The sequence below is a fragment of the Flavilitoribacter nigricans DSM 23189 = NBRC 102662 genome, assembly GCF_002646595.1.
Lineage (GTDB): Bacteria > Bacteroidota > Bacteroidia > Chitinophagales > Saprospiraceae > Flavilitoribacter > Flavilitoribacter nigricans.
This window is the reverse complement of sequence record NZ_PDUD01000031.1, coordinates 1-57,671: the sequence shown is the minus strand read 5'-3', so window position 1 is coordinate 57,671 and position 57,671 is coordinate 1. Positions and strand designations below refer to the sequence as shown.

Below are 57,671 nucleotides of genomic sequence, written 5' to 3'. Positions count from 1 at the left end.
GTACACCGCTTTGTATGGCGTGAACGGTGTTTTTACCCACCGCACTTTCCGGCATTTCCAGCGGTACTTCCGGCAATTGGGCCGTTTTCTGGAAGAGGGCGCTGATAGCGGTCTTTAAGCCCGGTACAATGGAGACCCCGAGAATATGACCCTGGCCGTTGACGGTGGTGAAGGTAAGCGCCGTACCGAAGTCCACTACGATGCTGTCTTTGCCGTAGAGATAATAGGCGGCGGCGGCATTGGCCAGCAGATCCGTCCCGATCTCATTGGGCCGGTCGATCTGTAACTGCAGGGAATGGTAAATATCGGGTCGAAGGGTAAAGGCCTTTTTATGGAGTAAATGCTGGGAGAGGTGTTCAAAAATCGGGATCAGGTCCGGCACTACACTGCTCAGGATCAGTCTCCGCACATTCAAAGGCGTAATATTGGCTTCGAGCAAACGCTGTCCCAGTTGCATCTGGTAGTACATTGGCGCTTCCCGGTCGGTACGGGTGGGCAGCCGCCAGACGTGTTTCCACTTTTCTTCGTGGTAGAAGCCGAACGTTACATTGGAATTGCCGATATCGATTGCTAGTAGCATAAGTAAATAATCGTAAGTATTGTGTCGTTAGTGGTAAGTAACCCGATTTTTGTAGTTTTATCGCTGACGATATTCCGTGCCCAAAATAATTAAAAAATGGATACTCAGATCTTTAACCTGCAACGCAAGGTTTTGCGCTACAAAGAAGTGCTGCAACAAACGGACATTTACCGGCAAACCTGGAAGGATAGCCTGAAAAAGGAGATCATGGACCAGTTGACTCAGTTGGCGGAAGCGTCCGGACTGGAAGGGCAGGTGGAAGAGCGCGGCGACCTGGAAAACCTGGAGGCCGTGGTGTTTACCCTCGGATCGGCGCGTAGCGGTATGTTCCAGCAGGTGAACGACGATTTCCAGCGGGATCTGGTGAAATACAATGGCGCGCTGGTGTACCAGCAGTTGTTCAACGGAAAGATCGTGGTGCTGGTCCAGTATCCGTTCATCGAGGGGTACAGTGAGCCCAAGCAACCCAAACAGATCGCGATCTACCGGCCGGCGGAACTACAGGCGCCCTTCTTTATCCGGCATCTGGAAACGTTCATTACCGAGATCACGCACTGGGAGGATTACGACGATGATGAGCCGGCGCAACGCATTGGATTTCAACGGAATTTTGCACCCCAAACCGATGAATCTTAATAAAAATAATCGGTTGCGCGCTTTCCGCTAAACCCTTTCTCTCATGATTTCCGAACTCAAAAACAAATGGCTAATGTGCCGATTGCTCCTCTGTACCGTTTTGATCATTTTGACTCAACTGGCGGTTGCTCAATCTGATCCCGACCTCCGGAGTCGACCCCTCACCATCGGAGAAACCCTCGAATTTTATTCGACGGTATTGGATGAAGACCGAACGCTTAATGTGTACCTGCCTCCCGGCTACGGCGAGGACTCTCTCCGGACCTATCCGGTGATCTACCTTCTGGACGGCTCCCAGGATGAGGATTTTATTCACATTGCCGGATTGGTACAATTCGGTAATTTTCCCTGGATCGATATGCTGCCGGAATCCATTGTGGTCGGTATCGCGAATGTAGACCGGAAGCGGGATTTTACTTACCCTACTACCAACCAGCAGGACCAGAAGGATTTTCCGACCAGTGGCGGATCCGCAAAGTTTACGCAGTTTTTGAACGAAGAATTACAACCGCTGATCGAGGATCGCTTCCTCACCGAAGGCACCACAACGCTCATCGGACAGTCCCTCGGCGGTTTGCTGGCTACGGAGATCCTGTTTAAACAGCCAACGCTCTTTGATCATTACATCATCATCAGTCCGAGTTTGTGGTGGGATGATGAATCGCTGTTGCAATACCAGCCGTCCTGGCCGAAAGCGCCGGGCTCGGTTTACATCGGTGTGGGAAAAGAAGGCAAGGTCATGGAAAGTGTAGCGCGGGCGCTATTTGAAAAGGTCAGATCGCTAAAGCCGAACGGTGAAGACGTGTATTTCGGTTTTTTCAAGGCCCTTACCCACGGCGATACGCTGCACCTGGCGGTTTATGATGCCTTTCAGAAGATCTTTGCCAAAGATTGATCTAAATCCCTAAATTAATCTCCGTCTCTAAAACCTGAAACATGAATGACGCGAATATCCGGGATATTCCCGAGATCTATCCCCGTCTGCTCGAACGTTGCGAGGAGATCGGCTTTACCATGCCTTCCGATCTGTACATTGGTACATTGCTGAAGACCCTGATCAGTGCAAAACCCGGTGGCCGCTTTCTGGAACTCGGTACCGGCATCGGCCTGTCCCTGAGCTGGATGCTCGACGGCATGGATGAACAGTCCCATCTGACCACTATCGATAATGATCCGCAACTGGCGGAGATTGCCCGCGAATTTTTCGGGGAAGTACCCCAACTGGAGATTCTATGTCTGGACGGAGGAGCGTGGATCCGGGACTATGAGGGGGAAGGGTTTGACCTGATCTTTGCCGATGCCTGGCCCGGAAAGTATTTTGACCTGGAGGAAACCCTGGATCTGATCCGACCCGGTGGATTTTACGTTATTGACGATATGCTACCGGAGCCCAACTGGCCGGAAGGACACGCGGAAAAAGCCGATCATCTAATAAGCTTCCTGGAGAACCGTCCGGATCTCCGGTTGACTAAAATGAACTGGTCGACCGGTGTGATCGTGGCGGTTCGGACGGAAGTATAAGTCGCCGGGGCCTCAGCGACCGGATTCCTGCCTTTTTAGTGAACATCAGAGGGGACAAATGCCTTATAAAAGAGTAAGTTATTATAAAATTTGTATATCGAAATGGACATTTTACCCTCAGAAGATCAAGCCAAAGAATTAGCCATTACCGCCGCTGCCATCGGCACCGGCCTCTTAGTAAAGAAAGGATTGGAATCCGGCTATAAAAGAACTTTTCAAGAAGATCCTCCCAATGCCGTTATCGACCGTGATGTCAACTGGCCAAAAGCCCTGAGCTGGGCCCTGATCACCGGTACGGTGATCTACGGCGTCAGGATCGCCATCAAGCGTTATGGCGGCCAAAAACTGATCAGTGATCAATACGATTAAACGATAAACTATAGAGGGAGAGGAAGCCGCGTGTTCACCTTGTCGCTGCCTCCTTTCCCCAAATGCTCCACCTCATATCCAAACTGCTCACCTACCCAAACGCTTAACCTAACCCTCTTCCCGTAATACCAGAGCCGCCTTCAAGCCGTGATGATCCGACCCATCCAGCGGGACGCGTTCAAAATTGTACAGGTCAAAATCTTTACTGGCAAAAATGTGGTCCAGCGGATAATTGATCAGTAGTCTGTTGGCGTGGAAAGTGGGAAAGAATCCCCGACCGATACGCGGGTCCAGGATCTCACAATCCATTTTAAACCGCTTGATGTATCTCGACCAGTTGATATCATTCAGATCACCGGCTACGATCGCCGGGATCTTTGATTTCCTGATCAGTTTGGCTACTTCGTATCCCTCCTGATCCTTGGTCGGAGTATCGTATTCGAATTGCGGTGCGGGCGGTGCGGGATGAATGCCGAAAACCCGGATCCTTCGGCCGTTACTTCCTTCCGTGATCACATCGACGGAAGGGATATCTTCTTTTACCAGAAATCGAATATGCTTTTCCTTTAGCTTTTTGCGGGAATAGAGCGCCAGGCCATAACCCGATTCCAGGGGATATTCCAGATAATCCCGAAAGCGATCGCGTAACCCGTCGGCCAGTTTCTGCCATTGTTCCGTAAATTCAATAAGCAGTAAAATATCCGGATCGTGCAGATCAACGGATCTTTCCAGCGCGTCGATATTGTCGTTAGACATGAGGATGTTGTGGAGCAGCACCGTAATGTGGGGCTCCTTTTCCGTACTGTCCATAATCTCGCAGCGGCTGAAAGCCGTATATAAGATGATCTCTCGGGTCAGGACAGTGACCATCACGGTGATCAGCAGCATGCTGATGAATTTAAACCCACTCCAGGGCAACAGGAAAAGAATGAGAAAGAAAAGGACAGATAATATGATTATTTTCAGAGGGCGCAGGGATTCCAGGAACCTGGTCCACCACCTTTCGATGGGGAAAAGAGGAATGACGGAGAACAGCAGAAAAACGTAAGTAAGGGCGTAAATGAGGGTTTCCATTGGGAATACCTTTGCGGGGCTCTACGCTGTTACAACTTGCCCGGACGGGGCGATGTTCACTCTTCTTCGTCCAGTGCCAGCACCGTATCCAGCATATCCAGTTCCAAAATGGTTTCGCCGTCTTCGGCGTGGTACATACCGGCAAACTTGACGCCCCATTTGATCTCACGGCAGGAATAGGAGCTATTGGTGTGCACATTCTGGGCGAAGGTATCATCGTAACCCTGGATCATGATCATAATCTCCGTGTTGTTGCGGATCAGGTCCGCTGCATCCATAGCGTACAGGGGGCTGTTCTCATCAATTGGGTGGACAATCGTCCAGTTCAGCGGCAGTAGTGAAACCTTATAACGCTCCAGGGGCAGCGTCGTGTAGCGGCGCATCTGTTTCCCGTCGGCTAATACCTCCAGCCAGGTCATGATCACGGTGGCCTGCAGATTGATCAGTTTATTATCCCGCGTATTGACGATCCGGAATTGCAGACTGTTCATCATTTCCTCCGTCTGCCGGTGCCGGTAAGGGGTGATGATGGCGTGGCTGCTGAAAAGGATCTGTGCTTTTGGTTTGGAAAAACGGGCAAATACCAGCCCGGTAGCCAGGGCAAAAGACATCAGACCGACGAGTGCATCGATGGCCGCAATGAAATTGGGAATGAATCCGACCGGACTGATCGAACCGTAACCTACCGTAGTGAAGGTCTGAATGCTAAAGAAAAAACACTGGGAAAAAAAGGTGAAAAGGTCACTACCCAGATCGACTCCACTGAGGCTGGCCCGGCCACAGGCCATGAAGGCCAGCGCGAAAAGGGCATTGATGACCATATAGAAGAGGAAGACCATCAAGGCGAATTCCTTCCAGGGCATTTCTACCAGATTCTGGTAGGGCGCCCAGGACTGGTAGCCCCGCCGCCGGATATTAAAGGAACCGTCCTGATTGATGAGTCGTCCCTCAGCGGTAATGACTTTTTCGCCGAAGCCAAGGTCGTCCTGATTCTCATCATTTTCCACCGGAGTAGATGGAGTACGTCGGAACGGATTGGGCAGGTCAGATAATTTCATATCGTTTTTGACGTCAGTTGCTGATCGATTTCGGTGAAATTTTTACCTTTCATGTTTCAGAGTATGTTTGGGATTTTTTCTTTGAGGCGAAAGCAGTCAATTTTTTGTTTAGGCAGCCTGTCCCGTACACGAAGTGTCGGGAAAGCTTATTTAAGGCGCACACTGGGTAGGTACGAACCGAAAAATAGCTGAAGTATAAACAAAAAATGGGCGTTTGCAGGCCGATTAATAACTCCCAAACATACGCTTAATCAATATCCGGTATGGCTTCATTAAAGATACACAATGATATCCGGCAGGCCAACACCCTGCCCTCTTCCTTTTACCGGGATCCGGCATGGTTCGAACGTACAAAGGAAAACATTTTTGCGCGGACCTGGCACTACGTGGCTGATGTCGCTGCGGTATCGGCACCCGGTCAGGTGTTGCCTTTCACTTTGCTGGACGGCGTTCTGGACGAACCGCTGGTGCTTACCCACAGTACGGATGGACGGCGTTATTGTTTATCCAATGTCTGTACCCATCGCGGTAAGATCGTCGTGGAATCCGCCGGGAAGATGCGTTTGTTAAGCTGCGGGTACCACGGTCGCTGTTTTCGGCTGGACGGTTCATTCCGCTCCATGCCGGCCTTCGAGCAGGTGGAGAATTTCCCCTCCCGGGAAGACGACCTCCACCAATTGCCCTACGAGGAGTGGCTGGGCCTGGGTTTTGTGGCCCTCGATCCGGTTTGCAGTCTGGAGGAGATGACGCGTCCGATGCGGGAACGCCTGAGCTGGTTGCCGCTGGATACGCTCGAATTTCGTGCGGAGGGAAGTGTGGATTACGAAGTGAATACCCACTGGGCGCTGTACTGTGATAACTATCTGGAAGGTTTTCACATCCCCTTTGTGCATCCGGCGCTGAACCAGGCTGTGGATTTCGCGCAATACGCCTACGAAGTGTATCCCTACTGCAATCTGCAGACGGCCGTTGCCGGCGAGGGCGAACCGTATTTCGATATCCCGCCCGGAGCCGCCGACCACGGCCGGAAGATCTACGCCTATTACTACTGGCTGTTCCCCAATATGATGTTCAATTTCTACCCCTGGGGACTGTCTTTGAACATCGTGGAACCTCTGGGCCCCGACCGTACCCGCGTACGCTTCCGGACCTATTATTTCCGGGATACTCCCTTCGAACGGTCGGCCAACAACCTGCACGAAACGGAAATGGAAGACGAGGCCGTAGTGGAAAGCGTCCAGCGGGGTATGAAGAGCCGTTTTTACCGGCAGGGAAGATTTTCCCCGAGTATGGAACAGGGCGTCCACCACTTCCATCGCCTCATCGCGGATTTCCTATAGTGGTTCTGCCACTATATAAAAATATTTTACCTTTGCAAAAAATTATTAAATCCATGAAATATCTATTTTCTCTTCTGGTGGTTTTCTCCCTTTTTGCCTGCGGAGAAACGAAACCACAGGGAACGGCCGAAAGCGCTGGCAGCACAGCGGCTCCCGCGCAACGGGTGGCCAATACGACCCCGATCGATCCTCCCCGCATCGAAGTACAGGTGAACGGTTTAACGGGCGGCGAAGCCCGCCTGATCGGTATGTACACGGATCAGAATTACCTGGCGGCCCGCGCGACCGTGGACGCTCAGGGACATTTTGTTTTTGAAAATTCCGAAGGATATAAGCCCGGTTTTTTCTTCATCGTACTGCCCGATAATACCAACTTCCAGATCATGATGGACCGGGATCAGCAGTTCAAGATCACCACCAATCTGGGGAACCTGGCGGGAGACCTGCAGGTGGAAGGCAACCTGGAAACGCAGTTGTTCTACGAAAATATGCGCTACGAGGCGGTTGAGAACCCGAAATTCGTGGACGTCAATCAGAAATTACAATCCGTGCAGCAGGGCTCCGCCCAGTACCAGCAATACAAGGAGCAACAGGATGCCCTGGTGGCCCAACGCAAAGCCTATATTGCGGATCTGCAGCAAAAATATCCGAATTCCCTGTTCGTGAGCTTTAAAACGGCCGGACAGAACCCCGACCTGAAAGATATTCGCAATCCGGACGGCAGTATGGATTCCCAGGCGCAGGTAGCGGTATACCGGCGGGAGTTCTGGGATAATGTGGACTTCAGTGATGTACGTCTGTTGTCTACCCCGGTGATCTCCAATAAGCTGAAGCGCTACATGAGTGAACTGACGGCACAGCAGCCGGATTCTATCAGAAAAGCAGCCAGCCACCTCGTCGATAAGGTGCTGGACTATCCGGAATATTTCCAGTACTTCGCCAACTGGATCATGCTCCAATACGAGCCGGACAAGACCACCCTCATGGATCCCCAGGCGGTATTTGTGCATATGGCCCAGAATTACTTCACTTACGACCGGGCTTTCTGGTCGGATTCCACGGAGATCTACGCCATTCAATTGCGGGCCCACGAGATGGCGCAAAGTCTGGTCGGACAAAAAGGACCGGACGTCAGGGCCATGGACCCGAACGGTAATATGCGGGCCATATCGGATATCAAATCACCCTACGTGATCGTCTACATGTTCGATCCCAACTGTGACCAGTGTGCGATCGAAACGCCCAAACTGGTGCAATGGTACCGGCAGTGGAAAAGCAAAGGGGTAGAGGTGTACGCCATCGCCCTGAATACGAACGATCAGGAGTGGAAAAACTACATCGCGAAGAATGGCCTGGGTAACTGGATTAACGTGCACGATCCGACGAATAAGGCGATCTACGCGACCTACTTCGTAGACCACACGCCGGAGATCTACGTGCTGGATCCGCAGCGGACCATCATTGCGAAAAACCTGAAAGTGGATCAGATCGCTACCGTTCTGGAGCGCGATATGACGAACTAGAGAAATCCGGTTGTCCATGCCAACCCAATATCCGGGAAATTAAACGGCAAAAGGCTTGGCGAGATCATCTCGTCAAGCCTTTTGCTTTGCTCACTCTACATCAAATCCCGGTTAACCTTAAACCACCGCATTGCCCGGATCCTTCATGATCGACAGCAGATTTTTGACCCAGTCCTGGCCGGTTTCGTTCTCCGCGATCAGGTGTTCCAGTACATTCTGGTTGGCCAGTGTACTGAGCAGATTGGGATCCGCCAGTTTCTCCAGGTGTTCGTCACGCCCCAGGGTATACACGACGTAGTCGATTCCCGGAGGAGCGTAGGCAAAAACGAAATCGGAAATGAAGGTGTAAGCTCCCCGGTTGTGGGAAACGCCCGGTGTGGATACGTTGGAAAGCTGGCTGTAGCTGCCGGCGGAAAATTTGGAGCAATCGATCAGTTTCCCATCCTGATTGACGTAGCTGCGCCCGGAAATGACCTGGCATCCGGCGGACCAGTTGCTGCGCCCGTCGGAGGTCCAGTGAATATTGATGGTGCTGTTGGGATTGCTGAGTTCCGCGATGCCGGTCGGATTGAACTTGAGACCTTTCCGGATATCATCCTCACTGAGCGCATCGTCTCCGTTCCAGTCCCGAAATACCAGTACGCCGTGTTGGTAGGGCACTAGGGCCTTATAGACTTTGTTAGCGGCGGTGACCTTATGCCAGCTCAACCGGTATTTGTGCTGGCCTTCTACCAGATAGGGCTCATTGGCTTTACTGCTGGCCGGCTTGGGGTCGGTCGATCCCCAGAATTTGAATACCATGCCGTTCATCAGCAGGATGAAGAGATCATCGTTCCCCCGGTTGGAAAGGCCGACTTCGTGGTTGCATCTTAGGCCAATGAGGTGAATATCTTTCGGATCAAAAGACCAGTCGGCCACTTTCCGGCTATCGGAAGGTTTATCAAAATCGTTCAGTTCCTGCAATTGTAGGAGGGAAAGTTCCTCCGCAGGCCCGGAAAGTCCGGACAGCGCTTCGAGGTACTGGTCGCGGATCTTAGGCAATACCTCCATCCAGAGATCGTATTCGGGGCTGGTTTGGGTCCAGGCAAAGTGGCCATTGTCATCTTCCCGCTGATCTGGTCCCCATTTGCAGTAGAGGTCCTGTTCTTCCCAGCGCATCATGTGTCGGTGGGTACCGCTGCCCACCCGTCCGTCGGGGATGCCGATCTCGGCGAGTCCCTCCACCGTGCGAACGTACTCCTGGAAAAGGCGTACAGAAGCCAGGGTCCAGTAGCCGTAGACCCCATCCACGCGGGCGCCCGGCATGAAGCCGCGTTTTTTCAGAAAGGTCTGCAGGTTTTTAACATCATCGCCGGGGATGGACCGGGGGCTGACCCATTCGTCACTCCCTTCTCCGCGGAATTTCTTACGGGTGGAGGAGCCCACCAGGCCCCAGAATCTTTCGTGATAGCGTTTGAAATAGTCTTCGCGCTGGGCCTCGAAGGCGGCGGCGTTCTGCTCGTCAATAAGCCCGAGATGTAAAACTTGTTTGAGTTGGAGGATAGGGGTCATAGGTGTTAGGATATTAGATCTTTAAAATAAAATTTGCGGATTGCCCGACTGCTACCGGAGGGATGGCCACGGTTCGGCAACGCTCCCGTTAAATTAAGGTTTTTCCAGTATATTGGGAAAACTATCTGTTTTGTTACTAACGGCTCCCGAAATTGCAGCCGCCGGAGCCGCTATCCAGTTAATCATCTTCGAAAAATGAATGCCTCATCTTCCCCGTCAATCAGCATTCGCCGGGCGGTTCCGGAGGACTGCCATCTGTTGTCTCGTTTGGGCATGGAAGCCTACCGCCAGCATTTCACTTACCTCTGGACTCCGGAAGGTCTGGACCGTTTTTTTGCCTCTGCCTACACGCCGGAATTTTTTCGGGACACACTGGAAGACGAAAACGGGATGATCTGGCTGGTGGAAGAAGAGGGGCAGCCCCTTGGCTATTTAATGTACTTTCGGAAGGAAAAGTTACCCGGCAGGGAACAGAAAGGTGGTTATGTCAACCGCATCTATCTCCTGCAACGCGCTATGGGCAAGGGCGCCGGCAGTCGCTTGATGTCCTGTGCCCTGCAACAGGCCCGGCGGGACGGCTGTACCTATCTCTGGCTGGAATCCATGCAAAGCAGTACGGAGAGCATCCAATTCTACCAAAAACATGGTTTTGAGATCTCCGGCGCTACGGCTTACACCAAGGTTGCCATGCGGGATCCGGAATTGGCGAAAATGTGGTACATGGTAAAGGACTTATAAGGACTTGTGCCACGACAGGTGCCGGCTGTGGCCTCCAGATCAATGTTCCAGAATATCCAAACGGCTTTAAATGCCCAGCCGTTCCTTCATCCAATCCAATCCGGCATACAGGCCCGAATGATATTTCCACACAAAAGAATACGGTACCTGGTGGGCGCCGAACCGTCGTCGAATCGGTTCCACCTCGGGCAACATGCTACCCGCAAAATCGAATTCCCGAAGTCCGAGAGACAGGTGAGCGTAGCGGATACACTGCCAGATGAGCCAAAAGCCGCCGTAGCTCTTGCGCAGAGCCGGATCATCTCCGGCCAGGTGGAAGTAGGCCCGTTGGCGGTCCCAGATGAGGAAGGCCACGGAGTGGATGTTCCCGCTATCATCTACGGCGAAAAATAGCTGACGCGACTGGTGTTCATCCAGCGCCCGATCGAGACGGGAAAGCTGATCCAGGCTGTAGGGGATCGCGATCTGCTGGCGGTCGAAACTCATTTTATTGACCCGGTAGAGCGCTTCCAGCGGCAGGTCGTGCCGGAGCTGTAGTAGCTTTTCAGCTTTAGCGATCTCCCGGCGTTTATTACCGGTAATGCCGGACCACACCTGGTCTAGATCGCTGATGTCCAGTCGGTAGGTGTACCGCAGGGTCTGTCGGTATCCCTGCCAGTAAAAAGGCAACCAGTTGCTGACGCCCGGATGAAAATGCTGCTTGAAGCAATCCACCGTCGGTAGCTGCTCGATCAATTGCCGGTAATATTTGTGTTGATCACTGAGGTCCCGCCGATCGGGATGCAGGATCGGGCCCAGATGTTTGACGAATACCGGCTGGGTAATGACGTTAAAAATGTACTGCTTCTTGGTAAAATAGGGGAGGGCCGCTACCGTGCAATCTCCGTCCCGGACGAGGGCTGCATCCCAACTTTCCCCGTTCCGGGCCGCATCAAGGTACCAGGGTTCCATAAAAACGGGCAGATCGGGGATCTCCCGGCAAAAACTACGGTATGCGTCCCGGTTAGACATTTGCTATTTTTTGCGGATCACATAAAGACCGTCACGCAGCGGAAGCATCAGTTTATCCACCCGTTCGTCGGCCTGGATCATTTCGTTGAACTGGTGGAGCGTGGCCGTATCCGCATCCTGTTTTTCGTGCAGCACCTTACCGCTCCAGAGCACATTGTCCGCCAGCAGGAGGCCGCCGCTGGGCATCCGGTCGATTAGCAGGTCGTAATAGGCCTGATAGTGTTGTTTGCCGGCATCCAGAAAGATCAGATCAAAGTTCCCGGGGAGCCGGGGAATAATCTCCAGGGCATCGCCGATGTGCAGTTGCACACGATCCTTCAAGCCGGCTTTTTTCAGATATTTCCGGATAATGTAGGCCAGTTCGGCATTCACCTCAATGGTGTCCATTCGGCCGCCTTCGGCCAGTCCGCGGGCCAGACAGATCGTTGCGTAGCCGGTAAAGGTGCCGACTTCCAGAATATGCCGGGGGCGGGCGATCTGACTGAGCAGCTGCAACAACTGCCCCTGCAAATGACCGGAGATCATCTGCGGGGCCAGGGTTTTCAGACCCGTTTCGCGTTCCAGTTCGTATAGTACTTCATCCGGTTGCCCGGAATGCTGTTCGCAGTAGTATTGGATAGCATTCACCAGGCTGTTCATGCGAATGTCCATGCGCTTCAATTAAAATGATGAGCCGGGAGTTTAGCGGCCGTTCCGCAGCAGGAAGATCCGTACGCCTCCTTTTTCCAGGGTGATCCCTTCATCGATTGATAAATTAAGTTGCCGGTCTTGTAGCAGATCCTGCAGTTGTAGCCGGTTGCCCAGCAGCGGTTCCAGTTCGGAAAGGTCTACCTTTTTTTCTGCATCGTCGCCGTTGATCAGCACGAGGATATCCCCCGATTCGTGCAGGCGAAGATACTTATAAACATTGTTATTCCAGTTCATGGGGTAATGTACCAGCCGACCCTGCCGCAGTGCGGGGTATTGCTTCCGCAAATGCAGGAGTTGCCGGGTAGTGCGGAATATGTCGTTTTCGAGTTCCGTGCGTCCCGCTTCTGTAAAGGCACTGCGCCGGTCTCCGGGGAAACCGCCGGGATAGTCCGCTCTCAGTTCGATGTGGGATTCTCCGCCGACCATACCGATCTCGGTGGCGTATAATAACTGGGGAATACCGCGGGTAGTGAGCAGAATGGTCAGCGCCTGTTTCAGCCGATCGGTGTCGCCTTTGGCTTCGTAGGCCGCACGGGTCATATCGTGGTTATCGATAAAGGTGAGCAGCTGATCAGGGGCTGTATACACAAAATCCTGGGCGAGCACATCGTACACATCCCGCAAGCGCCCTTCCCCGCGGAGATAAGACCGCAGGGCTTCGCTGAGCGGAAAATCCATAACAGAGGGCAGATTGGTCTCAAAGTCCCGCCGGAAATGACTTTCCTTCTGAAACTGGGCGATGTAGGAGGGCTGGAGCGCCCAGATCTCACCCACGATATTGGCGTTGGGATATTCTGTAAGGATGGCCTTGACCCAATCCGCCAGAAATTCCTGATCCGGATAGGGATAGGTGTCTTCCCGGATACCGTCCAGGCCGGTATATTCCATCCACCAGAGGGTGTTCTGGATCAGGTAATTGGCGAGAAACGGATTGCGTTGATTGAGATCGGGCATATCGTCCACGAACCAGAACGACTTCTGCAGTTGCTCACTGTTGGGAGCGGCGTAGGGATCGGTGATGGACAGGAGGTAGTGTTTGTCGGTCAGGTGATCCGCTTTTGAACCGTTTACCCAATCCGGGCGGGGAAGGTCCGTCATCCAGGCATGATTGATCCCGATGTGGTTGTTGACGTGGTCAAATATGATCTTCAGGCCCCGCTTGTGCGCCTCTTCGACCAGGCGGCGGTAGTCTTCATTGCTGCCGAAACGCGCATCGATCTTATAGAGGTCCGTCGCGGCGTAACCGTGGTAGCTGTTCGGACCGTTGTTTTCCAGAATAGGATTAAGCCAGAGCGTTGTAACGCCGAGATCAGCCAGGAAGTCGAGCTGGTCGATAATACCCTGCAGGTCGCCCCCGTGCCGTTTGCCGGCCTCTTCCGGATTGAAATCCGCCAGTCCGGGCAGGTCGTCGTTCTTCTGATCGCCGTTGGCAAAGCGGTCCGGCGTCAGCAGGTAAACCACATCGTCCTGACTGAAACCCTGATGGCGCGGCCCGCTGCGTTCCCTTTCGTAAATGGGAAAATCAATACGGGTTTCGTTGCCGTTATTTTCCACGATCAGGGTGTAATCGTCGGGCGGAAGGCCCTCCGGAATGAAGACATCCACGAAAGCATAATGGGTATTGGGTACGCTGTGGATCGCCCGGATCTCCAGACGTTCGTCGGTGAAGCGGGCGGTACAGCCACTCAGTTGATCGCCGTACAGCATGAGCTGCACTTCGGACCACTGCATGCCGGTCCACCAGTTGGGTGGTTCCACTTTATCCAATCGGACAGCCTGAGCGTGGAGGGCTAAGGAAAACATCATCAAAAAAAGCAGCGCGAAAGGTCGCACGCTGAACGGTAGGGATCGCATCATGGTCGTTTAAGCTTTTTAGTTTCTGGAGAGTACATCCGTAAATGTACCCGGTGAATGAATTCCGGACGGGGTCCTTTTTGCAAAGATATTAAGCAGGGACAAAATTTAGGTGAAGAATGGAGATTCTATAGGGAGTCTGGTAAGGATAAGACGTAAATTGGGGATCGAATGGATGGTATCAGTGGGATCTTATACCGGGCCGACCATATTTTTTTCAACAATAGAGTCCGGGCTCTGTTTATAAGCTGATCATCCAAAAGCGCCTCCCTCCCCGTATATATTGGGTGTCAATCGATCACTATCACCTCCCCAAAAACCGGATTTCCTCCAAATCCTAAAACCAAAAGTATGAAGATCATTTCCGTTGTTGGAGCGCGACCGAATTTTATGAAGATCGCCCCGTTCATCCGTGCCCTGGAAGTCCGGCGGCAGACCTACGGTCTGGAACTGCAACACCTCCTGGTACATACGGGGCAGCATTACGATGTGCGGATGTCGGCCGCTTTTTTTGCCGCACTGAACATCCCTGAACCCGACATCAACCTCAAAGTCGGTTCGGGTAGTCACGCCGAACAGTTGGGGCAGACCATGATCGAATTCGAAAAGGTCCTGCTGGCGGAAAAACCCGACTGGGTAGTAGTGGTGGGAGATGTGAACGCCACCCTGGCCTGCTCGGTCATCGCCAAGCGGCTCCACATCAAGGTGGCGCATATTGAAGCCGGTCTGCGTTCCGGAGATATGCGCATGCCCGAGGAGATCAACCGACTGGTCACGGATCGCCTCTCCGACCTCCTGCTGACCCCGGACCGGATGTCCTCAGAAAACCTGCTCCGCGAAGGCGTGCCGGCGGAAAAGATCCGCTTTGTGGGGAACATTATGATCGATACGCTGGAAGCCAATCGCGATCAGGCCCAGGAACTGGATCTGAATGCCATCGTTCGCCAAAATCGCATCGAAGGCCAGCCGGATCCGGTCACTGGACTGCGGGACGGGCAATTTGCCCTAATGACGATGCACCGCCCCTCCAATGTCGATCACCGGCAGATCCTGATGCCCATCATGGATTTTTTGTTGACGGAAGTGACTGCCGACCAGCCGCTGGTCTGGCCTATTCATCCCCGGAGCAAAAAGCAACTGCAGGCATTCGATTGTTGGGAAGCCGTACTCCAGCATCCGGGCGTGGTACTCCTGGAACCTCTGGGCTACCACGAGATGATGCGCCTGAACCTGGGCGCCCGGATCATGCTGACCGATTCCGGTGGCCTGCAGGAAGAATGCTGCGTGTTGGGAACACCCTGCCTGACCCTGCGCTGGAATACCGAACGACCGGTTACGCTTCGGGAATACGGTGGCGCCAGTGTATTGGTGGGCAACAATATCGAGCGCATCCGGAACGAATATTTGCATACGCTGAGCCTGGAGGTCGCGCCCAGCCGGCCCGAATACTGGGATGGTGCGGCGGCCAGCCGGATGGTCGAAGAGATCCTGGAACGGGAAATGGTTTCCCGTTAAGCTCAAGCGAACTCGCAAAGCGTCAATAAGCGGCCCAAAACGCTCTTCAATATTTAATCCCGAACGGTACCTGGGAAGCAAAGCGGTACGGATTTAGCCGGTTTTTTTAAGTCTCCAAATATTCTTGCTAGCTTTATCCGCCTTTTTGACGACCAACTTTAAACAACAATGAATAGAGCGATAACTACCGATGGTAAGTATGCAGCTTACCGGGGCCTCCTCGTTTTGCTGCTCACCCTTACACTGATTCCCTGCCGGCTGCAGGGACAAAACAACCGAACTCCCAACCGGGCTGATTACATTTTAAACATCACGAAAGCGGAAAGCACTTTCCAGATCGACGGGCAGCTCGATGAATCCGCCTGGCAATCGGCCGAAATTGCCGGGGATTTCTGGCGCGTACTGCCCATCGATACCGGCCTGGCCGCTACGCCCACTGAGGTGATGATGAGCTACGACGACCGGAATATCTATTTCGGGATCACCTGCTACGAGCGGGTACCGGGGCCCAATATTATCGAATCTCTCCGCCGGGATTTTTCCTTCGGTGCGAACGACAACTTTCTCATCTTCATTGATACCTACAACGACCAGACCAATGGTTTTTCCTTCGGCGCTTCGGCCGGTGGTGCCCAGTGGGACGGCATCCAGTCGAACGGAGGTTCGGTCTCCCTGGATTGGGATTGCAAATGGACCTCGGCGGTCAAACATTACTCGGACCGATGGGTGATCGAAATGGAGATCCCGCTGCGCAACCTGCAGTTCAAGGCCGGACTGGATCAGTGGGGGATCAACTTCAGCCGGATGGATGTGAAGGGCAACGAAAAATCCAGTTGGGCGCCGGTGCCGCGGCAGTTCCCGACGGCCAATCTCGCTTTTGCGGGTACACTTCAGTGGGATGCCCCTCCGCCCAAACCGAAGCTGAATATGTCCCTCATCCCCTACGTGGCCGCGCGCACTTCCAGGAACCACGAGACCGAGACAAGCGATCCGCTGAGTGTGGACGCGGGCATTGACGCCAAGATATCTCTCACACCTTCCCTCAATCTGGACCTGACCTTCAATCCCGATTTCTCCCAGGTGGACGTGGATGAACAGGTGACAAATCTGGATCGGTTCGAGCTGTTCTTTCCGGAGCGTCGCCGCTTTTTTCTGGAAAATCAGGACCTGTTCACCGGTTTCGGGAAGGACGGCCTGCGGCCTTTCTTTTCCCGCCGGATCGGTTTACAGAGTCCGGTACGGGCCGGCCTGCGCCTGAGTGGAAAGCTCAACGAAAAGTGGCGGATCGGTCTGCTCAACATGCAAACCGGAGCGGAGGACGAGATACCGGCCGCCAACTTTACCGTGGCTTCCCTGCAGAAACGGATCTTCGCCCGCTCCAACATTGGGGTTTTCTTTGTCAATAAAATGCTTACCGGCGACGAAGCGGATATCCCGGAAGGCCTGAACGACTACAATCGCGTTGTGGGAGTGGACTACAATCTGGCCAGTGCCAACAGTCGCTGGGTGGGTAAGTTCTTTGTCCACAAGTCCCTGGCTCCCGGGGAGAACGATAAATCACTGGCGGCTTCCGCCAACCTGGAATACCGCACCCAACGCTGGCAGGTAGAGGGCAATTACGATCTGGTGGGAGAGAACTACCTGGCGGAAACGGGTTTTGTGCGACGTACGGGACTCCACCGCACCGGTGTGGGCGTAGCGCACAAATTCTATCCCAAATCCCAAAAGATCGCCAATCACGGTCCGGAATTACAGACCGAATTCATTTTTGATCCGGAACTCAACAAAACGGATAACCAGTGGCGGGCGGCCTACGAACTGGTATTCCTCAACCGCAGTGAACTGCAACTGGCCTACGGACGCCAGTTCATTCGGCTGCTGGATCCCTTTGATCCGACCAATTCGGAAGGGAATTTCCTGGATGCCGGCGAAGCTTTTACCTGGAATAATCTGGAACTCAGCTATGTGTCCGATGCCCGAAAATTGCTCAACTATACTTTCGAGGTCGGGTACGGAGGTTTTTTCAACGGGGACCGCTTCAGTGTGGAAGGGCAACTTAATTTCCGCTTTCAGCCCTACGGAAGTATCTCCGTGAACCTGGCCTACAACGACCTGCAGTTCCCGGAGCCTTTCGAGGATGTGGACTTTTTCCTGATCGGCCCGAAACTGGATGTCACCTTTACGAATTCCCTTTTCCTGACGGCTTTTGTGCAGTATAACGAGCAGATCGACAACCTCAACACCAACATCCGCCTACAGTGGCGCTACCAGCCGGTTTCGGACCTGTTCATCGTGTATACGGATAATTATTTTCCGGCTCCCTGGAATATTAAAAACCGGGCGCTGGTCGCAAAAGTGTCCTATTGGCTCAATTAAGGGCAGTAGCCGGCCACCTTCAAGGCGGACGGTTCATATTTAACATCAGCTTAATAATTTAAACCCCGGTCTACGCAATGAGTGAGTCCCCGCTCTTCGTTAAATGTTCTTTAAATCAAATATGATAACCAATTGAAAGCTTTTACTTTGCGAAAAAAAATTACTATGCGTTATCCCATACTGTTCTTGTTGATCGCGCTCACGGTGCAGGCCCTTCCGGCGCAGCGGATCCAGATGTACGATCTGAAATTCAGTGACCAGATCCTGGAGGAACTGAAGGCCGGAAAGCTGCACGAGGCTTCGGCGGCTTACCTGTTCACCTACATCGGGAAATACCGCGAGGCATTGGATCAGTACGAAGTGCCGCTGGCCTGGGGACTGGATGCGATGTCGGCCGCCGAAAAGGCGGATTTCCAGCAATACCGGCCGGTCAATGCCTACCGCTACCTGGAACAGCGTACCAAAGACGAAGAACTGGTGATCATCAGCGAAGCCCACCATAAGATCCAGCACCGGGTATTCACCCGCAATATGCTGGCCACCCTTTACGGGAACGGTTTCCGTTATCTGGGTATCGAAGCGCTGAATACCAGTATCGAAGACCCGGAGAATCTCCTGCTGGACACGGAATTGCAGCAACGGGGTTACCCGCTGAACGGTCCGGTAAGCGGCACCTATACCCGTGAACCCCAGATGAGCAACATGATCCGGGAGGCGATTGCAATGGGTTTTGAGGTTTTCGGCTACGAACGGGCCACCTCCGGCGAGGAGCGGGACGTGCAGCAGGCGAAAAATATCCTGCAGTTCATGGAAGATCACCCGGACGGCAAGGTCGTGATCCATTGCGGCTGGTACCACGCTATCGAAAGCAACTACCCGAAGCGGGAAGATACCTACTACATGGCCCACCTGATCAAACAGCTTTCCGATATCGACCCACTCACCATCTATCAGGATGCGCTGAGCGAACGCTTCCTGGATGCGGAAAGTCCGTATTACAAAATGGTGAAAGCGGAAGATGTCAGCGTACTGATCAACGGTTCGGGAGAGGTGTTCAACGGGAAACCCGGTGAAGATCACTTTGATATCATGGTCTACCATCCGCGGACGAAGTACCGCAAAAACCGGCCGGACTGGCTTTATCACCTACCGGACCATACCTTCGTGAAGGTGAAAAGTGAACTGTTGGAAAAGGACCAATTTCCCGTGCTGGTCAAAGCCTACCCGGTGGGCGAGGTGCCGGAGGCGATGCCGATGGACATCATTGAATTAAGCACACCGAACGATAATACCTACCTCGTACTGAAGAAGGGCAAATACCGGGTCGAGATGGTCGACCGGGCCGGCGAGGTAGTGGAATACGATCTCGAATTCAATTAATATAGGACCGATTGTTGTCCGGAAGAAGGCTGTGGACTCTTTCACGGCCTTCTTCATTAATGCTTTGTCTATGCAACCCACTATCAGCGCTCTCATCAGACAACTGGAAGACCTTTATTCCGGCAACAACTGGGTCGCCGTTGGAACCCAAGATCTGCTCGACGGGATCGACGGGGCAACCGCACTCCAAAAAAAGCTGGAAAACCGACATTCCATCCTGGAGATCCTGCAGCACCTAAACGCTTGGCGTACCTTTCTGTTAAAAAGATTGCAGGGCGACAGCGTTTTCACGCTCAGCCAGAATGATGGCGTGGAATATCCGGATCACCCATCCGCCCGGCCGGAAATGTGGGACGAAGCCCGGAAGAACTATCACCAGTTGCACGTAGCCATCATTGATCAGTTGCAGCGAAGCCCTGAGTCGCTGCTCGGTCAGACCGTACCCCAGAGAACCTACAATTTCGCCTTCCTTATCAACGGCGTGGTCCAGCACGATTTTTATCACCTGGGGCAGATCTCCTTGCTTCGATAAGCTCCCAAGCCAGCATGGTCTTGCTGGAAAAACCGGATCATTTGGTCGATAAATTACCGCCTTTCGTGAGTCAGTAGCGGCCACCCGCTCCATAATGTTTGCAAAAGTGAAAGAAATGGATTACTTTCACTTTTGTAAATGAAATTCAATGGAAAGGATCTATCTCGGAGAATTCGAAGAACTGGTATTATTGGTGGTTGCGGTCCAACAAGGTGAAGCCTACGGTGTGGGCGTGATGGAAGCTCTGGAGGATGAGGCTAACCGCTCCGTAAATATCAGTGCGGTGCACGCTGCCCTGAGGCGTCTGGAATCAAAAGGGTTTGTAAAATCGGAATGGAGCGAAGCCACCGCCGAGCGCGGCGGCCGCCGCAAACGCCTGTTCAGCATCACCCAGGAGGGCAGTATGGCGCTGACCCAGGTGCGGGATGTACGCGTGAACCTGTGGCGGCAAATCCCGGGATTTTCTCCGAATATCTCTTTTGGGTAAACGATAGGGGAGCGGCTATTGCACCGCCTGCTCCTACCGCTGACCCATTCTTTCACCTCTCATAAATTACCGACTGTTTCATGTCATCACCCGATCACCATCCACCCAGGTGGGCCGACAGATTCCTGGAATGGTACTGTAAGCCGGAATTGCTGGAAGAGATCCAGGGCGATGCCTATGAATTATTTTATAAAAGGGTCGAACGCAGTGATCCCAAAAAGGCGGGTCGCCGCTTTATCTGGGATGTCCTTCGATCCTTCCGACTGTCCACTATTAAGCATTTGAATTTTAAATTATCACCCGACATGTTAAAAAGTAACTTTAAGATCGCCTGGCGGCATCTGTTTAAGCAAAAGCTGTTTTCGGCCATTAAGATCGGAGGCTTCGCCCTGGGCATTGCCGCCTGTTTGCTCATCGCATTATTCATCCGGGATGAACTCCGCTACGATCAGCGTTATCAGGAAAAGGATCGCATCTATCGCCTTCTGGGCGTAATGAACGATGAGGGCGACATCATGAAAGGCGTACATTTCCCCGCCCCAATGGCCAAAGCCCTGATCGAAGATTATCCGGAAGTAGAAACGGCCGGACGTTTTCTCTCCAGTGAATTATTCGGTGCGGGCAGCCGGGAAGTGCGGCGCGCCGCTGAACAGCAGAATACGTTTGAATCCGGATTCATTTTCGCGGACCAGGAGCTGCTGGATATTCTCGAGATCCCCATCGTACAGGGTGATCCGAAAAAAGCCCTTGCGCAACCCAATACCGTGGTGATTTCCCAGAGCAAAGCGGAAAAGTATTTCCCGAATGAAAATCCGGTGGGCAAGGAACTGGTACTGGATAACAACGGAGAAGAACCGCTGACCGTCGGTGGGGTAATGGCCGATTTCCCGAAGACCTCCCACATCCATCCCGATTTTCTGATGACGATGGCCGGACGGGAATTCTGGCCGGGAGAGCAAAATTTCTGGCGTGCCAACAACTACCACACCTATGTACGGCTACAACCGGATGCTAATCCCGAACAGCTGGAGGAAAATCTGATGGGCATCCTGGAAAAATACGTTTTGCCGGCGCAGGTCGCTGCCGGTAATGTCGATGCGGAAAAAACGCTGAAGAAAGCGAGCTTCGAACTGCAGCCCATTGAAGATATCCACCTTTATTCGGAGAATATACACGATCGTTTGACCCACGGTGATATTCGCTTCGTCTGGATGTTTGGCGGTATTGCCGGTTTCATTCTGCTGATCGCCTGTATCAATTTCATCAACTTATCGACGGCTAAGTCGGCCAACCGGGCCAAAGAGGTGGGACTGCGAAAGGTGGTAGGTTCCTACCGCAGTCATTTGATCAATCAGTTCCTGACGGAATCGGTCCTGTTCAGTCTGCTATCTTTTGTTATCGGGCTCACCCTGGCCTGGGTGCTGCTGCCGTATTTCAACCAACTTGCCGGAAAACAACTGGTCATTCCTACGAATGAATGGTGGCTGTTGCCCCTGCTGCTGGTTGCGGCCGTGCTGATCGGTTTGCTGGCCGGTTTGTATCCTTCGCTCTACCTTTCGGGTTTTCAACCCATTCAGGTGCTCAAAGGCAAATTCAGCCGGAGCGGTAAGAGTTCGAAGATGCGCAATGTACTGGTCGTTTTTCAGTTTACGACTTCCATTATCCTGATCATCGGCACTTTTGTGATCTACCAGCAGATGAATTTCATCCTCAACAAAAAACTGGGTTTTGATAAGGAGCAGGTGGTTACGCTGCAGGGAGCCGGTACACTCGGCGACCGGACGAAAGCGCTGAAGGAAGAACTCCTGAAACTACCGTCGGTCGAAAATGCGACCCTGAGCGATTACCTGCCGGTAGTGGGTACCAAAAGGAATGGCAACGGCTTCTGGAAAGAAGGCAAAACGAAGGAAGAAAGTCCGGTCTACGGCCAAATGTGGCGGGTGGATCACGATTACATCGAAACGATGGGCATGAAGATGGTCGCCGGCCGGGATTTTTCCGTGGCGATGCCCACGGATTCCCAGGCGGTGATCATCAACCAGACCCTGGCCAGAGAGCTTGGCCTGGAAGATCCGGTTGGGAAAAGGATCACCAACTCCGGATTTGTAAGCGAAGTGATCGGGGTGGTGGAAGATTTCCACTTTGAAAATATGAAGAACGAGATCGAAGGACTTTGCATCGCCATAACGGACCAGCCGGCCGCCATTTCCGTCAAGCTGAATACTTCGGATATGGGCGCCGCCATCGATAATCTGACGGCTACCTGGGATCGTTTCGCTCCCAATCAGACCATTCGCTACGAATTTCTGGACGATAGTTTCGCCCTGATGTACTCCGATGTGAAACGCATGGGACAGATCTTTACCAGTTTTGCCATTCTGGCGATCATTGTGGCCTGCCTCGGCCTGTTCGCGCTGTCCGCCTTTATGGCCGAGCAACGGAGCAAAGAGATGAGTATCCGCAAGGTGCTGGGAGCTTCCGTTCCCAATATTTTCAGAATGCTCACCCAGGGTTTTCTTACGCTGGTGCTGATCGCCCTGGTCATCGCCGTTCCGCTCGGATGGTACCTGATGAAAAAATGGCTGCAGGATTACGAATACCGGATCGAGATCGGCTGGGAAGTGTTCGCCTTTGCCGGAACGATTGCACTGCTGATCGCCGTACTGACCATTAGCTATCAGGCCATACGGGCCGCGACGGACAATCCGATTAAAGCCCTGGGACAGGAATAATTGGGAAACTCCTGAACCCGAAATAATTGATGCGGTGATGGTCCGGCTTACGGATCATCACCGCATTTTGTTAATTGCCAACCTCACCCGGCGTCATCCCAAATTCTTCCTTAAAACATTTACTGAAATAACTCGGACTGCTGAAACCGACCATAAAGCCGATCTCGGCCGCCGTACCGGCATTCGCTTCCAGGAGCTGCCGGGCCCGTTTCAGGCGGATGGTCCGGATAAAGCGACTGGGATTCTGGCCGGTAAGGGCCCGCAGTTTGCGGAAAAGCTGGGTGCGATCCAGCGCAAGTGCGGCGCTGAGTTGTTCGACTGTAAAGGATTCGTCGCCGAGGTTTTCTTCAATGATGTCCTTGGCCTGCCGCAGGAAGGCCTGTTCGCGCGACGGTATTTCGATCGGGCTGGGGTCGAGTAGCCCCGGCTGGTGGTAGCGTTTTCGCCAGAGCGCCCGGTTTTGGAGCAGGTTGCGGATGCGCAGCCGGAGTTCTTCGGCGTCGAAGGGTTTTGCCAGAAAATCGTCGGCCTGGGTAGCGAGCCCTTCCAGCCGGCTGTCCCGGGATGCCTTTCCGGTAAGAATAATTATGGGAATATGGCTGGTTGCTTCCTGTTGTTTTAGCTGCCGGCACAATTCAAAGCCGTCCATCTTGGGCATCATGACGTCCGTCAGAATGAGGTCCGGGATGGACCGGCTGGCCGTTTCCAGTCCGGCCTGACCGTCCGCAGCTTCCGTGATCTGATAGATACCGTTGAGTGCCTGTCGGATGTAGCGGCGGATATCTGGATTGTCCTCCACGATGAGCAGGCTGGGTTGATCGCTGTTGCTCTTTTCCAACCGGTCGGTATCGGTCTCCGCCTGAGGTATCTCCGTTTCGGGAACGGTAGCCGGTATCCTGATCTCCGATCGTATTTCTTCCGGTATGGACGGATCTGTGTCGCGTTCCTTCGGCAGTTTGATGCTGAAACGGGTCCGTTCTTCCACTTTACTTTCCATGGTAATTTCTCCACCGTGTAGTTCCACCCACTCTTTGGTCAGGGCCAGTCCGATACCGGTACTGGGCTGATCGGTCGTGTAGCCGGGTGTATCGGCCTGATAGAAGCGTTCGAACAGATGCGGGAGGTGATCCGGTGCGATGCCCGCTCCGGTATTGGTAATACTGATCCGGACCGCAGTGGACTCGTCCTGGATGTCCACGGATATCCGGCCCTGCCGGGGTGTGTATTTCAAGGCATTGGACAGCAGGTTTAGAAGTACCTGTTCGATCTTTTCCCGGTCGAGCACCAGCGGGAGGTTTTCGGTATCGCCCGTTACCTGAAGTTCAATTTGTTTTTGTTCAGCCAGCGATTGGAAGGAAAAGGTCAGCGCTCTGGCGAGGGCAATTATATCCAGTCTGGTGAGGTGAAGTTCTGCTTTCCCACTGTCGAGTTTGGCCAGGTCCAGGATCTGATTAACCAGGCGGAGCAGCCGGCGGGTATTCTTTTGCATTAGTCGGAGCTGATCCCGCCACCAGGGATCCACGGTTCTGGCTTTCATTTCCTGGATGGGGCCCAGAATGAGAGTTAGAGGTGTGCGAAATTCGTGGGAGATATTGGCAAAGAACCGGGACTTGATGTGATCCATTTCGGCCAGGCGGACTTTTTCCCGCTCCACCAGCAGGTCGCGGTAGCCCATACTGATCACCACGGCTACCATCTGCAGAACGAAGCCGGCCTGCATAATCCAGACGGGCCACAGATAACTTTCTATTTCCCGGTAAGCAATGAGGCCGGTATAACTCCAGTAGTAGAAAGCGATGGAACCGAAAAAAAGACAAAGGTTGGTAATGGCAAAAAAACGGGCCAGCATATTCCTGGACCGCAGGTAGACATAGCAGAGATAAAGCAAACCCAATAATCCGAACAGCGGGAGTGGAAAGAGCAGCCAGACATTGGTCGTATGATTATAGCTATCGAGCGGCACCACCGCCAGCAGGAAAGTGGTAATGGTACCTCCTATCAGTGCGGCGTAAAAATAAAATCGGATCAGTCTTTTGATATCGGGGCGCCAGCCGTCCCGGTGTAAAAAGTGAATGATCATCAGCGAATTGAAGGCGACCACCCCGTTCAGGGCTGCATTGGCCAACACCCGGGATAAACGGGGATACTGCGAGATCCAGAACGTTTTGTCCATTTCCATCTGAAAGAACAGATAGACCGATACGGAGAGAATATACAGCGCGAAGTACAGATAAGTACGGTCCCTTTTAAGGGCGAATGTCCCGAGTCCGAACAAGATCATCATCCAGCACATACCGTGGAAAAGCCCCTGGGCCCAGTTGTTGTTGATGAACATATCTACGGATGCTTCCAGAAAGTTGGGACGCGACATGGCCCGGAGTTCAAACCAGGGATGATAAGAGCGGTCTTGCAGGCAGATGTAGACCTGTCGCTCGGCACCGGCCGGCAGGGACAGCTGGATAATATAGGGCGAAGCGAAAACCGGGATCTTCCGGAGGGCATCCCAGTCCGATCGCGGTCGATTGCTGCCGAATCGGCGTTCGTCCCACTGGCCATCGGCTTGTTCCAGGTATAATGTTCCCGCATCGACGTGCATCAGGAAGGTCCAGGCCGCTTCTACCGGAAGGGTGTTGCGTACGCTCAGGCGTGCCCAGATCTTTCCGTCCCAGAGCGGGGGGAGATCCGTTGCGTCCATCGGGCTAAAGGAGACGGAGGGATCCCGGATATCTTCGAAATTAAGCTGTGCTTCCGGATCGTATTTCATTTCTACGTACGGCTCGATGGGCGTCCACCGCGGAGCGGGTGTAAAGTACCAGGAGGAGTCGATCACCCAGATGGATTGCTGACCGGGGACCGGCGCAAAACCTCCCAGAAACAAAAGCGCGGTGATGAGCATCCGGCGCAGTGGTATTGTTCTTGGGCAGTAGGTACTCATGGGTGTGTAGCGTGTAGTTTTTCCATCGACAGGAGCAACAAAACTAAGTTTTTGATCGGTAGTATTGCAAGGCTTCCGGACCTGGCGGTGCCGGAAAATTGAAAAATAATATATTTTAGTGGAAAAAAAGGATATGGCCCGGTTTGAGGCAAAAAAGGATACACTGACCTATTCGGTATTTCTGGGACTGCCCCTGCTCTTGCTGATTACTTATTTTTTCTCCCTGAAAAGAGCGCTGACGGCGGAAGTATGGAGTGTGGGAAAAGTCGCGGGATTTGCACTGATCGGCCTTTTTGTGCTGACGTTGGCCTACACGCTGTATAGGTTTTTTCGCGATACGCACTACGAGATCAATGATCAGTCTTTGGTCTGGGTGATGGGCTTTTTCAGCCGTAGTATTTCGCTGGACCGGATACAATGGATTGAGGAAAGTACCTATATCAACTCCAATGTTCGGGCGGCCCTGGCCTGGAAAGGCTGGAAGATCGGCTACGGAGCCGGCTACGAGATCTTCGTCAGTCCGGAAGAGGCGGAGGCGTTCAAGCGGGTATTGGAAGAAAAAATGGCGGCCGTAAAGGATGCCGACTGATGGATCAGACCAATTGCCGGTAATTTTCCCGCAACTGCAGCACGTAATAAATGAGCCATAGGATCACAAACCCGGCGAAGGCAAGCACTGGTGGTTGCAACAGACCCGGAGTGGTATGCGCGATCAGATAGACAAACGTACTTCCCAACAGCAGTGCGCCGGCGCTGCAGAGCAGGATCAATCTCGCCGGCCAGGGGAACAGGGCCGGTTTCGCTTCTTCGGCCTCGATCGATCGCAGCAGGCGATCGGTAAAATCCTCCGAAGTAGTGATCAGGCTTTTCTGTACCAGTTTTCTGGTTTCATCGTCTTTCATAGCAGATTTTTTAGTTCATCACCCAGCATCATTTTTAGCTGGTGCTGAAGATTGGTACGTCCCCGGTGCAGGTCGACCTTGATCTTAGCCGTACCGAAACCGGTGATCTTTTTTATTTCCTTAATGCGCATATCGCAGAGGTAGAACAGGCGGAGCACCAGCGCTTCGTCCGGTTTGAGGCGTTTCATGGCTTCGGTAATGTACTTCTTTTGCTCCTCCTCCTGCAGGCTCTGCGGGCCGTCCGCCGGTCGGGCACCCACGGGAGTATGTAGGCAGAAGTCTTCCAGCGGAAGGTATTTTTTCCGGGTTTTGAGCGCATTGTAACTGGTATTGACCACAATGCGGTACAGCCAGGTCCGGAAAGAAGATCGAAAACGAAAACTGCCCAGCTTCTCAAACACCCGCAGGAACACTTCCTGCAATACCTCCTCCGCACCATCCCGATCCTTCAGAATAGAAAAAGCCAGAGACAGCGAGACGTCCTTGTGCCGGTCCACCAATTGGCGAAAAGCACCGCGATCCCCCGCTCTGATACGCTCGATCAGTTGTCGATCCTGGTCTTCGATATCAGTCCTCCAGGGTTTTTCGGATGAAATGAGTCGCGATCAGCCCCAATGCACCGAAGATCAGGATCGTGGCCCATACCAGCAGGTCCATGGTGTCTTCCTTGAGGTCCAGCAGGGTGAAAAAAGAGGACGCCGCCAATCCGATCCCCAGTCCCAGCAGGATGCAACCGTAGTCGACGTAGCGGTACTTATTTTGCCTGGAAGACAGTTCAATGCCCCGCTCGTAGGCGGCCTTGCGGATCAGATAATTGAAGCGGGCCAAAATATAAACGATGGCTACTGCACCACCGACGATGATCAGTCCACCCAGCGTTTCGCTGATATTTTCCATATCGTGTTAATTTTTGTTTGTAATCGACACGGGAATGCGCAGGAGCGGTGTCCGGCCCCTGCGCGCCCGGCTCAAAATTGTTCGCCCAGAATTTGCTCCAGACCTTCGAGGAAGGGAAGCAACTGATCGGAATTGCAAAAGATAACCAATCCGTATTGCTGCTCGGGGACGATCATGGCGTAAGCCTGAAAACTATGGTTGTTCCCCGTATGCAGGTGCATAAGTCCGTAGGGCGTAGGCTTTTGGGCAAAACCCAGTCCCCAGCCCGTCTGTCCGGTTTCCTGGCGCATCGGCTCGTCTTCCGCAAAGTGGTTGTGCTCGCGGAGCATTTCATCCCGCGTTTCCGGTTTCAGTCCGGTTCCTTTCAACATGGCGATCAGGAATTTAGCGTATTCGGAGGCCTCGGAGTGGATGCTCGAGAAAGCATTAAAGGTCTTTCCGCTCCAGCCGCCGGTATCGTTGTGGGTCGGTTCGCCATCTTTGTGGCCGTAGGCCTTGTGGGCTGCGAGATAATCGTTCCAGAGGAAGGAGGTGTGCTCCATGCCCAGCTGCCGGCTGACTTCCCGTTCGAAGATCTTATTGAACTCCGCCTTCCAGCCGACGCCGTGCAACTGGCCGATGATGGCGGCCAGGTACTGGTAGGCTTCACCGGAGTAGCGGAAGCCCGCGCCGGGTTTGAACGGCAGTTCGATCTGCTGCCCGTTGCTGTGATTGGGGAAACCCGCACTGTGGGACAGCACCATGCGGGCGGTGATCAATTGGTAATCCTCCTGGGAATCTTCCGCTATGGCGGGATGGGGCATGTACTGGTGTAAAGGCCGGTCCAGATCGAGAATGCCCTTCTCGGCCATCTTGAGCGCGAAATAGGCGAAAATAGGTTTGGAGAGGGAAGCGCCTTCGAATATGGTTTCCCGGTTCACCGGCACTCCACTCGTGCGGTTTTGCACTCCGAATACCTCGTGGTACACCAATTCGGCGTCGTTGATGATCCCGACGGACAGGCCGGCCATTTCCAGGGAATCGAGCAGATGCTGGATGTGGCCATTCAGCGTTTTTATTTCCAGTGGTTCCCCGCTGAGTTTTTTGATGGATTGTGCTTCGGCTGTAACAAGCCCTCCGGCCAGAAAAAGTGGCAGCAGCAGGGAGAAAAATAATGTTCTTGATTGCATGGTCGGATGTTTTGGTTTTACAGTGATCTTAACCCGCTTGTGCCGTAGACCCGAACGCAGTCTGTAGAAGTTTGCAGATCGCAAAAGTCCGGGCGGGTCGGAAATCACTTCGTTGAATTATTTCGGTGCATTGGACCAGGCAGGCAAAAAAAGGTTACAAAAAAATTGATTTTTTTGGCCTTGCTTAAACTTTATGCTGCAGTGGGCTGTATTTATTGTACTGATCGGTACAATTAGTAATTGCCGTCGATTATTGGATTAAAATAATTTGGAAATGGGCCAAAGACACGATCTGAGCCGGGTTTTACAGGTTGGAGAATTATTGTTTCGCCGCCAGGGGTATCACCATACCGGGGTGGAGGAGATCCTGAGTAAGACCGACTTTCCCCGGAGTTCTTTTTATTACCATTTTAAAAGCAAGGAAGGATTTGGCAAGGCTGCGCTGGAGTACTACAGCGAAAATATTCTGGCAATGATGCGGAAATGTTTTCAGGACCCGTCTGAGGAGAGTTACCTGCAGCGACTGCAGAATTACTTCTACATGATCGCCGATTACAATGTCAGTAATTCCTTCAATTCCTGTTGCCTGATCCAGCGGATGGCCATTGAGGAAGGTAGCGCGCCGGGGGAATTGCAGGAGGCCGCCCGGAAACAGTTCGGCCGGTGGTTTGTGGTCACCGAAAAATGCATGCAACAGGCGCAGGATAGGGGAGAGGTCCGTGCGGATATCTCCGCCGATCGGCTCACGCGTATGGTTTTCGATCTGGTTTATGGAGAGTCCACCTTGTCCCGGGTGGATCGGGAAGCGGAAAATTTCAAAAGCTCACTCGATACGTTCTTTCAACTGATCCGCCGCTAAATTTTTTGGCGGATTCTGAGGTATAAAATTTTTTCACCATTATTGTACCGACTGGTACATACAATTATTCAACTTACCATGAAAACTCCTTTTACTATCGTTTTATTTTTAATGGGTGCCTGGTTGCTCCAGGGTTGTATGGCGGATATTCGTACCCCTCTGATCGAGCGGGAGGGCATTACCGCATCCAATACCGCCAGGGGTAAAATGCTGTTGGAGAAAGCCTGGAAAAAACAGGGACTGGATCAATTGCAGCAACACCGGACGTATTCATTCCAGGGAAAAGATGTCTGGAAAGGCCTGATGGGAAAACTGGGCAAACCCTGGCCGGAAGCGGAGGTAGACCTGCAGTTTCGCTATGCGATCGGCACTTTCGACAGTCAGGTAAGCTTTCTTAGCGGCTCGCGGACCGGTGAACGGGCCGGGCTGCAAAGCTGGCGCTACTACGAAGTAGATCCCGAAGGAACGCTGACCTTTACGAATTACAACGAGCGGATCGGCTTTGGGCTGTCCGCTTACCAGTACTTCTTTGAATTGCCGGATCGTATGCTGCGGGCGCCGATCATCAGCTATGCCGGCGAGCGGGAATTCCGGGGTCAATGGTACGATCAGGTCTTTGTGAGCTGGGAGCAGCCCGAACCCCACCGGGAACACGACCAGTACGTACTCTGGATCAACCGGGAGACCGGACTATTGGAATTTGCCCTCTACACCCTTCGGGAGACTTACCTGAAAATGCCGGGAGCCAGTGCGTTTTACGGTTCCATTCAATTCGCAGACTGGCAAGACATCGACGGGATACTTATTCCACACCGCCAGATCGTCTACCTGAATCGTCCGAAAAAGAAACCGGAGCAACACCTGCACCAGCTTGAGATCCGTGATTTTGCCTTTGATGATTTTCCCCAGGATCAGCTTTATCCCGATCCGGCACTGGAAAAGCTGGGCGATGACAAATTGGTATCCGGCAATTGATGAACGGTATTGGCATTGGCGCGCGGTATTGTTCCGGGTTCAGGCCGGGGATCCGACCATTTTAAGTGCGGATCCCCGGCCCGCCGGACGGCTTTGATGGAATACTGCTGGGCTGATCCAGGTAGGTAATGCTGCAAAAAATATTTTCCTGTTAGGGAACTTCGTAGGTGGGGAAAGATGTACTTTTAACAGTACTATTAGCGCGCAATCAAAACTCGAAATGATGAATATCTGGGTACACAGCCAGCTCTCCGCCAAAAAGTTCGGAGGCCCTCCCGAAGTCTACTATCCCATTCACAAGTTCCTGGATGCTTCCAAACTTTTTTACTTCCACATCAAGCACCGGATCTTACTCCATCATACCTACGGTATCGAACTGTGCATTCGCCGATTCGGAGATTATCTGGAAGTGGAAACCGGCCGTCAGGTGTTGGTGCGCGATATCGCTGCGGAACACATCCGGGAAGATCTGGGGGGAAAAATACCTACACTTTTTGACTGGTTTGGGAACAATAAGACGCTGGACGGACTGACCATCCACCAACCGGATGTCGAAAATCCGGAAATGCAGGATTTTATCGACCATCCCTTTCTGATCAGCGGACTGGCGATTAGCCGGATCATCACCTGTAGCGATTTTGGCGTTTATCTGGCAAAAGAACTGCTGGGAGCTTCGGCCGCCCAACAACTGCGCGCGCACATCCCACCGGAGCAAAACATATCCACCCTTCTGCGGACTTTCCGTTTTCGGGAAAAGTGGCAATTCTCTCCGGATATTTCCCAATTAAAACAACTCGAATCTGATGGATAAAGAACTTGAAAATGCCCTGCAGGTTTTCTTTGATCGCCTGGAGAAGGAGTCCGGCAGTTTGCCTCCCATTGAAGTCCGGTGGAATGCCGGAGGCGATGAAACACCGATCTGGTTTACCGTGAATGGAAAGCCGGTAGACTATTCCGCAAACAGTATGTTTAGAGACCTGGCCGGCTATCTGATCTTCCAGTTTGATCTGCCCAATGCCGGTGAATACTACAATGAAGGTGGCGGCAGCATCTACCGGGACGACACCGGCGCCATCCGGATGCGCTACCACGAATTTGCTTACGGCTACGACGAGGATGGAGACGAAGATAATTTTGATCAGGAGATCCTAAAAGAGCCGCTCCTTATTCCCGATACTGAAACGGTCGGAAAGTTGTTGAACCGATTGCAAAAAAATGAATTGCCGTTTTACGGACACCTGGCCTACCTGAAGCGAAAGGACCGGAGCTTGCTGATCGGCTACAGTTCCGATGCTGAAGACGATAACGAAGCGGAAACGGAGACCCTGCTGGACCTCATTGAAGAGCACTTCCGATCATCTTCAACCGAAGAGCTCGTACACAGGGAAATCCACTTCGGAGGGAAGATAAACCATACCGGTATCCTGCTGGATGAGCGGTCGATCATCAAATACGCTGTGGATAAGGATCATCAGGATCAGGACATGCTGCTGTTCGGAAAGAAGCCCTGAAAGCCAGGGAGAAAAATTAAACAACCAGCTTAAGCCAGGCTTTTTTCCATGACCGGCAACCGACGGTCTCCCGGCTGGCTGGGATGATAATCGATCACCGAAAATCCCCGGGAGCCGTAAAAGGCCGCGGCATTGGGATCAGCGACCACCCGCACGGACCGGTGTTCCGGTAAGATACATTCTTCCAATGACCGCTGCAGCAGGGCGGAACCAAGCCCCTGCCCAATATACTCTGGAAGCAGCCAGAGATGTTCCACCCACAACAATTCCGGGGATGCTTCACAGATGACACAGAAGCCGATGAATGCCCGGTCCGGCCGGAGGCAGAGTACAAAGGTCTGATTTTGGGCCAGGTACGCCGGAGATACCTCCAGGTCTTCTTGCCATAGCTCCAGCCATTCGGGCGGATACCCCCAGTGGGCTTTGGAAGCCTTACTGATCCGGCTCAGATACCGGGCATCCTCCGGTGTGGGTTCCTCTAAGCGATTGATCTCGTAGTCTATCATGCTGTGCAAGTTGCACGATCCGGTTCAATGGGGCAATATCTTCGAGAAAGTTTTCCAGATCTTTCGGTCCGGAACGAGCGAATGAATTTCGTTCTACAAGATCGTCGGCAACGTTCCGCCATCCACCCGCATGGCCGCACCGTTGGTCGCCGAAGCCAGCGGACTGGACAGATAGACCACCAGATTGGCAACTTCCTGTGGGGTCGCAAAGCGCTGCAGGAGGTGGTTGGGGCGTTCTTTATTGAAAAAGTCCGCTTCCACTTCGGCACGGGTCTTATCGGCCTGTTCGGCCAGGGAGCTCAGGAAATCACCGACGCCTTCGGAATTGGTCGGTCCGGGCAGTACCGAATTGACGGTTACCTGGGTGCCTTTGGTCAATCGGGCCAAACCGTTGGCCAGTGCGATCTGAGCCGATTTACTCACGCCGTAGTGGATCATTTCCGCCGGGATCTGGACGCCGGATTCACTGGAAATAAACAAAATGCGGCCCCAGTTCTGCTCCATCATTTTTCCAAAATAGTGCCGGGATAAGCGCACGCCACTCAGTACATTCACTTCCAGCATCTGCTGCCAGTCGGCATCGCTGATATCGGCAAAATCCACCGGCTTAAAAATACCGACATTATTGACCAGAATATCTACCCGATCAACTTCCCGCAGCAACTGGTCTACACTTTCTTTATCCGCAAAATCCGCCGCTATCCCGCTGATTCGGGCGTCGGGCAGATCTGCTTTTATCTGTTCAATCGCTTCATCGATCCTCGCCTGGGTCCGACCGTTGATGATCACTTCGGCTCCTTCTGCGGCCAATCCTTTAGCAATAGCCAGCCCGATACCGGCGGTAGAACCGGTAACGAGGGCCGTTTTATCCTGCAATTCTAAATTCATCTCAATATCATTGTTGATTCGGAAAGTAGATATAACACTTATCCTCCGATTACGTTGAAACGGGGCTGATCATCCAATCATTCCGTCATCAGATCATCCAACGCTCCAATCCCAATAGCCTTTTACCCAGCTGGCTCAATTCCGCCGTATCGTATTTAGTTTGTTCCCAGTTCCGCGGATCTCCGGGGAAAGCATATCCCTCCGGAGCGATCCGGTTCTTCCAGGAATCGACCCGCCATTGGCGCAGGGCTTCGTTATCTTCTTCGGCGGGCATCATAGAAATGTACTGGGCGATGCGCACTTTATCGCCGGACCGGTTCGGGCGGATACCGTGGGGCTGGGCGCTGTGGAAGATCAGCAGATCTCCGGCTTCCAGCGGTACCTTGACGATATCGTCCTCAAAGCCAGAAGTATCCGGTTGGAAGCGGTTACGGTCGGTCGGCTGGCTGAGTTTCCAGGTGTCATAAGTGCGGAACAGCTCGGGAATGCACTGGAACCCACCCATGTTGGGATCGGTCTGATCGGCCAGTGCCAGTACCCCCTGTACGTTTTGCGGCTTGGTTTCGGGATCATAATCCCAATGAATGAACCCCTTGTACTCATGACCGGGGCGCATCGGGAAATTGAGGTTGGCCCGATCAATAGTCACCCAGAGTTTTTCCGTGCCCCAGATATCCACGAACGCATCATATACCCGTTGCATCTGGCGGTTATTCCAGAGGTGTTGGTGGTTGTAGACTTCTACCATACCGGTGCCGGTGAGTTCCTTCATTTTCATCTCTGCACGCGGAGCCGTATACCAACTTGCCGGATCGTTGGGGTCTTTTTCCTCAAATTCCCACAGGAAATCAGCCGTGCGTTGTGCCTGCTCCCGCGGAACGGCATTCTTGATCACAATGTAACCATTGTGTTTCCAGAAGGCCCAGTCGGCTTCGCTCAGCACGCGCAGCGGTTCGCCGTTCTCGCGATCGCTCAGGCGCTTCTTACTACTGGTAGCAGTCGATGGATTGCCCGGAATTTCCTTGTGCGCATTATTGGGGATCATGCGGGTATTTTGGTCGGTCATGTCTTGTAATTTTGGTGAAGGATTGGAAGTTTTTCGTCCCTACAAATTTCCGTCATAAACCAGGCCCAGGCTATCCCAATAATGCTCATTTTTTGAACTATTGTGATATTTTATGTATTTTTCAGCATTAAAATTGATATACTTGTATAAATCCCCTGACCCCTGCACCCCTGACCCCTCTCACCTGACACCTCACAACCCTCACACCTCCATGAAAATCCAATACGAAACCATCCGCACCGGCGAAGACAGCTCCTTCCACCTCATGGTGAACCCCCGGCTCAATGACTTCTTCTTCTGGCACTTTCACCCGGAATACGAGTTGGTGTTCATCGACGGAGCGGACGGCAACCGGCACGTCGGGCACCACATGGCGCGGTATCGGGAAAACGATCTCGTCTTCATCGGATCGAATATTCCCCATTTGAATTTCGATTACGGCATTCAGACGGAATACGAAAAACTGGTGCTGCACATTCGCAAGGATTTCCTGGGCAATGCACTGACGCAAAGCCCCGAACTGGCGGGGATCCGGCAGCTGTTTTCCGAATCCGCCCACGGCATCGTTTTCAGTAAGGCTTGTAAACAAAAGATCGGTCAGCGGGTCAAGGGATTGGCCCATTTGGAGGGGCTTGCCCTGTTTATTGAGGTTTTGTATATTCTGGCGGTACTGGCGCAGGACGAGCAGCGGCAACTGCTGCACGAACGGCCCTTCGAACACTTCTATAAACAAAAAGAGCAAGACCGGCTGGAAGAAATATTCCGCTTTATCGAGCAGCATTACCAACGTAAGATCACGGTGGAAGAGGCCGCAGCGGTTTGCCGGCTTTCCTACGCAGCCTTTTGTCGCTATTTTAAAAAAATGACCCGCCTGACCTTCACCGAATTCCTCAATCATTATCGCATCAACCAGGCTAAAAAACTACTGCTGCAGGACAAAAACGTGACCGAAACCTGTTTTGCCTGCGGTTTTGAAAGTTTGTCTTATTTCAATCGTACCTTTAGGAAAATTACGGGAATAAATCCTTTGGCATTCAAACAAAAATTCCTGCTTTAAAACGAAACGAATAACTCAACAGTGCAAGATCTCTGCTTCACCCGCTGCTCTATTATTATTCTTTTATTGCTCCACTCCGTGTTTCTTTTTGCCGATCACGATACCCTTACGATCTGTCGGGGGGAAAGTGTGCAACTGGCCATTGATCCCAGCTTCGCGACCTACCGCTGGGAGCCGGTAAGCGGACTTGACAACCCGACCATCCACACGCCGGTAGCGGCACCTCCGGTAACGACCACCTACATCGTGGAAACCATCCCTGCTGCCGGAGAGAACCTGATCATCAACGGCGATTTTAGCGCCGGCAATACGGGATTTACCAGCAACTATGTTTATTCGCCCGGTGCCAATCCGACCCAGGGCGTATACGGTGTATTCGATGACGCCAACGACCTGAGCCCCTCGTATTTTGAGCACTGCCGGGACCACACCAATCAAAACGGGCTGATGATGGTCGTCGACGGTTCGCCGGTGGCCAATCTGTCCGTGTGGTGTCAGACGATCAATATCGAATCCAATACCACCTACGCTTTTTCGACCTGGCTGACTTCCATTTTGCAGCCGAATCCGGCGGCCCTCCGCTTTTCCATCAACGGACAGCAGATCGGTCAGACCTTTGTGGCCAGTACCCAGAATTGCGAATGGCGGCAATTTTATGAGATCTGGGAGTCGGGTGGCGCTACCCAGGCGGAGATCTGCATCGTCAATCAGAATACCAATCCGAACGGCAATGATTTTGCGCTGGATGATTTCGGTTTTTTTGAGATCGGAGCGCCGGCTTACGATACGTTTACGATAGTGGTCCACGACATTCCGGTGACCTCGATCGAAACTACTTTTTGCGAAGGCGAACAGATCGAATACCAGGGCCAGATGATCCCCGTCAGCGAATCTTTTGAACTGACCTATACGTCCCAGTTCGGCTGTGATTCCATCGTACGGTATAGTGCGGAACTGGTGGATACCGTGACGATCGTCAATCGTATCGATACCCTGTGTCCGGGAGAGACTTTTAGCTTTCAGGGCCATCTGATCGATCGCGATACCCTGATCTGTACCAATATTTCGGCTGCCAACGGCTGTGATACGACCTATTGCCTCGAAGCGGTTTACCTGACTGAATCTGCCCTGAATACAGATGTTTTATCGCCAGCTTGCAGCGGTAGTTCCGATGGGGCGATCATGCTAAGCGTAGAGGCTGGTCTGGCCCCCTTCCAGTACCGTTGGGAAGACGGCAGCACCGAAGCCAACCGCGTCGGTCTGGCCGCCGGTAACTACCAGATCGCGGTGACGGATGCCAAAGGTTGCCGGGCGCTGAAAACGGTAAGCGTGACGGAACCCGCGCCCCTGAGTGCGGAAGTCAGCACGAGTAGTTCTTTCTGTAACGGCACAACGAACGGCGTCATCGAAATGTCGGCAAGCGGAGGAACACCGCCCTATCGGTATTCCATTGACGGCGGCCGTACCTACGGAACGGAAAGCCTGGTCTCCGGCCTGATGCCGGGTGACTACGAAGTTTGGATTGAAGATGCGAATCAGTGTGTATTTTCAGTTACGGCTACCGTTCCCCAACCGCGCCGGATAACGCTGAACGTACCGCTCAGCGGCCAGATCGGTCTCGGAGAAAGCCTTTCGATAAATATCACGGATAATGCTTCCGGTCCGCTCAGTTACGAATGGATCCCGGCGGATGGTGTCGCCTGTCCGACCTGCGCCAATACGGAGGTCAGGCCCCTGCGGAGTACCTTATACACCATCCGGGCGACCGATGAATTCGGTTGTAGCGTTGAAGCCTTTTTCCAGGTGGATGTTTCCAAGGACGAGGCGGTTTACATTCCCAATGCTTTTTCTCCCAATGAGGATGGGGTCAATGATCAGTTTCGGTTGTTTACCGGTTTGGGGGTAGAAGAGATCCTGGATTTTTCGATCTACGATCGATGGGGCAACCTGCTCTATTACCGGGCGAGCTGCGCGAGCGATTGTTCCTGGGACGGCCGGCTGAACGGTCGGGTACTGGGGCAGGACGTCTACGTGTTCATGGCCCGCTTGCGCTATCTGGACGGAGAAGTAGTACCGCTGAGTGGCGAAGTGAATTTGCTGTGGTAAACCAGAGGACCAAAAAAAATCCGTAAAAATTGTAATGATCAGCCTGAAAATGCAACAGACCAAACAAAGCAATTTCTTTTGAGTGATAAAAAGGCAAAAGAACAGGAGTTTGTAAAAAAGATCACTGCATCCCAGGCGATTATCCACAAGGTGTGCCGAATGTACTGCGACGATGAGGAGCACCGTAAGGATCTTTTCCAGGAAATACTCGTGCAACTCTGGAAGTCCTATCCATCCTTTCGCGGGGAAGCACAATTCTCGACCTGGCTGTACCGGGTGGCGCTGAACGTAGCCATTCAGGATTTTCGGAAAGAAAAAAAGCGCAGATTGCTGTTTTTCGAGAGCTATGACTTCCGGGAAGTCGTCGACGAACGTCGGAATGAACTGGAAGACGAACGCCTGAAAAAGATGTACCGGGCTATTTCCCAACTGGACAAGGTAGAAAGGGCAGTCGTGCTTTTGCATCTGGAGGGAAAAGGCCACGCAGAAATTGCTGAAATTATGGGCATAACCCAAAACTATGTCCGGGTAAAAATGACCCGGATCCGCAAAAAAATATCCAAAAAAATAAAGTCGAAGTAATATGGAACTGGCAGAGCTGCAATCGGCCTGGAATTTGGTCAATGTTGACGTGCAAAGGAAAGATATACTCGACGAGCAGGCGGTGCGTACCCGAATACGCCGAAGCTCCGGTACCGAATTGGCCGGCATCAAACGAGCCTTACAATTTAAATTCCTGATCGGTACGACAGTTGCTGTGATCGCCATTGGCGCCAGCCTGGGTTCGGCCCTGGCACCGCGGGAATTCCATCCCCTGGATTTTCTGTTCAGCGCCCGGGAGACTACGCTGTTTTATGGCACCCTATCGGTATCCCTTTGCTGTATGCTGTTCTTTAACCACCGGGCCTACCGTTTCATCGGAGCACTGGAACGGTCAACGGAAGATGTCAAAACCTCACTGGAACGTTTTATTCAGGTTATGGAGCGGGCAATGCGCTTCAATATTTACTCTGATACATTCATGTCGCCTGTCTTTTTCACCTGGTTTTATTATGCCTATGCTTTTCGTGAGCACGATTTGGACTGGGATATTCGAGGCCTCCTTCTGGTCCTTTTACCGGTACTTGTTGGGGTATTTTCCTTCTTTTTCCAGAAGTATATGCAACACCTCAAATTCGGCCGCTACCTGGATCGCCTCAAATACTACCTCCAATCCCTGGATGCAAAAAAAGAGGATTGAAAGTGTAATGATGTTGCTGCTTTTTCAACATACCGGGTAAACCGGTCTTTAGCCGGCATTACTAACCACAAAATTACAGACTATGCTAAATCCGAACTGGCTTACTATCATCCGAATTACCGGGATCCTGATAATGATCTTTTCTTTTGTAGTCATCCCCGATGAATATCCCTGGTACTACGAGATCCTGCTATTTAATCTGGGTTTTCTGCTGATGGTATTTGCGAAGTCGCCAAAATTCCGTCAGCAGGTAACGGCCTTTTTCGCTTCCGGTTCCTGACCGAAAACAGTTCGGGATCCGGCCTGAAGGGCAGGAATGAAGGTTAAAAATTTCCATCGATAATGAGCTGTTCATCTGCTTCCTTATTTTGGTGGAAAAAATAAGATCATGTGGAAAAAGGCACTGATAATCCTGCTGGCGGCAGGTTTGTGTTCCGGAGTTTCTGCCCAAATAAGAGAGGGACTGGAACTGTATAAGGTGAATACGCCCATCGAATCCAGATCCGTCTCTTTTGAGAACCCCACCGGTGAACCGGGAGCCGGCGGAAAAGCCGTGGGAGAGACCGGCCCGGGCCGGAAAGGTGCTCCATTTAAATACATCGAACCCGGGGAAGAGGTCGTACTTTTCGATGTGCAGGCCTCCGGGACCATCCGGCATATCTGGATGACCGGGGATTGGGCAAAGGAAAACCGAAAGGACCTGGATAATATTCTGCGCAGCACCCTGATCGTGGCGTATTGGGACGGTCAGGAATACCCCAGTATCGCCTGCCCGCTGGGCGATTTTATGGGGGCGGCTCACGCTACTCCGACCGCCTATGAATCCGCCGTGCACACGATCGGAGAAATGGAGGCACTCAACTTCTGGCTGCCCATGCCCTTCACCCGCAGTGCGAAAATAGTGCTGAAGAACGAATCGGATAAGCGGTTCCGTTTATTCTACCAGATCGATTACACGATCAACGACCAGCATGATGCAGACATCGGCAGAATGCACGTGAACTTCCGGCGGGAAAATCCGACCACCCAGCGGGCCGATTTTGAGATCCTGCCGAAACGGCAAGGCAAAGGCCGCTTCATCGGTGCGGTGATCGGCGTTCGGACACTCCATCCCGGTTGGTGGGGCGAAGGCGAGATCAAGATCTATATGGATGGGGATCAGGAATATCCGACCATTTGCGGGACAGGCAGTGAAGACTGGGTGGGCTTGTCGTTCGGTATTCAGGAAACGACTTTTCAGTACCACGGTTGCAATCTGAATTTCAAATCGGATTCGACCATCATGGCCTACGATTATCCCAACGAAAAGGAAAAAGAGATGCAAACCGAGTACATCTCCATGTACCGCTGGCACATCCCCGATCCGATCTACTGGAAAGAGGAATGCCGGATCACGATGCAACAGATCGGGTGCTGTTACTACGAGCGGGAAGACGACTGGTCGGCGGCAACCTTCTGGTACGAGTCGGTTCCCAGCGCACCCCTGACTCCCTTGCCCTCCGTGGAGGCCAGGACGACGGGCTTGGAATTGCTCCATAAAAGATAAAAGGACAGCATACAACTCCACAACGGCATGGAATCTCTTTAAGACGGACGCCCTTTCAGCGTTCAGTCTGTAAAAATGCCGTTCTCCATGAAAAACACCCTATTGCCGATGCTGCTGGCAGCCACGCTGTTCGCTGCCTGTCAGCCGGAAAGACCTTCCGCCGAAGCGGTCTGGTCCGCTGCGTTGGAACAGATCGAAAAAAGCCAAAACGTTCAGTACCGCTACTACTCCGAATGGGATACCCGGATCAATGGTTCCATTTTCCGGGATTCGGCGGAGATCACCTATGTGAAACTGACAGGGAGCACTACTGGCTTCGGGTTTTACGCCAACACTTTTCGCGCGGAATTGCTGTTTGACGGCACCAGTTACCGGGAAATAAGGCACGATGATCCCTCAATGATCGTGCTGCACGATCCGCAGGATATCGAAGCGGATCCGGCTTATTTCGACAATCTGCGGATCTTCTCAGCCACGCCTTTTGAACTGGAACCCAGCGCTACTTTTGACCGGGCTGTGGATACGCTTATTGCCGGTCAAGCCTTTTATGTGTACTCGTTGATCACCGAAAATCCTTCTTTCTCGGACAGCACGCAGATCGTCCGGCACGAACGGCAGTATTACTTAGATCAGCATAGCCATAGTGTGCAGCGGATTTGCCGGATCGCCATTCGGGCGGGGGATACCCTGCAGGTTATCAATACCCATTTTCGGACTGTTCAATTCGATGGATTGCCCCAGGACTTTTCTTTTTCGAAATTCACTATACCCGAACACTACCGGACGATCACGCAAGGGGACCTGGAGGAAGAACGGCACCAACGGCAGATCTCGGTGGGGGCCCAGGTGGCCGATAATACTTACCGGTCTCTGGATGGAAAAGAACGGAAGTTATACGGTGACCAGGGCCGTAAAAGCCTCATCATGTTTTCGTTCATCGGTTGCGGCGGCTGTGAATACGCCCTGCGGGAAATGCAGCGTAAACACTACCGTTTACGACCCGGTTTGAACTTTTATTACAGCAGTCCGGTCGACACTCCGGATGCCCTAAAGGCTTATCTGGAAAAGAAGGCATTTCCCTTCCCGGCCTTTTCCTTAGAGAGCAACATGAACGAAGATTTCTCTGTCTATTTTTTCCCGACTTTTGTCCTGCTCAACGCTACCGGTAGAGTAGAACAGGTATTTGGAGGTTACGATGAAGCGGTAGCCGCTTTACTATTTTAGCGTTTTTATAAAAAAACAAGGCAGGGTGTAATGATCAGCTCTTTTTTTCAACCTACTGGGTAAAATCTTTTTATGAAATCATCCTCTGCATCGAATACCTTTCATATTATCGGTATCCTTTCGGTACTGATCGGGGCCGTACATGTCTTTGTGCCCAATGATTCGCCCTACCACGATCCGCTAAAAATCGTACTCGCCGTCGGTCTGCTGCTTATCTGTGCCGGTGTGTTTTTTAAGCGAGCCTCCCGGCGACAAAGGTCCGAATAGCCCGGCTTGATTGTACGGAAAAACATCGAATCTATTTAAGCTGTTTCCACGGTAAAGGTTGAGGGTTGACGGTTTGGTCAACGGGCGATGACCAGCCGGCGACTCTGCACACGTCCATCCGGAAATTGCAGTTGAATGCCGTAATATCCGGTTGGCCAGTTATCTACCGTTTGCGTCCGGCTTTGGCGACCCGCTTCCCGATCGAGCACATAGCTTTTCCAGACTCTTCCCAGCGCATCAAAAACGGTGATGGTTATTGGCCCGTCACTCGTCTGCTGCCAGTCCAGGGTGAACGAATGAGTGGCCGGATTGGGATAGACCTGCAGGGTAGAGAACGGGGCAGGGGAGTGTTCAATGCTAACCAGATCACAGGCCTGATTGAGGGTGCCATCCTCGTCAATCTGTAGCAGCCGGTAATAGATCGTACCGCCGCTTGCCGGAGGCAACTGATCGTCGAAAAAAGTGTAGGAACGCAGTTGGTCGGTATTGCCCGATCCGTCGATCCAGGCAATGGTTTCGAAGGGGCCGTCGAAAAGGCTGCGCTGCAGGCGAAAGCCCCGGTTGAGCCTTTCGGAGGCCGTCGTCCATTCCAGCTGTACGCCGCTGTCCTCCCGGACATCAGCCCGAAAATCCATACATTCTACGGGCAGAAAGATCTCGCAGCTTGCTTCCGCCGAAAAGATCCAGCCGCTGTTATTGCCTTCGTCGGTAGAATTGACGACGCCGAACTTTGCGCCGCCGCCGGCATTGCTGTCGCGAATGTTGAGGTATTCCAGACATACATTTCCACTGGTTTTGCGGAGCAGGGCCGGGGATCCCGGTGTGCTGGAGCGGATATTGATCCGATTGCCCGGAAGGGCGCTGTTTAAAATATCACCACCCACTTCCAAGGTATAAGCCGACCCCAGAATGACTGTACTTCCGGGATAATCCATCTCAAAATCACCCTGAACGAGGACATTACCCGAAACGGTATTCTGGTTGGATCCGGCAAGCTGGAGGTTTTGCACACTAAGATTGAAGGTGGATAAACTGGGGTCGGTACCGATGAGCTGAAGATCGTACAGGGCCAGGCCGCTCCCGGGGGCGTTTAAGCTGGTGGTTCGCAGGAGAGAAGTACCGGCATCCACATTGGTAGAATTGAGGATCATACTGGTCATTTCTATTCTGGAATCACTCAGATTCAGGCCGGTATTGATAGCGCTCATAACGAATTGGCCACCACTGAGATCAAAGCCGTCGGTGTGCAGGGTGCCGCTGGTCAGGAAGCATTCGAAACTTGCAGTCAGATCATCCAGGAGCGTCCATTCGCCACCGGCTCCGTCCATGCGAAAATTGATCAGATCGAGGCCTCCACTGGTGATGGAATGACCCGGTGTGCGGGCGGCTACATAAAGTTTGGACGAAGACAGCGCATCTACGGTATAGCTCATCTGGGCGGCAGTAGCCAGCTGCAGAGAACCGTGGACGTACAGGTTGGCCAGAATGCCGAGGCGCAGGGTTGGCTGATAAGCAATGGCATCGGGGCCGGTACTTATCCATTCCATATTTCGGCAATGGTGATTACCCGTAGGTACCCGCACTTCCTGAGCCGCTGCGCTGAAAGAATTGGCATCGAACAGGACATCATCGGAAACGGAAGGAATGCAACCGGCTGAACCACCATTGGATGTCAGGGACCAGTGAGCGGGGTCGTCCCAGTCACCACTGCCGCCGATCCAGAATAACTGTTTGCCTGCCGCCGCATTGATCGTCCAGCCGCTGTTGTTACCCTGATCGATCGAGGCGTTGACCTCGATGGGGCCGTTGAGGACCTCGCTATCCTGAATGATCAGGTTGGTGTTATCCGCCGGAAGCGGCAGGCTGGGGCCGGTAAAATCAAAAGTGAACCGACTGCCACCGGTACTGGACCGCAGGGAGATCTGGCCTCCGCAATCCGCTCCGCTGCTGGCCAGGTCGGCAATACGGGTAACGGTACCCGACTGAAAGCTTATCTCGCCGCCGGAATTACTGAGCGATAAGGTACCGTTAACGGTGTGACCGCCGGTGATCTGGGTCAGTCCGCTCGATAGGATAGTCAGATCGTCAAAAGTCAGATCGAATCCGCTCAGGAGTCCGCCAGTGCCACTGATTATGACGTCCCCAAAGACCAGGCTACTCTCAAAAGACTGCAGCGTTTGGGTGGTCAGGGTGGAATTGGCGGCAAACAAACTGGCAATGTTGTTAACCCGGAATTGCGCTGTAGCCGTAACATCGCTGTTGCTCATATCCAATACGCCGTTACTGATGAGCAGGTCGCGGGCCTGGAGGTCAAAATCGTTCAGGTCCAGTTCGCCGTTGGTAAGAAACAACTCGTAGGAAGACGTAAGTGCATCCAAAAGCAGGAAAGACCCTTCCGGACCGTCGATGCGGAAATTCTTGAGGTCTTTTCCCGCCGTTTCGATCATTACGGCCTCATTGGCTTTCATATAGATCTGGGAAGAGGTATTGGATTGAAAATCGATGGACACGGCCGCTGTGAGACGGAGGTCTCCGTAAATTTCCAGTTGGGTAAGGGCCGGTATACGCAGAATGGGATTGCGGTCCACGTCCGGTTCCCAGGTCATGGAGCGGGCCTGCTGCAGATTGCCATCCACGGTAACCACAGGATTTAAAAGTAAGGTCGAATTGAAGGAGTTGTCATCAAATACTACATTATCCACCGGAGAAGGAACACATCCGGATGCCATTCCTCCGGAAGTGGTCGACCAGTTAGCTCCATCGGACCAGTTACCGCCCCAGTCGGCTATCCAATAGTAAGTTTGCGGAGCGACTGAACTAAACAACCAGCCGCCCGTATTGCCCAGATCAATGCTGTTGTTGGCTGTAAAAGTAGCACCTCCTGCCGCGTGAACGTCCCGCAGAATGGCGTTTTCGATGGTGACACTGCCGCTACTTTTAGCTATTGTAAAGGCATTGCCCGAGCTACTGCTTCGCCAGGTGATCTGGTTGGAACAGGAACTGCCCATCGATTGCATGCTACCGTTGAGGGTGAGGGTGGAACTGCTGCCAAACTCCACCACGGAACCCGGCTGGGTGGCGGTGAGTGTGGTTTGCACACTATGATTGCCGGTCACGCTGGTTCGGGTAGTACCCGAAAGCAGTAAGGTTGCGAAACTGAGGCCACTTCCGGAAAGACCGGGCGTACTGCCGATAAGCTCAAGACTGTTGAAATTGATACCGCTGGGAAAGATCGTTACCGAATTGGCCGTCATTACGGAATTGTTCAGCGTGGCCGATGTAAGGGAGATAATCCGCAAAATGGTTAGGTCCACCTGGGAATTACTCAGATCGAATTTGATACCGGAGCCATTGATCAGGAGCGAATAGGCCGATATGGTAAAACCGTCGGAAATGAAAGTGCCGCCGGAGATAATGATCTCACTGGTACTGGTGAGATCATCCTGCAGGGTCCATTCTCCGGATCCTTCAAAGCGAAAGTTGACCAGATCGTGGCCGGCGGTCGTGATCCCGTAGCCAGTTCCGTTACCCTGCATGCGGATGCGGGAACTGGTAGGCTGCGCGAAGGTCAGCGTCATGCCGGGAATCAACAGAAGATCGCCGTAAATATCCAACTGGGCCGTGGTGCCAATTATCAGGGTCGGTTTATTTCCCGCGCCGGTCCAGATCATGCTGCGGCAGCTGGACGGGCTCCCGTCTACAGTAACTACCGGATTGCTGGCCGGAAACGACTTTGCGTCGAAGTATACATTATCGCCGGCCCCGGGAGGCGAAGCGTGGAAGGTGCTTCCGCCGCTACTGGTCGCCCAGTGGCCGGTATCGGACCAATCGCCGGTACCGCCTACCCAAAAATAGTCGGCGGCCTGCAGAAGGAATGGGGTGTAAAGGATGCAGAGGACAAAAAAGAGGAACTGCTTCATGAGATCTGTTCGATTTAGGGAATGACGGTATCAGACCCCGGAGCAACCTTAGCTGTCGGCGTAAAGCAGAAATTTCATCCGTTTGGTGAAATCCCGATGGTCATTATCCACCGGGGCCTGATCTGCTTATTGATCTCTCTAAATGAACAAACGTTAGGGGAGCAGCTATTTTTTTTGATCAGAAAACGGCCTGATAGAACAAAACGGCAGCAATGCCGCCCAGAATAGGACCGAGTACCGGTATCCAGGAATAGCTCCAGTCGGAATCGCCTTTCCCGGGAATGGGCAACAGGAAGTGAGCGACACGCGGGCCGAGGTCCCGGGCGGGATTAATGGCGTATCCGGTAGTACCTCCGAGGCAAACCCCGATCACGACGACCAGGGCACCGACCGCCATGGGGTTCAGGCCGTCCGAAAACTGATTGGCACCGAGGGCCATCAGGCCGAGCAGCAGGATGAAAGTTCCGAGAAATTCGCTGAAAAAGTTAGAAGGCGCGTGCCGAATGGCCGGGGCCGTGCAGAAAATCCCTAATTTGGCAGCTTTATCTTCCGTTCTCTCCCAATGCGGGTAGTAATGTAGCCAGACGAGCGTGGCGCCCAGCATAGCGCCCAGGAACTGGGCCAAAATATAACCCGGTACCAGGCTCCAGGAGAATTCGCCTCCGGCTGCAAGCGCCAGGGTTACCGCCGGATTGATGTGCGCGCCGCTCACCATACCGGCCAGATAAACGCCAAAGGTCACGGCTAAGCCCCAGCCGATGGTGATCGTCCACCAGTTGGATCCTTCAGCTTTGGAATCTTTGAGCAGTACGCCGGCAACCACGCCATCCCCCAGCAGGATGAGCAGTGCGGTGCCGAAAAATTCAGCGATATAAACTTCCATTCCAGAATTTCATTTATTTGTTCAACAGTAAAAGGAAAGAGAAGCCCTAATAACGGAATATTATTTTTTTGAAAAAAGAAATGGGGGAAGTAAATTTCCTATTTTGAATTTTACTCCTGAAGTCTAAAAGCAAGCATACTTATGAATTCGATCCGTTCCATAATTTTATTGGTATTTACCTGGGGGAGCCTGATATCCGTACTTAATGCCCAGCCTGCGGGCGAGATCCCCGATTGGGAAAATCCGGCCGTTACCGGGATCAACCGGCTGCCGGCCCGTACCTGGTCGTTTCCCTATCCGAACGAACAACTGGCGGCCCGGAAAGACCTGACGCGGGCCGATAATTTCCGGAGTCTGAACGGGCTGTGGAAATTCCACTGGTCGGAAAATCCGGCTTCCCGGCCACTGGATTTTTACCAGCCGGATTACGATATCTCCGGCTGGAAGGAAATACCGGTGCCGGCCAACTGGCAGATGCACGGTTACGGAGTGCCTGTCTACACCAATATCACTTACCCTTTTCCGAAAGATCCACCCCATATACCGCACGATTTCAATCCGGTGGGGTCCTACGTTCGGACCTTCCATTTGCCGACCGCCTGGACGGGCAAACGTATCGTACTGCATTTCGGGGGAGTCAACTCTGCTTTTTACGTTTGGGTTAACGGCGAACGGGTCGGTTATAGCCAGGGTTCCAAGACGCCCGCGGAATTTGATATTTCTGCCTACGCCCACGGCGGACTCAATCATATTGCGGTGGAAGTCTACCGCTGGTGCGACGGCAGCTACCTCGAAGACCAGGATATGTGGCGTCTGAGCGGGATCGAGCGGGATGTATACGTATACGCCCAGGAAGGCGTGCACGTGGCGGACTACTTTGTGCAGGCCGGCCTGGACGACAACTATCGCCGGGGGACCTTCGACCTGAGCGTCGACCTGGAACAGGTACGGGCTACCCGCTTTGGAAAAAACTACGAGCTATCGGTAAACCTACAGGATCGAAAAAGCGGAGCGGTCGTGTATGCCGAAAGCCAGCGGGCAGAAATGCCCGGGCAATTCGCCTTCTCCACCACCTTGGACAACGTGCAGCAGTGGAGTGCCGAAAAACCAAACCTCTACGATCTGACCATTAGCCTCACCGGGAACGGGGAAGTACAGGAAGTTCACCGTTCTGCTGTTGGATTCCGCCGGGTAGAGATCAGGAATAAGCAGCTGCACGTAAATGGGATGCCGATCTTGCTCAAAGGCGCCAACCGGCACGAGCACCACGCAGAAAGGGGGCATGTCGTTACCGAAGCCGATATGCTGGCGGACATCCGTCTGATGAAACAGTTCAACCTGAACGCCGTCCGCTGTAGTCACTATCCGGCTGATCCGCGCTGGTATGAGCTCTGTGATGAATATGGCCTTTATGTAGTCGATGAGGCCAATATTGAATCCCACGGTATGGGCGTGTACGATTTTCCGGAGTACGGCTACCGCATGAGCAATATTATAGCCCGCTCGCCCGAATGGCTGGAAAGTCATCTGGACCGCATCCGCAGAATGGTGGAGCGGGACAAAAATCACGCCTCGATTATCATCTGGTCGCTCGGGAATGAGGCCGGCTCCGGTGAGAATTTCCGGAAATCTTACCAGTGGATTAAAGCGAGGGATACCTCCCGACCGGTACAGTACGAGCAGGCCTGGATGGACGACTATACGGACATCGTGGCCCCGATGTATCATACGATCTACGAGATGCAGGACTTTTTGGCAAAAAATGATGACCGGCCGATGATCCTGTGCGAGTATTCCCACGCCATGGGCAACAGCAACGGTAACCTGATGGACTACTGGAAGCTGATCGAAGCCGAACCCCAGTTGCAGGGCGGTTTTATCTGGGACTGGCAGGACCAGGGGATCGCCAAATGCACCGAAAACGGGCAGTGCTACTGGGCCTACGGCGGAGATTTTGGGCCGGAAGGCGTGATCAGCGACGGGGACTTTTGCTGCAACGGTATTTTGTTTCCCGATCAATCGATCAAGCCCGCCATGTGGGAAGTTAAGAAGGCTTACCAGTACCTGCGTTTTGAAGGGATCGATCCGGCCAAAGGCCGCATTCGCCTCAAGAACGGATATGACTTTCGGGGAACGGACGAATTCCTGTTTCGGTATACGCTGAGCTCCGAGGGCCAACTGATCACCGACGGTTATTTCGATCCCGGCAACATTGCGCCTCACCAGACAAAAGAGGTAACCATCGATCTGCCGGAACTGAAACTGGACCCGGCCCGGGAATATTTCCTCAATATTTACGTCCACACCAAAATGGCCGAAGGGGTATTGCCCCAGGGACACGCGGTGGCCAGTGCCCAGATGATGATCCCGGCCACCGAAGCGTCCTTCCGGCCCGAGGTGGGCAGTGGCGCTCTCGATGTATTCGATAAAGAAAATAACCTGCGGATCGTCGGGGCTGACTTCAGTCTGGAATTCGATAAGAACAAAGGCTGGCTGAACGCTTACACGCTGCGGGGACAAAATATGCTCACCGGGCCCCTGAAGGCCAATTTCTGGCGCATCCCCACGAGCAACGACAAAGGGGAAGGGACACCCGAACGCTGCGCCGCCTGGAAAAATGTAGCCGCCGGACGGAAAGACATACAAGTGCAGCATGAAAAAGAGGATGGAATGATAACCGTTCGGATCGATTCCAAACTGGCGGCCGGTAATTCCCCTTATAGCAACACCTACCGGATCTACCCGGATGGTTCGGTGGAGATCAGCGCCGATTTCGAAAAAGGGAACAGTGACCTTGCGGAATTACCAAAATTCGGGATGCACCTACAAATGCCGGCCGGGTTCAGGCAGTTGAGCTGGTATGGCCGTGGGCCCCACGAAAATTATAGCGACCGCAACAGCAGTGCCTATGTGGATGTCTACCGCGGTACGGTGCAGGAGCAGTATACGCCCTACGTTTTCCCACAGGAGAACGGAAATAAAACGGACGTCCGCTGGTTGCAGCTGACCGATGAAGCGGGTAGGGGATTCCTGATCCGCGGGGCCCAACCGCTCAGCATGAACGTCCACCACTACGCTGTTGATGATTTTGATGAAGGTGTGACGCATCCCTATCTGATCCCCTGGAAAGATATTACGGAAGTGGATATCGATCTGCGGCAGATGGGCGTCGGCGGTGACAACAGCTGGGGCTTGCCGGTACATCAGGAATACAAACTGCTGGAGGACGCGTATCGTTACCGGTTCTGGATCCTGCCCGTCAGATAATGATAGCAAAATGATCATTTCCAAGTTTAGCGTGCTGGAGGTAAAGCATATTGCGTACCTACAGCACGCAGAACTGAACTATGACGACTACCGATATTTCGTAACCTCTGATTGGTATGACTTATGGCACAACACGTACTGATCCTGGGATGCGGTCGTAGCGGTACCTCCATCTTTGGAGAACTTTTCGATCAGCTTCCGGACTACACCTATTACAGTGAACCGGACTTTGCCCTTTTGCGGGATCTGGACTATACCCGGCCCGTAGCGGTAAAAGTGCCGAGAGAGCATCCTGATTATCCGGCTACACCCGGCCTTCCCTTTTCTCTGGAGGCCCTGCAAGAGCTTTTCCCCGAACCCAGGCGGATCTTCTGGCAGATCCGTCACCCATTGGATACCATCGCTTCTTTAAAGGTGGGGATCTCCCGGAACTGGGGGCATCATCCCCGACCGCCCGACTGGCAGGAGTGGCTGCACCAACCACTGGTGATCCGCTGTGCCTATCACTGGAATTTCATCAATACCCTGGGATTCCGTCAGGTGGGGTCGCTGGCGCAACTCAGCCGCTTCGAAGAGATGCTGGAAGATCCGCTCGGATTTGCGATGCGGATCGGGCAGGAAGTGGGCGTAGATACGGCTGGCCGAAGTCCGCATCTGGAGGCCTGGGCCCGGCGGGTACAGAATACCAACAACGCCCGTTTTGTGGAAGCCCACACTTCCCGGCCGTATTCTACCCGGGATCACCGGGTGCGCATCGGACGCTGGCGGGAGAACCTCACGCCGGATGAAGTGGAAAGCGTTACACCGATCATTGAAGACACTGCGGCGCGGTTTGGTTATCGCTGGTGAAGGCAATGATGAAAATCACCCATATTAAAGTTTTTTATGTATTATCTTAGCGTCACTTTTTAAAAAACGCTTATATGGTTATTTTTCCAGCATTTACCTGGCCCGGATACGGAAAAAATTATTCGGCAAATCGCGAATGGCTGGTGCAATTTCTGTATTTTTGTTCTGCTGTTGTGTATATATTAGAAAAAAAGTAAATCGAATAGCCGGCGGATGCCCCTCCATTCGACCGATGCATAATCTCACTCTTTACAACATTTTGCCCGGTAGTTGAATATCTGGCAAGAACAAGTGCTACCACAAAAAACGAACCCCGGTTTGCCTGGATCAGGTATGAACCAATTTCCCATGAAAAAAAATTACAGTGTATGCACAGACGACCTTTACACTTAATAATTCTTTTGATCCTACCACTTAGTACTTTCGCGCAAACAGTTGACTTCCAACTGTATCGAACTTACGATGGATCCCACAACAATTTACAAAATCCGGAATGGGGAGCTGCGGGCTCCAACCTGCTACGCGTAGCTGGAACCGCTTATTCGGACGGCATTTCAGCGCCGTCGGGTACCGAGCGACCTAATCCCAGAGAGGTGAGTAACTCCCTCTTTGCGCAGGACGGGCTTTTGAATGATCCGCTTACGCTTAGCGACTTTTGCTGGGCCTGGGGGCAGTTCATTGATCACGATATAGGCCTGACGCCCGACGGTGGCGAAACGGCCTTCATTCAGGTACCTTCTGGTGATCCTTATTTCGATCCCAACGGCGGAGGCCATGCGATCATTCCCATGATGCGCAACATGTTTGATCCAAGTACCGGTACGTCCGTGGATAATCCGCGGCAGCATCCGAATGTGATCACGGCTTTCATCGACGGTTCGGGAGTGTACGGCTCTTCCGAAGAGCACGCCAGTTGGCTGCGGACCTTTAATGGCGGCAAACTGAAAGTTTCCACCGGGAACCTGCTTCCCCTGAATACGACCGACGGTGAACTGGACGGCCCCATTGATCCCGATGCTCCCCACATGGACGATGCGGTGGGTACCAACGAAAAACTATTCGTTGCCGGGGACGTGCGGGCTAATGAGAATCCGCTGCTGACCTCTTTCCATACCCTGTTCGTCCGGCAGCACAACCTGATCTGCGATCAGCTGGCGAACGAGCACCCGGAATGGTCCGACGAGCAACTCTATCAGCACGCCCGCAAACTGGTGGGCGGCCTGATCCAGTCTATCGTTTACGATGAGTGGTTGCCGGCCATGGGCGTTCACCTTCCCGAATACAATGGTTATAAAGAGGATGTGAACGGCCAGTTGTACAATCTGTTCACGGGGGCTGCATTCCGTCTGGGACACACCCTGCTCAATACGGTTATTCAGCGCCTGGACAATAAAGGGGTAGAACTGCCGGAAGGCAATCTGACGCTGCGGGAATCTTTCTTCAACCCCGGTGCTATCCTGGAAACCGGCAGCATTGATCCTTTCTTCAAAGGGATGGCGGTGCAGGTACAGCAAAGCCTGGACGCGCGGGTGATCAACGATATCCGCAACTTCCTGTTCGGCCCTCCGGGTGCCGGCGGACTGGACCTGGCGTCCATCAATATCAATCGCGGGCGGGAAAGAGGTTTGCCGGATTTCAACACGATCCGGGCCACCTTTGGCTTGCCGAAATATATTCTTTTCCAACAATTCAGCTCCAACGCGGCGGTCTTTACGCGGCTATTCCATCTCTATCTGGATATCGACGATGTAGATCCCTGGGTAGGTATGCTGTCGGAGGACCCGATGCCGGGGGCGCTGTTCGGTGAGACCATCATGGCGATCATGGAACGGCAGTTTACCGCACTTCGCGACGGAGACCGTTTCTACTACCTTAACGATCCGGTGCTCACGCAGGAAGAAAAGGACTGGATCAGTCGGACGACCCTGCGGGATGTCATTATGTACAATACCACGATCTCCCTCATGCAGGACAATGTGTTCAAGGCTATGCCCCACGCGGAGATCTGTGATAATATGACCGGTAGCCTGAATGGCTCTATACGGACCGAAGCCGGCAATCCGGTGCCCGCCGTAGATCTGGACCTGGTCCTGACGGATGAGACCCTGAACCAGGAAACGGGCTTCGAAGGAAGATTCACTTTTGAATCCCTGCCTTCCTGTAAAGTGAGCGGTTTGTCGCTACGGAAGGATGACGATATTCGCAACGGCCTTTCAACGCTGGACATGCTGCTGATCCAGAAACACATTCTGGGACTGGAGCCGCTGGATTCACCCTACAAGATGATCGCCGCTGATGCCGACCGCAGCGGCAACGTTTCCGTACAGGATATTCTCGCGTTCCGGCGCGTAATCCTGGGACTGAATTCCGAATTCCCGAACAATACCGTCTGGCGATTCGTTCCGGCATCTCTGCGCTTTGAAAGCCCGGAGAACGCCATTACCGAAGAACTGCCGGAAGTACTCAATTTCAACAATGGATTGGGTGGCGGCTTTAATCAGGATTTCATTGCCGTCAAGATCGGTGATGTCAATTCCAGTGCCAAACTCGAAAATCTGGTAGAAGCATCCGACCTGGATACCCGTACGATTGCGCCGACCCTGGAGTTGGTTGTAACGGATATCAAACTGCGCGCGGGCGAAGTTTACCGGATCCCGTTGCGTTTGGGTGCAACCGGCGAGGCGATCGGCTTACAGTTTGGACTGCAGCTTGATCCGGCCGCCAGTACCATGCTGGAACCGGCACACTTTGATCTGCCCGGTCTGGGCGCTCAGCATATCGGCCGGTTTGCGGCCACTGAGCAGTTGACCCTGAGCTGGGGCGAGGTGGAAGGCACTGCGCTGCGTGACGGACAGCAGATCATGGAATTGGAGATCCTGGCGCAGCAGGACGGGAAGCTCAGCGACTTCCTGTGGTTGGATGATCAGATCACTGCTCCCGAAGCCTATACACCGGATTATGAGTCGACTGCGGTTACGCTCCAGTTTGAAACGGAGGGAGCGATCGTTAGCCAGCTGGAATTGGGACAAAACTATCCTAACCCGTTCCGGGAGTTCACTCGTATCCCGTTCCAATTGCCTCAGGATGAGACCGTTGAATTGCGGGTAGTAGACAATAAAGGACGGGTTCTTTACCGAAACAAGGCCAATTTCAATGCCGGTAAGCACGAATGGGTACTGGAAAGTAAGGACTGGCCGGCGGGTGTACTCTATTATCAGTTGAGTACGACTCATACGACGGTTACCCGCAGGATGATCCTGAACTGATTGCGCCGGTAGTCACTAGTTGAACAGGCGAACAGGCGTCACTCCCAATACAGGTACGAAATTGCCGGGCATTTAGCCCGGAGCATTTCTCGGTATCGATATTCGGAGTGGCGCATCCTGATTTTATCCGTAAGCTGATTGGACCGTACGCACTGCTTTGCACGTATTTTGTTAGGTAAGTAGTGGTGTTTTTCGCTCAGTTTTAAGGATTTAACAAAAAAAATGAAGTTCCGGGCAATTTTTTGTCTTAATATTTGATTATAAACAATAAATGGCCGTACGGTCATCAACAACTGTAACATCTCTCCCTTCCCTGCCCCCCTTTTGGGAAATAAGCATTAGTTACCCCATTTGAATTAGCACATAACCGAAAGTACAGAACCATACCTCCTGTCCCTTCCTGGAGAGATATGGCATGTTTTTTGAATACATTAGATCAGAGTAGACCCACACAACAGAAATTACTGGATAGACCGAAGAAATTAGGAATCATGCAAATAGTTAAAACACTCTTAGCTGATAATCATCGTATTTTTTTAGAAGGTTTGAAAACGGTTCTGAAAAGCGATCCGCACCACCAGCACCATATTGTGGGGTGTACCCCCAATGGGAAAAAACTGGTGGAGTTGTGGCGGGAACATCTGCCGGAACTGCTGATCATGGACCTGAACCTGGTGGAACAGCACGGCCTGGAGGCAATTGAGGAAATACGGCGGGAAGGTAGTGACCGGACCTGCATCCTGGTGATGACGGCCTATCAGGATACGAAGATCCTGCGGGCAGTGATGGAAAACGGAGCTAACGGCTATCTGCCTAAATATAAAGGTGCGGTGGATCTCTACGAAGCGATCGATTCGGTGCTGCACGGGATAATATACCGTTCGGAACCCCTGAAAAGCAATATGGGGAAACTTTTGACCGATACCAATGGCCAGCCGGCCGTCATCGCTGAGGTGTTTGTTAAAAAACATCGGTTGACCAAAAGAGAAACCCAGATTCTGAGCCTGATCAGTCAGGCGATGAACAATAAAGAGATCGGAAGGAAACTGTTCATCAGTGATCAGACCGTTAGCGTTCACCGCAAAAATATCATGCGTAAGCTTGGGGTTCGCAGTACGGCCGGTCTTATAAAAATGGCTTACGATCACTGCCTGTAAATTGTTGCAAAATACCCTAATTTGGGTATGGATTGTAAGCCCATAAGTACTATCTTTGCTGTTAAGTTCTTTAAGGCATTACCGAAAAATGTATTTGTAATTTTTTTAATGTCTTTTCTACTAACATACTGATTGAGAATACTTTACAAAGCTATTAGGTTTTCATCCGAAAATTTATATTAAAATTCTTAGTATTTTTGGACATAATGCAGTACATTTGTACCGTTTCAAAAAATAATCCCATGACAATAAAAAGTACTCCTCAAATTACCTGTCTTTTTCGTTTTATTCCTGTAAACATATCGACTTCTATCCCTAGAATTATTTGAGTGCAATCATTGTGATCTGATCAGATTTTTGATACAGGTCTATTGTCATGTAAATAATATTTACCGGTGCGTCACAACGGTGGTGCTATCCGTATGCTTTGAAATATTTTGATTAAAATTCGTTCTGATTTTTCGACCTAAATTGCCGAAGAGTACCATAGATAAAGCACGATTTTTTTTGACGACGACGACCTAAAGTGCTTTTGACGGGAAATTCGCGGAATCCTTTTCGATTCCGATGACGATCGAGCGATCTTTTGCGGCTTCGACCTCCGTAAAACAGCTTGATCCTCTGACATGGCTTTTTTATATAGCAACTTTCATAACCTAATTCTTTAACCTAATTTTTAACAAATTGTAATCTTATGGAGAAAACGAATTTTACTTTCGTTTTTCCATCCAATTGGATGAAAGCATTCGGCCTGATGCTTTTATCAGTCTGTTGGATGGGCTTACAAACTGCTTCTGCCCAGGATTGTGGCGAGGTAGTCTGTGAAGGCCAACTCAACGTAAACCTGCAAGACAATTGCGAAGCAGTTCTGACCCTGGCTAGCGCCGCTCCCGGTTTTGACTGTGCTGCAACTGTAGTAGTTGAGGACGGCGTAGGTGCCGACAACGTAATCCAAGGTTGTGGTACTTACAAATTTGTCGTTACAGCGGATGACGATCCCAACAACAACTGCTGGGGTTATATCACTGCTGAAGACAAGCAACCTCCCGTTCTTGAATTCTGCCCAGGTACAGTATCCGGATGGACTACTTACAACTACGGCTTCCAAGAATTCGTTTGCAACGACATCGACAAGCTGTTGTTGGACGGTCCTGCTAGCTACAAGCTGGACAAAAACGGTAACCTGATCGAAGGTTCTTTCTCTTCCAAGCACGCCAAGTGGCTGTTCAAGTATGTTACTGGTTTCGCTGAGTTCACTGACAACTGCGGTGACATCACGGTAACCGTAACTGACGAAGTAGTTTACGGCTACGACGAGAACTGTGACGATGTTACTATCGTTCGTCGGTTCACTGCTGTTGACTCTTGCAAAGAGCTGCTGTCTCCGGACGTATGCGAGCAGACAATCGTTATCGGCAAGCCCGATCTGGACGACGTTTACTGCCCGAAAGATGCTGAGCTGTCTTGCGAAGACGACTTCAAACTGGACGCTAAAGGTAACCCTCATCCCGATGAGACTGGCTATCCTTGGTTGTACCAGGCTTTTGACGTTGACTACGTGAAAGGCGAAGATGACTGGGAAGACTACGAGCACAAAGCTTACCTGAACTCTACTTTCTGCAACCTGGGTGCTTCTTACACCGACGGTGAGCGGATCGAAGTTTGTGAAGGAACTTACAAGATCGTTCGTACCTGGGAAATCCTTGACTGGTGTGCTGAAGGCTACGCTCGCGTTCGTGAGTGCAAGCAAACGATCAAAGTAGGTGACTACGATGCTCCCGAAGTAGCTTGCGAAGATGTTGACTACGACAACGACGGTCACAAAGACCTGCGTACGTACTCTACCGGTCCTTACGACTGTACTGCTGCTTTCCACGTACCGATGCCGGTTGTGGAAGACAACTGCTCTAGCTGGGAAGTACTGACTGAGATTGTTGGTTTCTCTACTGACGGTCCTGTTGTTGCTACCATCGCTCCTGGTGCATCTCGCTATGTATCCGGTATTCCTCTGGGTTGCCACTTCATCAAGTACACAGTAACTGATGCTTGCGGTAACAAAGAAGTGATCTTCTGCGCCTTCCAAGTAGAAGACCAAGTTGAGCCGATCGCAGTATGCGACGACGATCTGAACGTATCTATCGGTGGCCAGGGACTGGCTCGCGTATACGCTGACGACATCGACGAAGGAAGCTCTGACAATTGCGGACCGATCCG

47 protein-coding genes and 1 pseudogene (1 of these 48 running past the window's edge) are annotated in these 57,671 nt (G+C 52.5%); 31 read left to right on the top strand and 17 right to left on the bottom strand.

Features of this window, described 5'->3' with window-relative positions; all coding sequences use genetic code 11:
- Nucleotides 1-580: the 5' portion of a type III pantothenate kinase gene (locus CRP01_RS26225; protein WP_099153085.1), read on the bottom strand. The gene continues 191 nt to the left of window position 1, outside the view; the window shows 580 of its 771 coding nt (coding positions 1-580); its start codon is at nucleotides 578-580; its stop codon lies beyond the left edge, outside the window.
- A gap of 96 nt (nucleotides 581-676) precedes the next feature.
- Between CRP01_RS26225 and CRP01_RS26220 the strand changes: the two genes are divergently transcribed.
- The 4 genes from CRP01_RS26220 to CRP01_RS26205 all read left to right on the top strand — a co-directional run bounded on the left by CRP01_RS26220 (nucleotide 677) and on the right by CRP01_RS26205 (nucleotide 3,106).
- The gene (locus CRP01_RS26220; RefSeq protein WP_099153084.1) at nucleotides 677-1,216 is read left to right on the top strand and encodes a hypothetical protein; all 540 of its coding nucleotides are present in this window, start codon (nucleotides 677-679) and stop codon (nucleotides 1,214-1,216) included.
- Nucleotides 1,217-1,289: 73 nt separating this feature from the next.
- Nucleotides 1,290-2,111 (top strand): alpha/beta hydrolase, encoded by an 822-nt coding sequence (locus CRP01_RS26215; protein WP_099153154.1) that lies wholly within the window; start codon nucleotides 1,290-1,292, stop codon nucleotides 2,109-2,111.
- Nucleotides 2,112-2,152: 41 nt separating this feature from the next.
- Nucleotides 2,153-2,737 (top strand): O-methyltransferase, encoded by a 585-nt coding sequence (locus CRP01_RS26210; protein WP_099153083.1) that lies wholly within the window; start codon nucleotides 2,153-2,155, stop codon nucleotides 2,735-2,737.
- 102 nt (nucleotides 2,738-2,839) lie between these two features.
- Nucleotides 2,840-3,106, top strand: coding sequence for a DUF4235 domain-containing protein (locus tag CRP01_RS26205; protein ID WP_099153082.1), 267 nt, complete (start codon nucleotides 2,840-2,842; stop codon nucleotides 3,104-3,106).
- Nucleotides 3,107-3,214: 108 nt separating this feature from the next.
- Here the strand turns inward: CRP01_RS26205 and CRP01_RS26200 are convergent, their stop codons facing one another.
- Complete coding sequence (locus tag CRP01_RS26200) at nucleotides 3,215-4,180, bottom strand: endonuclease/exonuclease/phosphatase family protein (RefSeq protein ID WP_099153081.1); 966 nt, start codon at nucleotides 4,178-4,180, stop codon at nucleotides 3,215-3,217.
- Nucleotides 4,181-4,236: 56 nt separating this feature from the next.
- Entirely contained in the window at nucleotides 4,237-5,238 is a 1,002-nt protein-coding gene (locus CRP01_RS26195) for an ion channel (protein WP_099153080.1), read from the bottom strand.
- A gap of 263 nt (nucleotides 5,239-5,501) precedes the next feature.
- Between CRP01_RS26195 and CRP01_RS26190 the strand changes: the two genes are divergently transcribed.
- Together CRP01_RS26190 and CRP01_RS26185 are read left to right on the top strand one after the other, a co-directional pair.
- Entirely contained in the window at nucleotides 5,502-6,578 is a 1,077-nt protein-coding gene (locus tag CRP01_RS26190) for an aromatic ring-hydroxylating oxygenase subunit alpha (RefSeq protein WP_099153079.1), read from the top strand.
- Nucleotides 6,579-6,631: 53 nt separating this feature from the next.
- On the top strand, nucleotides 6,632-8,101 hold the full coding sequence (locus CRP01_RS26185) for a thioredoxin-like domain-containing protein (RefSeq protein ID WP_233752764.1): 1,470 nt from the start codon (nucleotides 6,632-6,634) through the stop codon (nucleotides 8,099-8,101).
- A 117-nt stretch (nucleotides 8,102-8,218) separates the two neighbouring features.
- On the opposite strand, the gene CRP01_RS26180 is transcribed toward CRP01_RS26185, so the two are convergent.
- Nucleotides 8,219-9,652 (bottom strand): peptidoglycan-binding domain-containing protein, encoded by a 1,434-nt coding sequence (locus CRP01_RS26180; RefSeq protein ID WP_099153078.1) that lies wholly within the window; start codon nucleotides 9,650-9,652, stop codon nucleotides 8,219-8,221.
- Nucleotides 9,653-9,847: 195 nt separating this feature from the next.
- On the opposite strand from CRP01_RS26180, the gene CRP01_RS26175 reads away from it, so the two are divergent.
- On the top strand, nucleotides 9,848-10,390 hold the full coding sequence (locus tag CRP01_RS26175; RefSeq protein WP_099153077.1) for a GNAT family N-acetyltransferase: 543 nt from the start codon (nucleotides 9,848-9,850) through the stop codon (nucleotides 10,388-10,390).
- Between the two features lie 66 nt (nucleotides 10,391-10,456).
- Here the strand turns inward: CRP01_RS26175 and CRP01_RS26170 are convergent, their stop codons facing one another.
- The 3 genes from CRP01_RS26170 to CRP01_RS26160 are packed head-to-tail and all read right to left on the bottom strand — an operon-like array spanning nucleotide 10,457 to nucleotide 13,948.
- Nucleotides 10,457-11,401, bottom strand: coding sequence for a GNAT family N-acetyltransferase (locus CRP01_RS26170; RefSeq protein ID WP_099153076.1), 945 nt, complete (start codon nucleotides 11,399-11,401; stop codon nucleotides 10,457-10,459).
- A gap of 3 nt (nucleotides 11,402-11,404) precedes the next feature.
- Nucleotides 11,405-12,052, bottom strand: coding sequence for an O-methyltransferase (locus CRP01_RS26165; RefSeq protein WP_233752763.1), 648 nt, complete (start codon nucleotides 12,050-12,052; stop codon nucleotides 11,405-11,407).
- 30 nt (nucleotides 12,053-12,082) lie between these two features.
- Nucleotides 12,083-13,948, bottom strand: a complete 1,866-nt coding sequence (locus CRP01_RS26160) for an alpha-amylase family glycosyl hydrolase (RefSeq protein WP_099153075.1) — start codon at nucleotides 13,946-13,948, stop codon at nucleotides 12,083-12,085.
- 348 nt (nucleotides 13,949-14,296) lie between these two features.
- Between CRP01_RS26160 and wecB the strand changes: the two genes are divergently transcribed.
- The 6 genes from wecB to CRP01_RS26130 all read left to right on the top strand — a co-directional run bounded on the left by wecB (nucleotide 14,297) and on the right by CRP01_RS26130 (nucleotide 22,967).
- The gene (gene wecB / locus CRP01_RS26155; RefSeq protein ID WP_099153074.1) at nucleotides 14,297-15,460 is read left to right on the top strand and encodes a non-hydrolyzing UDP-N-acetylglucosamine 2-epimerase; all 1,164 of its coding nucleotides are present in this window, start codon (nucleotides 14,297-14,299) and stop codon (nucleotides 15,458-15,460) included.
- Between the two features lie 168 nt (nucleotides 15,461-15,628).
- Entirely contained in the window at nucleotides 15,629-17,836 is a 2,208-nt protein-coding gene (locus CRP01_RS26150; protein ID WP_099153073.1) for a DUF5916 domain-containing protein, read from the top strand.
- A 165-nt stretch (nucleotides 17,837-18,001) separates the two neighbouring features.
- The gene (locus tag CRP01_RS26145; protein WP_099153072.1) at nucleotides 18,002-19,216 is read left to right on the top strand and encodes a hypothetical protein; all 1,215 of its coding nucleotides are present in this window, start codon (nucleotides 18,002-18,004) and stop codon (nucleotides 19,214-19,216) included.
- A gap of 70 nt (nucleotides 19,217-19,286) precedes the next feature.
- Entirely contained in the window at nucleotides 19,287-19,748 is a 462-nt protein-coding gene (locus CRP01_RS26140) for a DinB family protein (protein ID WP_099153071.1), read from the top strand.
- Nucleotides 19,749-19,896: 148 nt separating this feature from the next.
- The gene (locus tag CRP01_RS26135) at nucleotides 19,897-20,235 is read left to right on the top strand and encodes a PadR family transcriptional regulator (RefSeq protein ID WP_099153070.1); all 339 of its coding nucleotides are present in this window, start codon (nucleotides 19,897-19,899) and stop codon (nucleotides 20,233-20,235) included.
- Nucleotides 20,236-20,315: 80 nt separating this feature from the next.
- A complete protein-coding gene (locus CRP01_RS26130; protein ID WP_222845817.1) occupies nucleotides 20,316-22,967 on the top strand; it encodes an ABC transporter permease in 2,652 nt (883 codons plus the stop codon).
- Between the two features lie 70 nt (nucleotides 22,968-23,037).
- Here CRP01_RS26130 and CRP01_RS26125 read toward each other — a convergent pair whose 3' ends face one another.
- Nucleotides 23,038-25,902: a response regulator gene (locus CRP01_RS26125; RefSeq protein WP_099153069.1), complete on the bottom strand. Its 2,865-nt coding sequence runs from the start codon at nucleotides 25,900-25,902 to the stop codon at nucleotides 23,038-23,040.
- Between the two features lie 118 nt (nucleotides 25,903-26,020).
- On the opposite strand from CRP01_RS26125, the gene CRP01_RS26120 reads away from it, so the two are divergent.
- The gene (locus CRP01_RS26120) at nucleotides 26,021-26,491 is read left to right on the top strand and encodes a PH domain-containing protein (protein WP_099153068.1); all 471 of its coding nucleotides are present in this window, start codon (nucleotides 26,021-26,023) and stop codon (nucleotides 26,489-26,491) included.
- A 4-nt stretch (nucleotides 26,492-26,495) separates the two neighbouring features.
- Here CRP01_RS26120 and CRP01_RS26115 read toward each other — a convergent pair whose 3' ends face one another.
- From CRP01_RS26115 to CRP01_RS26100, 4 genes are all read right to left on the bottom strand, one after another.
- Complete coding sequence (locus CRP01_RS26115) at nucleotides 26,496-26,804, bottom strand: hypothetical protein (RefSeq protein ID WP_099153067.1); 309 nt, start codon at nucleotides 26,802-26,804, stop codon at nucleotides 26,496-26,498.
- A complete protein-coding gene (locus CRP01_RS26110) occupies nucleotides 26,801-27,337 on the bottom strand; it encodes an RNA polymerase sigma factor (protein WP_394337771.1) in 537 nt (178 codons plus the stop codon). Before CRP01_RS26110 ends, CRP01_RS26115 begins: the two co-directional genes overlap by 4 nt.
- Before the next feature lie 34 nt (nucleotides 27,338-27,371).
- Nucleotides 27,372-27,701, bottom strand: coding sequence for a hypothetical protein (locus tag CRP01_RS26105; protein WP_099153065.1), 330 nt, complete (start codon nucleotides 27,699-27,701; stop codon nucleotides 27,372-27,374).
- 71 nt (nucleotides 27,702-27,772) lie between these two features.
- Nucleotides 27,773-28,870, bottom strand: a complete 1,098-nt coding sequence (locus CRP01_RS26100; RefSeq protein ID WP_099153064.1) for a serine hydrolase domain-containing protein — start codon at nucleotides 28,868-28,870, stop codon at nucleotides 27,773-27,775.
- 274 nt (nucleotides 28,871-29,144) lie between these two features.
- Here CRP01_RS26100 and CRP01_RS26095 point away from each other — a divergent pair, with 274 nt between their 5' ends.
- From CRP01_RS26095 to CRP01_RS26080, 4 genes are all read left to right on the top strand, one after another.
- On the top strand, nucleotides 29,145-29,729 hold the full coding sequence (locus CRP01_RS26095; RefSeq protein ID WP_099153063.1) for a TetR/AcrR family transcriptional regulator: 585 nt from the start codon (nucleotides 29,145-29,147) through the stop codon (nucleotides 29,727-29,729).
- A gap of 78 nt (nucleotides 29,730-29,807) precedes the next feature.
- Nucleotides 29,808-30,704: a hypothetical protein gene (locus CRP01_RS26090; protein ID WP_143473538.1), complete on the top strand. Its 897-nt coding sequence runs from the start codon at nucleotides 29,808-29,810 to the stop codon at nucleotides 30,702-30,704.
- A gap of 220 nt (nucleotides 30,705-30,924) precedes the next feature.
- Nucleotides 30,925-31,515 (top strand): DUF6915 family protein, encoded by a 591-nt coding sequence (locus CRP01_RS26085; protein WP_143473537.1) that lies wholly within the window; start codon nucleotides 30,925-30,927, stop codon nucleotides 31,513-31,515.
- Entirely contained in the window at nucleotides 31,508-32,215 is a 708-nt protein-coding gene (locus CRP01_RS26080) for a hypothetical protein (RefSeq protein ID WP_099153060.1), read from the top strand. The genes CRP01_RS26085 and CRP01_RS26080 overlap by 8 nt, the downstream gene beginning before the upstream one ends.
- Before the next feature lie 29 nt (nucleotides 32,216-32,244).
- Here CRP01_RS26080 and CRP01_RS26075 read toward each other — a convergent pair whose 3' ends face one another.
- From CRP01_RS26075 to CRP01_RS26065, 3 genes are all read right to left on the bottom strand, one after another.
- Complete coding sequence (locus CRP01_RS26075) at nucleotides 32,245-32,721, bottom strand: GNAT family N-acetyltransferase (RefSeq protein ID WP_099153059.1); 477 nt, start codon at nucleotides 32,719-32,721, stop codon at nucleotides 32,245-32,247.
- A gap of 93 nt (nucleotides 32,722-32,814) precedes the next feature.
- Nucleotides 32,815-33,609 (bottom strand): SDR family NAD(P)-dependent oxidoreductase, encoded by a 795-nt coding sequence (locus tag CRP01_RS26070; protein WP_099153058.1) that lies wholly within the window; start codon nucleotides 33,607-33,609, stop codon nucleotides 32,815-32,817.
- Between the two features lie 88 nt (nucleotides 33,610-33,697).
- Complete coding sequence (locus CRP01_RS26065; protein ID WP_099153057.1) at nucleotides 33,698-34,675, bottom strand: phytanoyl-CoA dioxygenase family protein; 978 nt, start codon at nucleotides 34,673-34,675, stop codon at nucleotides 33,698-33,700.
- Between the two features lie 211 nt (nucleotides 34,676-34,886).
- Between CRP01_RS26065 and CRP01_RS26060 the strand changes: the two genes are divergently transcribed.
- From CRP01_RS26060 to CRP01_RS26025, 8 genes are all read left to right on the top strand, one after another.
- Complete coding sequence (locus CRP01_RS26060; RefSeq protein WP_099153056.1) at nucleotides 34,887-35,732, top strand: helix-turn-helix transcriptional regulator; 846 nt, start codon at nucleotides 34,887-34,889, stop codon at nucleotides 35,730-35,732.
- Between the two features lie 21 nt (nucleotides 35,733-35,753).
- Nucleotides 35,754-37,838 carry a T9SS type B sorting domain-containing protein gene (locus tag CRP01_RS26055; RefSeq protein ID WP_099153055.1) on the top strand — a complete coding sequence of 695 codons (2,085 nt, stop codon included), beginning with the start codon at nucleotides 35,754-35,756 and terminating at the stop codon, nucleotides 37,836-37,838.
- 78 nt (nucleotides 37,839-37,916) lie between these two features.
- On the top strand, nucleotides 37,917-38,420 hold the full coding sequence (locus tag CRP01_RS26050; RefSeq protein WP_222845814.1) for an RNA polymerase sigma factor: 504 nt from the start codon (nucleotides 37,917-37,919) through the stop codon (nucleotides 38,418-38,420).
- Between the two features lies 1 nt (nucleotide 38,421).
- Complete coding sequence (locus CRP01_RS26045) at nucleotides 38,422-39,078, top strand: hypothetical protein (protein ID WP_099153054.1); 657 nt, start codon at nucleotides 38,422-38,424, stop codon at nucleotides 39,076-39,078.
- 82 nt (nucleotides 39,079-39,160) lie between these two features.
- Entirely contained in the window at nucleotides 39,161-39,358 is a 198-nt protein-coding gene (locus CRP01_RS26040; RefSeq protein WP_099153053.1) for a hypothetical protein, read from the top strand.
- A 108-nt stretch (nucleotides 39,359-39,466) separates the two neighbouring features.
- Nucleotides 39,467-40,624: a glycoside hydrolase family 172 protein gene (locus tag CRP01_RS26035; RefSeq protein WP_099153052.1), complete on the top strand. Its 1,158-nt coding sequence runs from the start codon at nucleotides 39,467-39,469 to the stop codon at nucleotides 40,622-40,624.
- Between the two features lie 87 nt (nucleotides 40,625-40,711).
- The gene (locus tag CRP01_RS26030; RefSeq protein WP_099153051.1) at nucleotides 40,712-41,848 is read left to right on the top strand and encodes a TlpA family protein disulfide reductase; all 1,137 of its coding nucleotides are present in this window, start codon (nucleotides 40,712-40,714) and stop codon (nucleotides 41,846-41,848) included.
- 72 nt (nucleotides 41,849-41,920) lie between these two features.
- Nucleotides 41,921-42,115 carry a hypothetical protein gene (locus CRP01_RS26025; RefSeq protein ID WP_099153050.1) on the top strand — a complete coding sequence of 65 codons (195 nt, stop codon included), beginning with the start codon at nucleotides 41,921-41,923 and terminating at the stop codon, nucleotides 42,113-42,115.
- 77 nt (nucleotides 42,116-42,192) lie between these two features.
- On the opposite strand, the gene CRP01_RS26020 is transcribed toward CRP01_RS26025, so the two are convergent.
- Both CRP01_RS26020 and CRP01_RS26015 read right to left on the bottom strand, forming a co-directional pair.
- Nucleotides 42,193-46,035, bottom strand: coding sequence for a T9SS type A sorting domain-containing protein (locus CRP01_RS26020; RefSeq protein ID WP_099153049.1), 3,843 nt, complete (start codon nucleotides 46,033-46,035; stop codon nucleotides 42,193-42,195).
- Nucleotides 46,036-46,213: 178 nt separating this feature from the next.
- Nucleotides 46,214-46,918 (bottom strand): MIP/aquaporin family protein, encoded by a 705-nt coding sequence (locus tag CRP01_RS26015; protein ID WP_099153048.1) that lies wholly within the window; start codon nucleotides 46,916-46,918, stop codon nucleotides 46,214-46,216.
- A 141-nt stretch (nucleotides 46,919-47,059) separates the two neighbouring features.
- On the opposite strand from CRP01_RS26015, the gene CRP01_RS26010 reads away from it, so the two are divergent.
- The 5 genes and pseudogenes from CRP01_RS26010 to CRP01_RS25985 all read left to right on the top strand — a co-directional run.
- Nucleotides 47,060-50,185 carry a glycoside hydrolase family 2 TIM barrel-domain containing protein gene (locus tag CRP01_RS26010; RefSeq protein ID WP_099153047.1) on the top strand — a complete coding sequence of 1,042 codons (3,126 nt, stop codon included), beginning with the start codon at nucleotides 47,060-47,062 and terminating at the stop codon, nucleotides 50,183-50,185.
- Nucleotides 50,186-50,308: 123 nt separating this feature from the next.
- The gene (locus CRP01_RS26005; RefSeq protein ID WP_099153046.1) at nucleotides 50,309-51,034 is read left to right on the top strand and encodes a sulfotransferase family protein; all 726 of its coding nucleotides are present in this window, start codon (nucleotides 50,309-50,311) and stop codon (nucleotides 51,032-51,034) included.
- A gap of 401 nt (nucleotides 51,035-51,435) precedes the next feature.
- Nucleotides 51,436-54,300, top strand: coding sequence for a peroxidase family protein (locus tag CRP01_RS26000; protein ID WP_170110545.1), 2,865 nt, complete (start codon nucleotides 51,436-51,438; stop codon nucleotides 54,298-54,300).
- 491 nt (nucleotides 54,301-54,791) lie between these two features.
- Entirely contained in the window at nucleotides 54,792-55,457 is a 666-nt protein-coding gene (locus CRP01_RS25990; protein WP_170110544.1) for a LuxR C-terminal-related transcriptional regulator, read from the top strand.
- Between the two features lie 1,141 nt (nucleotides 55,458-56,598).
- Nucleotides 56,599-57,671: pseudogene (locus tag CRP01_RS25985) on the top strand (hypothetical protein); the annotation flags it as partial.

Excerpts from the sequence above, each read along its gene's own strand:
- CRP01_RS26220 (WP_099153084.1), top strand. The coding sequence starts at position 677 with ATGGATACTCAGATCTTTAACCTGCAACGCAAGGTTTTGCGCTACAAA.
- CRP01_RS26215 (WP_099153154.1), top strand. The coding sequence starts at position 1,290 with ATGTGCCGATTGCTCCTCTGTACCGTTTTGATCATTTTGACTCAACTG.
- CRP01_RS26210 (WP_099153083.1), top strand. The coding sequence starts at position 2,153 with ATGAATGACGCGAATATCCGGGATATTCCCGAGATCTATCCCCGTCTG.
- CRP01_RS26205 (WP_099153082.1), top strand. The coding sequence starts at position 2,840 with ATGGACATTTTACCCTCAGAAGATCAAGCCAAAGAATTAGCCATTACC.
- CRP01_RS26200 (WP_099153081.1), bottom strand. The coding sequence starts at position 4,180 with ATGGAAACCCTCATTTACGCCCTTACTTACGTTTTTCTGCTGTTCTCC.
- CRP01_RS26195 (WP_099153080.1), bottom strand. The coding sequence starts at position 5,238 with ATGAAATTATCTGACCTGCCCAATCCGTTCCGACGTACTCCATCTACT.
- CRP01_RS26190 (WP_099153079.1), top strand. The coding sequence starts at position 5,502 with ATGGCTTCATTAAAGATACACAATGATATCCGGCAGGCCAACACCCTG.
- CRP01_RS26185 (WP_233752764.1), top strand. The coding sequence starts at position 6,632 with ATGAAATATCTATTTTCTCTTCTGGTGGTTTTCTCCCTTTTTGCCTGC.
- CRP01_RS26180 (WP_099153078.1), bottom strand. The coding sequence starts at position 9,652 with ATGACCCCTATCCTCCAACTCAAACAAGTTTTACATCTCGGGCTTATT.
- CRP01_RS26175 (WP_099153077.1), top strand. The coding sequence starts at position 9,848 with ATGAATGCCTCATCTTCCCCGTCAATCAGCATTCGCCGGGCGGTTCCG.
- CRP01_RS26170 (WP_099153076.1), bottom strand. The coding sequence starts at position 11,401 with ATGTCTAACCGGGACGCATACCGTAGTTTTTGCCGGGAGATCCCCGAT.
- CRP01_RS26165 (WP_233752763.1), bottom strand. The coding sequence starts at position 12,052 with ATGGACATTCGCATGAACAGCCTGGTGAATGCTATCCAATACTACTGC.
- CRP01_RS26160 (WP_099153075.1), bottom strand. The coding sequence starts at position 13,948 with ATGATGCGATCCCTACCGTTCAGCGTGCGACCTTTCGCGCTGCTTTTT.
- wecB (WP_099153074.1), top strand. The coding sequence starts at position 14,297 with ATGAAGATCATTTCCGTTGTTGGAGCGCGACCGAATTTTATGAAGATC.
- CRP01_RS26150 (WP_099153073.1), top strand. The coding sequence starts at position 15,629 with ATGAATAGAGCGATAACTACCGATGGTAAGTATGCAGCTTACCGGGGC.
- CRP01_RS26145 (WP_099153072.1), top strand. The coding sequence starts at position 18,002 with ATGCGTTATCCCATACTGTTCTTGTTGATCGCGCTCACGGTGCAGGCC.
- CRP01_RS26140 (WP_099153071.1), top strand. The coding sequence starts at position 19,287 with ATGCAACCCACTATCAGCGCTCTCATCAGACAACTGGAAGACCTTTAT.
- CRP01_RS26135 (WP_099153070.1), top strand. The coding sequence starts at position 19,897 with ATGGAAAGGATCTATCTCGGAGAATTCGAAGAACTGGTATTATTGGTG.
- CRP01_RS26130 (WP_222845817.1), top strand. The coding sequence starts at position 20,316 with ATGTCATCACCCGATCACCATCCACCCAGGTGGGCCGACAGATTCCTG.
- CRP01_RS26125 (WP_099153069.1), bottom strand. The coding sequence starts at position 25,902 with ATGAGTACCTACTGCCCAAGAACAATACCACTGCGCCGGATGCTCATC.
- CRP01_RS26115 (WP_099153067.1), bottom strand. The coding sequence starts at position 26,804 with ATGAAAGACGATGAAACCAGAAAACTGGTACAGAAAAGCCTGATCACT.
- CRP01_RS26105 (WP_099153065.1), bottom strand. The coding sequence starts at position 27,701 with ATGGAAAATATCAGCGAAACGCTGGGTGGACTGATCATCGTCGGTGGT.
- CRP01_RS26100 (WP_099153064.1), bottom strand. The coding sequence starts at position 28,870 with ATGCAATCAAGAACATTATTTTTCTCCCTGCTGCTGCCACTTTTTCTG.
- CRP01_RS26095 (WP_099153063.1), top strand. The coding sequence starts at position 29,145 with ATGGGCCAAAGACACGATCTGAGCCGGGTTTTACAGGTTGGAGAATTA.
- CRP01_RS26090 (WP_143473538.1), top strand. The coding sequence starts at position 29,808 with ATGAAAACTCCTTTTACTATCGTTTTATTTTTAATGGGTGCCTGGTTG.
- CRP01_RS26085 (WP_143473537.1), top strand. The coding sequence starts at position 30,925 with ATGATGAATATCTGGGTACACAGCCAGCTCTCCGCCAAAAAGTTCGGA.
- CRP01_RS26080 (WP_099153060.1), top strand. The coding sequence starts at position 31,508 with ATGGATAAAGAACTTGAAAATGCCCTGCAGGTTTTCTTTGATCGCCTG.
- CRP01_RS26075 (WP_099153059.1), bottom strand. The coding sequence starts at position 32,721 with ATGATAGACTACGAGATCAATCGCTTAGAGGAACCCACACCGGAGGAT.
- CRP01_RS26070 (WP_099153058.1), bottom strand. The coding sequence starts at position 33,609 with ATGAATTTAGAATTGCAGGATAAAACGGCCCTCGTTACCGGTTCTACC.
- CRP01_RS26065 (WP_099153057.1), bottom strand. The coding sequence starts at position 34,675 with ATGACCGACCAAAATACCCGCATGATCCCCAATAATGCGCACAAGGAA.
- CRP01_RS26060 (WP_099153056.1), top strand. The coding sequence starts at position 34,887 with ATGAAAATCCAATACGAAACCATCCGCACCGGCGAAGACAGCTCCTTC.
- CRP01_RS26045 (WP_099153054.1), top strand. The coding sequence starts at position 38,422 with ATGGAACTGGCAGAGCTGCAATCGGCCTGGAATTTGGTCAATGTTGAC.
- CRP01_RS26040 (WP_099153053.1), top strand. The coding sequence starts at position 39,161 with ATGCTAAATCCGAACTGGCTTACTATCATCCGAATTACCGGGATCCTG.
- CRP01_RS26035 (WP_099153052.1), top strand. The coding sequence starts at position 39,467 with ATGTGGAAAAAGGCACTGATAATCCTGCTGGCGGCAGGTTTGTGTTCC.
- CRP01_RS26030 (WP_099153051.1), top strand. The coding sequence starts at position 40,712 with ATGAAAAACACCCTATTGCCGATGCTGCTGGCAGCCACGCTGTTCGCT.
- CRP01_RS26025 (WP_099153050.1), top strand. The coding sequence starts at position 41,921 with ATGAAATCATCCTCTGCATCGAATACCTTTCATATTATCGGTATCCTT.
- CRP01_RS26020 (WP_099153049.1), bottom strand. The coding sequence starts at position 46,035 with ATGAAGCAGTTCCTCTTTTTTGTCCTCTGCATCCTTTACACCCCATTC.
- CRP01_RS26015 (WP_099153048.1), bottom strand. The coding sequence starts at position 46,918 with ATGGAAGTTTATATCGCTGAATTTTTCGGCACCGCACTGCTCATCCTG.
- CRP01_RS26010 (WP_099153047.1), top strand. The coding sequence starts at position 47,060 with ATGAATTCGATCCGTTCCATAATTTTATTGGTATTTACCTGGGGGAGC.
- CRP01_RS26005 (WP_099153046.1), top strand. The coding sequence starts at position 50,309 with ATGGCACAACACGTACTGATCCTGGGATGCGGTCGTAGCGGTACCTCC.
- CRP01_RS25990 (WP_170110544.1), top strand. The coding sequence starts at position 54,792 with ATGCAAATAGTTAAAACACTCTTAGCTGATAATCATCGTATTTTTTTA.